At 63.0% G+C, this 57671-nt stretch carries 40 protein-coding genes and 1 tRNA gene (1 of these 41 running past the window's edge); 29 read left to right on the top strand and 12 right to left on the bottom strand.

Translation table 11 applies throughout. The features are described 5' to 3' along the window. Positions 1-455: 455 nt before the first annotated feature. From D2E22_RS10655 to D2E22_RS04205, 4 genes are all read left to right on the top strand, one after another. Positions 456-1796, top strand: coding sequence for an Ltp family lipoprotein (locus tag D2E22_RS10655; RefSeq protein ID WP_206431351.1), 1341 nt, complete (start codon positions 456-458; stop codon positions 1794-1796). A 500-nt stretch (positions 1797-2296) separates the two neighbouring features. Then, a complete protein-coding gene (locus D2E22_RS04195) occupies positions 2297-2743 on the top strand; it encodes a GNAT family N-acetyltransferase (RefSeq protein WP_164518411.1) in 447 nt (148 codons plus the stop codon). A gap of 48 nt (positions 2744-2791) precedes the next feature. Then, positions 2792-3544 (top strand): DNA alkylation repair protein, encoded by a 753-nt coding sequence (locus tag D2E22_RS04200; RefSeq protein WP_126031875.1) that lies wholly within the window; start codon positions 2792-2794, stop codon positions 3542-3544. 95 nt (positions 3545-3639) lie between these two features. Then, complete coding sequence (locus tag D2E22_RS04205) at positions 3640-4014, top strand: hypothetical protein (RefSeq protein WP_241218180.1); 375 nt, start codon at positions 3640-3642, stop codon at positions 4012-4014. A gap of 62 nt (positions 4015-4076) precedes the next feature. Here the strand turns inward: D2E22_RS04205 and D2E22_RS04210 are convergent, their stop codons facing one another. The 3 genes from D2E22_RS04210 to D2E22_RS04220 form a co-directional block, all read right to left on the bottom strand. Next, the gene (locus D2E22_RS04210) at positions 4077-6770 is read right to left on the bottom strand and encodes an MSCRAMM family protein (protein ID WP_126031876.1); all 2694 of its coding nucleotides are present in this window, start codon (positions 6768-6770) and stop codon (positions 4077-4079) included. A 196-nt stretch (positions 6771-6966) separates the two neighbouring features. Continuing rightward, positions 6967-8343: an ATP-binding protein gene (locus tag D2E22_RS04215; RefSeq protein ID WP_164518412.1), complete on the bottom strand. Its 1377-nt coding sequence runs from the start codon at positions 8341-8343 to the stop codon at positions 6967-6969. 196 nt (positions 8344-8539) lie between these two features. Further along, positions 8540-9250, bottom strand: coding sequence for a LytR/AlgR family response regulator transcription factor (locus D2E22_RS04220; RefSeq protein WP_164518413.1), 711 nt, complete (start codon positions 9248-9250; stop codon positions 8540-8542). A 432-nt stretch (positions 9251-9682) separates the two neighbouring features. On the opposite strand from D2E22_RS04220, the gene D2E22_RS04225 reads away from it, so the two are divergent. The 8 genes from D2E22_RS04225 (at position 9683) to D2E22_RS04260 (ending at position 25004) form a co-directional block, all read left to right on the top strand. Further along, entirely contained in the window at positions 9683-11452 is a 1770-nt protein-coding gene (locus D2E22_RS04225) for an isopeptide-forming domain-containing fimbrial protein (RefSeq protein WP_126031879.1), read from the top strand. Between the two features lie 170 nt (positions 11453-11622). Next, on the top strand, positions 11623-12669 hold the full coding sequence (locus D2E22_RS04230) for a class C sortase (protein ID WP_126031880.1): 1047 nt from the start codon (positions 11623-11625) through the stop codon (positions 12667-12669). A 141-nt stretch (positions 12670-12810) separates the two neighbouring features. After that, on the top strand, positions 12811-15093 hold the full coding sequence (locus tag D2E22_RS04235) for a sialidase family protein (protein WP_126031881.1): 2283 nt from the start codon (positions 12811-12813) through the stop codon (positions 15091-15093). Between the two features lie 108 nt (positions 15094-15201). Beyond that, positions 15202-18228, top strand: a complete 3027-nt coding sequence (locus D2E22_RS04240) for a right-handed parallel beta-helix repeat-containing protein (RefSeq protein ID WP_164518414.1) — start codon at positions 15202-15204, stop codon at positions 18226-18228. A gap of 287 nt (positions 18229-18515) precedes the next feature. Next, a complete protein-coding gene (locus D2E22_RS04245) occupies positions 18516-18752 on the top strand; it encodes a hypothetical protein (protein ID WP_126031883.1) in 237 nt (78 codons plus the stop codon). A 110-nt stretch (positions 18753-18862) separates the two neighbouring features. Beyond that, positions 18863-22246 carry a family 20 glycosylhydrolase gene (locus D2E22_RS04250; RefSeq protein ID WP_126031884.1) on the top strand — a complete coding sequence of 1128 codons (3384 nt, stop codon included), beginning with the start codon at positions 18863-18865 and terminating at the stop codon, positions 22244-22246. 594 nt (positions 22247-22840) lie between these two features. Further along, the gene (locus tag D2E22_RS04255) at positions 22841-23278 is read left to right on the top strand and encodes a (deoxy)nucleoside triphosphate pyrophosphohydrolase (RefSeq protein WP_126031885.1); all 438 of its coding nucleotides are present in this window, start codon (positions 22841-22843) and stop codon (positions 23276-23278) included. A 520-nt stretch (positions 23279-23798) separates the two neighbouring features. Continuing rightward, positions 23799-25004, top strand: a complete 1206-nt coding sequence (locus D2E22_RS04260) for an MvaI/BcnI family restriction endonuclease (RefSeq protein WP_126031886.1) — start codon at positions 23799-23801, stop codon at positions 25002-25004. On the opposite strand, the gene D2E22_RS04265 is transcribed toward D2E22_RS04260, so the two are convergent. Next, entirely contained in the window at positions 24994-26538 is a 1545-nt protein-coding gene (locus tag D2E22_RS04265; protein WP_126031887.1) for a DNA cytosine methyltransferase, read from the bottom strand. The two genes, D2E22_RS04260 and D2E22_RS04265, sit on opposite strands and share 11 nt — an antisense overlap. A gap of 144 nt (positions 26539-26682) precedes the next feature. Between D2E22_RS04265 and D2E22_RS04270 the strand changes: the two genes are divergently transcribed. From D2E22_RS04270 to D2E22_RS04280, 4 genes are all read left to right on the top strand, one after another. Beyond that, positions 26683-27711, top strand: coding sequence for a hypothetical protein (locus D2E22_RS04270; protein WP_126031888.1), 1029 nt, complete (start codon positions 26683-26685; stop codon positions 27709-27711). A 726-nt stretch (positions 27712-28437) separates the two neighbouring features. Further along, positions 28438-28605 carry a hypothetical protein gene (locus tag D2E22_RS10485; protein ID WP_164518415.1) on the top strand — a complete coding sequence of 56 codons (168 nt, stop codon included), beginning with the start codon at positions 28438-28440 and terminating at the stop codon, positions 28603-28605. A 56-nt stretch (positions 28606-28661) separates the two neighbouring features. Beyond that, positions 28662-29174, top strand: a complete 513-nt coding sequence (locus D2E22_RS04275; RefSeq protein ID WP_126031889.1) for a type II toxin-antitoxin system antitoxin SocA domain-containing protein — start codon at positions 28662-28664, stop codon at positions 29172-29174. Positions 29175-29191: 17 nt separating this feature from the next. Further along, positions 29192-29683, top strand: a complete 492-nt coding sequence (locus D2E22_RS04280) for a Fic family protein (RefSeq protein ID WP_241218181.1) — start codon at positions 29192-29194, stop codon at positions 29681-29683. Positions 29684-29711: 28 nt separating this feature from the next. Here D2E22_RS04280 and D2E22_RS04285 read toward each other — a convergent pair whose 3' ends face one another. The 5 genes from D2E22_RS04285 to D2E22_RS04305 all read right to left on the bottom strand — a co-directional run bounded on the left by D2E22_RS04285 (position 29712) and on the right by D2E22_RS04305 (position 35803). Next, entirely contained in the window at positions 29712-30230 is a 519-nt protein-coding gene (locus tag D2E22_RS04285) for a GNAT family N-acetyltransferase (protein ID WP_126031891.1), read from the bottom strand. 231 nt (positions 30231-30461) lie between these two features. Next, positions 30462-31268, bottom strand: coding sequence for a hypothetical protein (locus D2E22_RS04290; RefSeq protein WP_126031892.1), 807 nt, complete (start codon positions 31266-31268; stop codon positions 30462-30464). Positions 31269-31669: 401 nt separating this feature from the next. After that, positions 31670-32683, bottom strand: coding sequence for a hypothetical protein (locus D2E22_RS10660; RefSeq protein WP_206431353.1), 1014 nt, complete (start codon positions 32681-32683; stop codon positions 31670-31672). Positions 32684-33631: 948 nt separating this feature from the next. Next, positions 33632-34411 (bottom strand): HipA domain-containing protein, encoded by a 780-nt coding sequence (locus tag D2E22_RS04300; protein WP_126031893.1) that lies wholly within the window; start codon positions 34409-34411, stop codon positions 33632-33634. Positions 34412-34714: 303 nt separating this feature from the next. Further along, positions 34715-35803 (bottom strand): iron-containing alcohol dehydrogenase family protein, encoded by a 1089-nt coding sequence (locus tag D2E22_RS04305; RefSeq protein WP_126031894.1) that lies wholly within the window; start codon positions 35801-35803, stop codon positions 34715-34717. A gap of 654 nt (positions 35804-36457) precedes the next feature. Here D2E22_RS04305 and D2E22_RS04310 point away from each other — a divergent pair. The 7 genes from D2E22_RS04310 to D2E22_RS04340 all read left to right on the top strand — a co-directional run bounded on the left by D2E22_RS04310 (position 36458) and on the right by D2E22_RS04340 (position 44299). Then, positions 36458-36952: an S-ribosylhomocysteine lyase gene (locus tag D2E22_RS04310; protein ID WP_126031895.1), complete on the top strand. Its 495-nt coding sequence runs from the start codon at positions 36458-36460 to the stop codon at positions 36950-36952. Between the two features lie 124 nt (positions 36953-37076). Further along, positions 37077-37601, top strand: a complete 525-nt coding sequence (locus D2E22_RS04315; protein WP_126032102.1) for a GNAT family N-acetyltransferase — start codon at positions 37077-37079, stop codon at positions 37599-37601. 91 nt (positions 37602-37692) lie between these two features. Next, complete coding sequence (gene alr, locus D2E22_RS04320; protein ID WP_126031896.1) at positions 37693-39060, top strand: alanine racemase; 1368 nt, start codon at positions 37693-37695, stop codon at positions 39058-39060. A 38-nt stretch (positions 39061-39098) separates the two neighbouring features. Continuing rightward, entirely contained in the window at positions 39099-40385 is a 1287-nt protein-coding gene (locus D2E22_RS04325) for a deoxyguanosinetriphosphate triphosphohydrolase (RefSeq protein WP_126031897.1), read from the top strand. Between the two features lie 88 nt (positions 40386-40473). Then, positions 40474-42540 (top strand): DNA primase, encoded by a 2067-nt coding sequence (gene dnaG, locus D2E22_RS04330; RefSeq protein ID WP_126031898.1) that lies wholly within the window; start codon positions 40474-40476, stop codon positions 42538-42540. 315 nt (positions 42541-42855) lie between these two features. Next, positions 42856-44049, top strand: a complete 1194-nt coding sequence (locus tag D2E22_RS04335; RefSeq protein WP_126031899.1) for an SLC13 family permease — start codon at positions 42856-42858, stop codon at positions 44047-44049. A gap of 176 nt (positions 44050-44225) precedes the next feature. Continuing rightward, positions 44226-44299, top strand: a tRNA-Arg gene (locus D2E22_RS04340). A gap of 368 nt (positions 44300-44667) precedes the next feature. Here D2E22_RS04340 and D2E22_RS04345 read toward each other — a convergent pair. After that, positions 44668-45666 carry a zinc-binding dehydrogenase gene (locus tag D2E22_RS04345; RefSeq protein ID WP_126031900.1) on the bottom strand — a complete coding sequence of 333 codons (999 nt, stop codon included), beginning with the start codon at positions 45664-45666 and terminating at the stop codon, positions 44668-44670. 155 nt (positions 45667-45821) lie between these two features. Between D2E22_RS04345 and D2E22_RS04350 the strand changes: the two genes are divergently transcribed. The 4 genes from D2E22_RS04350 to D2E22_RS04365 all read left to right on the top strand — a co-directional run bounded on the left by D2E22_RS04350 (position 45822) and on the right by D2E22_RS04365 (position 50054). After that, the gene (locus D2E22_RS04350) at positions 45822-47675 is read left to right on the top strand and encodes a 1-deoxy-D-xylulose-5-phosphate synthase (protein ID WP_126031901.1); all 1854 of its coding nucleotides are present in this window, start codon (positions 45822-45824) and stop codon (positions 47673-47675) included. 138 nt (positions 47676-47813) lie between these two features. After that, positions 47814-48311 carry a 5-(carboxyamino)imidazole ribonucleotide mutase gene (purE, locus tag D2E22_RS04355; protein WP_126031902.1) on the top strand — a complete coding sequence of 166 codons (498 nt, stop codon included), beginning with the start codon at positions 47814-47816 and terminating at the stop codon, positions 48309-48311. After that, positions 48295-49464 (top strand): 5-(carboxyamino)imidazole ribonucleotide synthase, encoded by a 1170-nt coding sequence (gene purK / locus D2E22_RS04360; RefSeq protein WP_126031903.1) that lies wholly within the window; start codon positions 48295-48297, stop codon positions 49462-49464. Before purE ends, purK begins: the two co-directional genes overlap by 17 nt. Positions 49465-49625: 161 nt before the next feature. Next, positions 49626-50054 (top strand): Fur family transcriptional regulator, encoded by a 429-nt coding sequence (locus tag D2E22_RS04365; RefSeq protein ID WP_126031904.1) that lies wholly within the window; start codon positions 49626-49628, stop codon positions 50052-50054. A gap of 78 nt (positions 50055-50132) precedes the next feature. On the opposite strand, the gene D2E22_RS04370 is transcribed toward D2E22_RS04365, so the two are convergent. Both D2E22_RS04370 and D2E22_RS04375 read right to left on the bottom strand, forming a co-directional pair. Then, a complete protein-coding gene (locus tag D2E22_RS04370; protein WP_126031905.1) occupies positions 50133-52811 on the bottom strand; it encodes a bifunctional lysylphosphatidylglycerol flippase/synthetase MprF in 2679 nt (892 codons plus the stop codon). After that, complete coding sequence (locus D2E22_RS04375; protein ID WP_126031906.1) at positions 52808-54235, bottom strand: alpha/beta hydrolase; 1428 nt, start codon at positions 54233-54235, stop codon at positions 52808-52810. The genes D2E22_RS04370 and D2E22_RS04375 overlap by 4 nt, the downstream gene beginning before the upstream one ends. A 262-nt stretch (positions 54236-54497) precedes the next feature. Between D2E22_RS04375 and D2E22_RS04380 the strand changes: the two genes are divergently transcribed. Continuing rightward, on the top strand, positions 54498-56594 hold the full coding sequence (locus D2E22_RS04380) for an LTA synthase family protein (protein WP_241218182.1): 2097 nt from the start codon (positions 54498-54500) through the stop codon (positions 56592-56594). 213 nt (positions 56595-56807) lie between these two features. Next, positions 56808-57671: the 5' portion of a uridine-preferring nucleoside hydrolase UriH gene (gene uriH, locus D2E22_RS04385; RefSeq protein WP_126031908.1), read on the top strand. Its footprint extends 78 nt past the window's final position; the window shows 864 of its 942 coding nt (coding positions 1-864); the start codon lies at positions 56808-56810; its stop codon lies off the right edge, out of view.

Raw genomic sequence — 57671 nt, forward strand, 5'->3', positions numbered from 1 at the left:
TCCAGCCCCAACAGGCGCTGACCATCGAACACGCTAAAATCAGGGACAGGCCGTGCCCCATTCTTTTTATCATTCACACAACAAATGATGGAGCACGGCCCTTACACACTAAAAAGGGAAGAGCCGCTTATATGCTCCTTTGTCGTTGGGAATCCATCTCGTCCGTATGGGGGGCGGAGGGGGTGGGGCGGGTTCTGGTTATCGTTGGGTGCTCGGATGGATGCATTAATGAGTGCGGAGCTTTTGGTTAGTTGATATAGATTATATATTATTGATGATAATGTATTATTGATGTGAGATGCTGTTGCGCCGTTGTATGCGGGTAAAGTATATCTTACTGTTGAATAACATGCAAATGAGATGGGTCTTCAAATTCATGCTATGCTTGTTGTTGATGCGAAGGAAGGTTTCGATGTAGAAATCATATCCTTTCATTTTTAGAAGAGGAGGATATCATGGGTTTTGGTGAATCGGTTCAAGAGCGCTACTATAATGTGCCGCCAAAGGATCTATATGACGCGATGGAGCGGTATCTGCGCGATGAAGGGCCGCGCGACGGTTTCAAATTGAAGTCCTGCGATCCTCTTTCGCTGGGGTGCACGTTCGGCTCGGGGGTCAGCATGACTACATGGGGTGAGACTCTCACTGCTTCCGTGTTGCCGCAAGGTGAAGGAAGCATCGTCAGGTTGGGTATCGCATCGCGGCTCGGTACGACGGCGTTCGCCTTCCAGGGTATGCATAACGTCAAAGTGGCGACTAAATTCTTCGATGGCGTTTCGGCGCAGGCTGCGGCGGCTCGGGATACCGCGCACTTTCTTGAGCATGTCACGCCCATTCGGGTCAATGAGGGCGGTATGCGGCAAAGGCCGGTTGTTGTCTCGGAATCCCCTGCCGTGGTCGCCGCGAGGGCGCGTGCGCTCGAGTCGGCGAGGGAGCGGGACCGGGAGCCGGAAAGGTGTGATGCGAAGGCGGCGGTGGCCGATCCGGATGAGCTGAGGTTCAAACTCGGACCGCGTGGGTTCTCCGTGAAGAAGAACACTCTTGTCGCCGGTGTCGTGATTGTTGCCATCGTCCTGTTCTTCGTCATAATCGTCAACGCCGGTGGAGGTGGGTCGGTGAAGACGTCTGCCGCTTCGGCGACTGATTCAGGTTCGTCGCAGGTCATGGAGAGGGTCCCTGACGCTGGTTCTGGCGGGTCGGGTGCTAATGCTGTCGAGGCTGTCGAGGAGCCGGAGCCGGAGCCGGAGCCGGTTACGTTGAAGAGCATAGAAGTCAGTTATACGGGATCGGTGGATGCTGATACGGAAATTCGTGCGGATGCGTCCGGCATGCGGGTCGCCGGCTCCTATTCTGACGGAACGACGTCCGATGCCCTTACTGGGTGCAAAGTGGAAAATCCGGCGAAACTTGAGGCGGGTAAGAAGTCCACTTTCGTTGTCGACTGTGATGGGGTCAAGGGCAGTGTGGATGTCACGGGGGTGGCGGTGGTACCGCTTGAGTACAGGAATGCTCTCCGTTCCGCCGAGAGCTATGTCAGTATGATGCCTTTCTCCAAGGAAGGGCTGTATAGGCAGTTGAATTCAGAATATGGAGAAAAATACTCAGCTGAGGCAGCTCGATATGCGGTAGATAATGTCAAAACTGACTGGAAAGAGAACGCTCTTAAGTCCGGTCGTAATTATCTTGATATTATGGGATTCAGTCCTGATGGATTATATGATCAGCTTGTTTCTGAATATGGTGAGCAATATACACCTGAAGAAGCTCAGTATGCGATAGATGAGTTGTTTAAATAACTATATTTTCTGAATAAATCGTAGTGTCATGTGAACTGCAGTAGCGCCGCTGACGCTAGGGTTTCGTCGTGGTACAAGGTCGTATGGAAGTTCGGGATCGTCCTGATTCATACGACCTTTGCCGTTTGAGATCCGCGCTTCGGCTCCTGCATGGTTGCTTTGCGTCTCTTTGTGACTATGGCTCGGTGTCCTGAGCCTGCTTTGGTCGACGGAATCCGGAGGGGCGGAGCATGAATGACGACGCGGTGATGTGCGCGCTTATGGAAGGCGGAATCTACTTGTAGGAATAAGAGCGCGACGAGGTTCTTGCTTATCGCACATGAACGATATCTGCCGTGGGTGTTCTGCGCGTAACTGCCGCCTCGCCGTTCGTGATCCGCCCGTATGCCGCGCATCCGTCCGTGCATCGCGCTTGATTCCGTTATCCTGAGATTCGAGGCAAAACACCCGAGCTGATGGTATGGGGCGCATATCCGCGCCCCGTCGACGAACGGAGCGAAATGCGACTGACGATCCAGCAAGACACGTTGACCCCCGAACTGTTCCTGACGCTGTACCGGTCCGTCGGCTGGGACGCGCCGGGCATCGACCAGATGCGCGTCGCGCTCGCCAACTCGACCGCCACCTTCACCGCCTACGCCGAGACCGGCACTGACGCCGACGCCAGACTCGAACCGGTTGGCATGGTCCGGCTGATCGGCGACGGCGGCATGTCCTTCTACATCAAGGATTTCGCCGTCATCCCGTCCATGCGGTCCCAAGGCGTCGGCGCCGCGCTGATCGGCGCGCTCGAGCGCCACGTGCGCGACCTGATCGAACCCGGCTGGGCGGTGAGCCTCGAACTCATCTCCTCGCAGGGCGCCGTCGAGTTCTACGAGCGCCACGGCTTCGAGCGGCGTCCCAACGACTGGGACGGCCCCGGCATGTTCAAGATGATCCGCGCATAGCCGCACGCTTCCGCGAACCGCCCACCCGTTCCCGATAAGGAGCCATCGATGTCCCCGACGATTCCTCAGGTGTTTCCTGACGGCGCGGCATCCATCCGCGCATGTCTGGAATCCCTCGCCGACCCCGACTACAAGACCTTCAACGCGAAGCTCGTCCCGACCGTCGATCCCGCCACGATGATCGGCATCCGCGTGCCGCGGCTGCGCGCGTTCGCGAAACGGCTGCGCCGCGGAGACGCGCATGTCCTCGAGGGGTTTCTCGCCGACCTTCCGCATCGCTATTTCGAGGAGAACATGCTGCATGCGATCCTGATCGGCGACATGTACCCGTCGATCGGGCAGACGATCGCCGCGCTGTCGCGGTTCCTGCCGTACGCCGACAATTGGGCCGTCACCGACACGATCCGCGTGCCGCGCCTCTCCGACGCCGACGCGCGGACATGGCTCAATCAGCTCGCGCGATGGATGCGCGACGACCATGCCTACGCGGTCCGTTACGCCGTCGTGGCGCTGATGACCGATTTCCTCGACGACCGTTTCGACGCGGAACAGCTGCAGCTCGTCGAGGTCATTCGTTCCGACGACTACTACGTGAACATGGCGCGCGCATGGTACTTCGCGACCGCGCTCGCCAAGCAGTGGGGGAGTGCGGTCCCGTTGCTCGAACAGCGGCGTCTGGATCCGTGGACCCACAACAAGACGGTCCGGAAGGCCTGCGAATCCTACCGCGTATCCGCCGAGCACAAGATGCTGTTGCGTTCGATGCGCGTTCCGCCGATTGGTTTCCGAGAACCAAGATGAGCGCGTCGCCGCCACGGCATCCGCTGCTACGGTGTGGAGGACGGAACCGTTGCCGTTCCGCCGACCGATGCCGACCGATATGACGAGGAGCGACGATGACCCAGCACACCTCTGATGCCGATATGACGATGCCGACCGTAAGCGACGTCGCGTGTGACGATGCCGCACACGACGACCGAATCTGCGACTGCGGACGCCGTGCCGACGCCGGCCGCGCCTGCCCGGTCAAGCCGTGGATTCAGAGCCACCGCACCATGCTGCTCGTGTGCCTCGGCGTGTTCGGTCTGGTGCTGCTGCTTATGCTCGGCAACCGCAAGACCGTGATGAACGTGGCGAACCAGCCGTCGCAGGCCGGCGGCAACAACGCGAAGGTGATCATGATCGACAACCACGGCTTTTCGATGTTCCAGTGGATCTTCGTCGGCAACGGCTCGGGCAACTGCGGCAACTCGGACTGCGGTCGCGCCTGAACAAAAACGGGTTGCCCTAGGGCAAGAAACCCGTGGGCAACCCGTTTGAGGCACGTGGCGAATCACTCCGCTCGTCGGCGGATGAGCAGCGCGAGGCCGACGGCGGAGAGCGCGAAGACGAGGAAGACCCCGACGAGGATCCACGCGACCAGACCGGAGCTCAGGCCGGTGAGCGGGAGCGAGGCGAGCTGCTGCTTGTTGTACACCTCGATGATGGAGCCCTCGGTGATGGGGGTGCCGTCATCAGTGACGATCTGCGCGATGTCCGAGGCGTTCGAGGTCTGGGGTCCATCGTAGCCGCCGGTTGCGTCGATGTGCATGACGGGCGGCTGCCCGTTGCCCTGATCGGCCATCGTGAGCTGGATCGGCGCACTCAGTTGCGTGTATCCGTCCGGAGCCTGCGATTCGATCAGATAGTATTCGCCGGCGGCGACGTCGGTGAACTGCGCATTGCCTTGGGCCGCCGTTGTTTCCGTAACCATCGTGCCATGCACCCCGTTGGTCCCCGGAATCGTGTCGGTCGCATCAGTTGCGGTGCGCCACAATTGGAATCGTGCGCCATCGATGGCGCGGGTATGATCGGCGGCATCGCGTTTGTGCAATGTGAACGAACCGGACTGCGGCTGCGGGCTTCCCTCATCGGTGACGACATAGCCGTTGTTGTGCGCGGCGACGCCGTCGACCGTCTGTTCAAGCGTTGTTTTGCCGGTGTTCGTCACGCTGAACGTGAAGTCCTCGACCTTCTGGTATCCGTTCGGTGCGGTCTCCTCCCGGAAGCGGTAGGTGCCTGCAGGCAGGTAGATGCTCTTCGTGGTGCCGTCCGAGTCCCATGCGGCGACCTCATTGCCGTCGACGTCCTTGACGGGGTTGCCCTGGGCGTCGGTGACGGACAGGTGCGCACCGGCGAGATCTTTCCCGTTGACGTCGACCTTCCTGAACTGCACCGGCAGCAGGTAGGTGAGTATGTTCTGCACCTTGCTGTTATCGTTGGTCTTGTCGTCATTGTCTTCGGCCGCGTACATCGTGACCCGGACCTGGTCATCGCCCGGTGCCTGATCCGGCGAAGTGACGTTCTGTGCCGTGGCGAGCAGCTGACGGGCGTAGGGCAGCACCGGGGCGTTCAATTCCGAGTTCCAGCCGGTGGCGATGTCGTCGCCCCCCGGCATGTTGCCGTCGGTGATCAGATGGATCGCAAGTCCGACGGTGCGGCGGAGTAGGGCGTCGTCAAGCTGGTTCTGCGATTGGAAGTCAGTGCCGTATGCGGTGTGGATGATGGTTTTCATCCACGCATGCATGAGAGCGCCCTTTGCCTCGTTCGTCGGCGCGGCCTCGACGCGCTCCTTGTATGGGGAGGCGAGCCATTCGGGGTGGGCCACGAGGTCGTAGAAAGGCGCCTCGCCGCTGGTCTTCGTGAATTTGAACTGGGCCTTTGACGCCGTGTAGTCGCCGAGCTGATAAACCGGGGTGGAATAGCTCGCGTTGTAGCAGAAGCCCGGCAGATACTGCGTCGGGTCGGTGGCGATGTCGTCGGTGATCTCGCGGTCGGCCAGGCCGAGCGTGATGTCGTAGCGCGAGGGGCCGTATGCGAATCCGTAGTAGACTTTTCCGGTGGAAGAATCTCCTCCGGTGGGCGGCTTCGTCGTGTCGTCCTTCGTGCCGTGCTCGATCGCCATGTAGATGCCGGGTTGTTCGACGCCGGTGACCTTGTAGGACAGCAGATCGCCGTTGGCGTTGAGCTGTATGTCCACATTCGCGGCGGGGACCTTCTTGGCCGTCGTTCCGTCCTGCGCGATGCGCGCGAGGAGCACATCGTCGTCGTCGGTGTTCCAATACCATCGCTGTTTGTTCTGTGCGCTCGTCGCGGACAGGCTGACGATCTCCCATGCCGAGGTGGTCTTGGTGGCTTGGCGTGCGATCGGATTGCCTGAATAGTCGACGCTGAAGCTGCCGTCCTTGAAGGTCGCATCCGGCGCGGCCGTGATTGGCTGCTTTGTGTCGGGGTCGACGAAGCGTACACGCGTCGCGCGGTATTGCAGCGTCTGCTGATTGTAGGCTTTGGCCCGTGCGGTCAGCGTCTGATCGAGGCTGCTGAGCGCACTCTCCTGAAATTCAAGGCCGTCCGCGCCGACGGTGCCGGGATCGTCCGGGCGGGATTCGTCGGGCTGGCCGGTTTCGACGATCAGGTAGACGCCGGGCCAGGTCATGTCGGGATCCTGGGCCGAGGCAAGCGCGTCGTCATCGGCGGTCGTCGTTCCGTCGGTGATCTGCGTGGCATGGATCGACAATGCGTTCGTATCAGGCAGATTCCAGTTCGTCGCATTGCCGATGCGGTTGCGGATCTGCGTGTCGGACAGCGTGTTCCAGACCCAACCGGCGGCGTTCTCCGGACCGTTGACCTTGATCAGATGCCACTGCGATGTGCCGGTGACGGCCAATGAAGTCAATGCGGGCGTCGGTTTGAACAGGAATTGCCCCTGATACTGGTTCGTCGCACTGTAGGGGTAGTTTGCGCCGCTATCCTGCACGAACTGCGCGCGCACGGCGATGACCCGTGTCACGGATGCGCCGTCGAGGACCTTTTGCGACAGTTGTGCGGCGATCGTATCATGCTGCGCCGTGGTGAACTCGCCGTTGATGGCGCCATCCGCGTCGGTGAACAAGGACAGCTGCACGTTGCGCTCGTCGAGTGCGACGGTGGCGGCCTGCGCCTGCCTGAGGTTGACCGGCAGCAGCATCAGCGCAAGGGTGGCGCACACTACGGTAAAAGCCGCCAGCGGTCTCATCCATGCGGGTGGCCTCCGCGACGATCCGCGTGAACGTAGAATCGCATCTGATATGACGTGTTTCATTGAAGCCTCTTTGTTTTCCTGTAAAAGCGTTCCTGAGAGTCTCAACACAATTTAAGAGGCAGAGCGCACGCTGATGGAAGACAGTCACATGAACTGTTGATACTCACGCCTGTTCCGCTCTGGCGTGCGATATGGACAGGGGTTTTGCGGAGGCGTGATGCCAGTGGCGCGCCTCCGTCTGCGCCGGGGATGTCGCCGATGCGGACGAGGCCACGGCGTTCGCCGGGAACATGATGTCGAGGCTGAAGATCTGCCTGTGTTCATCGGTGGAGCTGGTGACGACGCCTTGGTATTTCCTCGCCACATGCCGGATCGAACGGATGCCTTGACCATGGGGGCGTCCATCGCGCATCTTCGTCGTCAGGAGGTTGCCTTTGCCGTCCTTGCGTAGGCGGCCTGTCATGCAGGTGTTGTCCCCATGGATGAGCACGAAGGATTTGCGACGGGTGACGCTGAAATGGATCGTGCGCGCATGCTCGTCCTCGAGTTTCATCGTCGCCTCGATGGCGTTGTCGAGCAGGTTGCCGATCAGGGACGTCAGATCGAGCGGCTGGATGCCGGCGAGCAGCGTGCCGTCGGCCATCGCGGTGAAGCGGATCGAGTGGCGTGCGCATATCATGTTCTTCTCGAAGAGGATCGCGTTGAGCACGACGTTTCCGCAATTCTGGATCGACGATGAATCGTCGATCGATCTGTGCAACTGTTCGAACAGGGCAGAGCGCTGCGCATCGCTGACGATGGGCGGCTGTGCGCGGTCGGAGTCGCCGGCGGGGCCGCCGACCGTCCCGGTTCCCGTCCCGTCCGGATCGAAGAGGATCAGCCAATGCTTGAGATCATGGGTCAGACGGTGTATCTCGTCGAGATTCTGCTGTGAGCGGGTGTATTGCGCTTGCTGGTCTCGCACCGTCGACAGCAGATTCATGTTCTCGCGTCGCAGGAGCCGTCGTGCGTATTGCACATGCGCCATGTAAATCAGCGAATCGGCGAATAGCAACGTCAGCACGCGCTGGTAGAGCGCGCCGCGCAGATCTCCGAGTCCTTCGGAATCGTAGGCGGCGACGGCGAAGAACTTGTCGAGCGCATTCGTCAGCGTGTAGGTCACGATGCAGGTGCTGATCGCCAGGATCGCGAACGCGATGAGCGGGATCCACCATGAGGCGTTCCGCAGCATCGTGTCGGTGAAGGTATGTCGTTCGAAGCTCCATATCAGGATACTGCATATGAAGCCGATTGCGAGCATGATGAAAGGGCGTGAAGGGGACTCCTTGACGTCGCGCATCACAGTGGACAGGATGATCACGTAGTCGAAGGAGACGAGCGTCTGCGTGTGCATGTAGGCATGCGTGGTGAGGTGCAGCGTGCCTTTGAATCCGCGGCCCATGCCGGCGAGCAGGAACAGAAACTCGATCGCAAAGAGGGTCATGGCGCCAAGGCTCAGTCTGCTCGTGTAGGGCAGCATGTCCATCAATGCTTCCTGCATGAGGAAGGCGGGCAATGACAAGGACCAGGCGACCATTGCGCGTATGGACCCCTCGGGATGGCGCATACAGCGGAAATAGACGGCAAGTGCCATCCACTCGAGGAGTGGGACGGTCATGAAGTCAAGCCAATCAAGGAGCATATGTCGTTTTTCGGTCAGTCGCTGTCGTGGATCGTCGGGGTCGGGCGAAGGGGCGTCACTGGACGGCCCCGTCTTTGGAGAGGTATTGCGTCAGCGCCTCGATGAAGCCTTTCTTCCGGGCGCGGCTGATGCGAAGCTCCCTGGAGTCGTCGAGTGTGCAGGTGTGCCCCTCAATCGATTCGACATGGGCCATGTTGACCAGATAATACGAGTTGATGCGGTAGAATCCGAAAGGCGCGAGGCGTTCCCCAAGCGAGGAGAGCGTGTACGGCACGATGATGTCGCGCTTGATGGTATGCACCGAGATCTTGTGCCGCTTCGACTCGATGTAGGTGATTTCACGGTGGGGCACCTGCAGATACTTGGCGCCGGACTGCAGCATGATCGTCGGTCGGTCCTCGGCGAGCACCTGATCGACGGCGCGTGCGAACTCGGATTTGAACACCGACCAGGACAAAGGTTTCAGGATATACGACAAAGCGCCGATCGAGTAACCTCGGATCGCGTATTGGGGTGCCGATGTGACCAGGAGGATGACGAGTTTCGGATTGAAACGGCGGATCTCCTGCGCGACGGTCAGCCCATCATATAGTGGCATCAAGATATCGAGCAGCAGGATGTCGAAGTTGGCGCTCGCCCCCTTAAGGAAGGTCACCGGTGAATTGAAGGCGGTCACGGTGAGGTCGCGATGGGTCTGTTCTCCGAACCGCTCGACAAAAAGGGCTTCCTGCCGCAGGAACAGGGGGTCGTCTTCGATGATTGCCACACGGATGCGCATAGGTCGCCCTCCAACTACGTCGTTGTTGATTCCATTTATGATTATGGGGTGCTGGGCGCGGCGATCTGCGGCGCTAAGCTCGAGACGTAACCCGGTCGACGCGAGCCGTGGTGCCTCGGGCGATGGCCTATATGATTCGCCGTGCGACGTAATATCTAGCACATTCGCCGCCATGGATGCAAATACCCCGTCAAGATGCTCGTAACATGCATAAAAAACAACCGGACATGTTGTTGCAATGATTCGGGAAGAATCATGTGATACATTTCTGGGTTTTTGCCTGTGCCTGCCCGACGTTGGGGGAGGTCCCCGCTGCTTGTGCTGCGGAACGTGTGCCGTCAGAGGCGGAACGTGCGTCTGAAATATTTTTTCCGCGAGAAGGGCCCTAACGTCAAATATTGACAGTTTTCGCCAAGAGATTTGGAAGGAACGATGAAAAAGAAAGAAATTATCGCAGCGCTGGGAGCTTTGGCGGCCATCGCTGGCATGGGGTTCGGGGCGAGCGCCAATGCGGCAGAAATCACAGTCCCGGACAACGGAAAGATCACGATTGCGGGCGCCACGAGCGTTCAGCACAACCTTGTGGGCTACAGGCTCGCCTCATATGCGAGCGCCGATGTGGACGGCACCACACTCAATTCGTTCACGGTGACGACGGATGCAGCCAATAAGGACAAGGTCGTTGCGGCGCTGACCGCCGACCAGAACACGGCCCTGCAGGCAAGCGTCTATAAGGACAATCCGATGGCCTGGGTCGTGGAGAACATGAGCGCGGCACAGCTTCGCCAGTTCGCCATGAACCTGCAGCAGAACGCTGGTCTGACGGGCGGCGTGAGTTTCAAGATCGGTGAGAACGCGGTGCCCACCGGCTATTATCTGGTCACAGACCAGACCGAGGCCGCCGCTCTGGACGGCAAGCCGGAGACGGTCTCTAATCCGATGCTGCTGTCGACGACGGTCGGTGACGCGACGGTCGACGCCGCGGGCAACACGCTCGGTTCGGTCAATCTGAAGAATTCATCGACTGAGATCCACAAGCAGGTCGTCAAGGCGGGTGCTGCCGGCTATGTCTCTAACGAGCAGCCGGATTACGCGGTCGGTGACGAAGTGACCTACGAGCTGACCTCGAAGACGCCGAATTTCGACGGTTACAACATCGATCCGACGCTTCAGGACGCCAAGAAGACCCGTGTCTTCAAGATCGTCGACACGATGAGCAAGGGGTTGACCTATAACTCGATCGAGTCGGTCAAGGTCAACGGCATCACCCTGAAGGACACTGACTACACCGTGGTCTCCGCTGCGGCGGCCGATAAGGACGGAGCCTATCAAGGCGGCACCGTGGTTTCGATCGATCTGGCAAAGTACGTCAACAAGGCGCCGGGCTCGACCGGAGAGAAGCTCGCGGAGATCCCGGCGGGCATGCCGGTCAGCGTCATCGTCAAGGCCACGCTGAACAAGGACGCGCTCATCTCCACGCCTGATGCCATTCAGGCCAATCCGAACAAGGTCGATCTGGAGTTCTCCCACAACCCGTCCGACACGAGCCAGAAGACGACGACGCCCGGCGGTGAAGTCAACGTGTACACCTTCAAGCTGCAGATGCTGAAGACCGACAAGTCCGGCCAGACGCCGCTCAAGGGCGCCGAGTTCACGATCAAGACGACCGCGGCGGACAATAACCAGAACGTCAACAAGTATCTGGCCGCGAAGGACAAGGACGGCAAGTGGACCTACACCGACAGCGAGGACAACGCCCTGCGTTTCACCTCGGATGACAAGGGTGTGATCGCGGGTATCGACGGCATCGACGCCGGCACCTATGAGATTCACGAGACCAAGGCACCGGAGGGCTTCCTGCGCGCTGACCTGCAGGCCATCAAGTTCACGGTGACGGTCGCGCCGACCTATAAGGCCGACGAGTCCACGAAGCCCGCCGCGTCGACGACCTGGGGCGATCAGACGGCCACCACGGAGGTCGTCGAGGAAGGCACCGGCGATACCGGCAACATGGTCGCCAAGGACGGTAAGATCCTCTACCAGTTCGACGTCGCCAACGCCAAGAACCTCACCCAGCTGCCGCTTACCGGCGCCACCGGTATGCGTGCGCTGACGATCGTCGCCATCGTTGCGATCGGTGTCGGTCTGCTGCTGATGGTGCGTGCGCGCCGCCTGCATGCGGTTCAGTGATTCTTACCATGAGTAAGCCGCGGTTCGTCTCGTCGTTGTCCCAGCCATGAAGCTGGTTTCCTTTCCCTCCGCGACGAGACGTATTCGCGGAACCGGTGAGGGCCCATCCTCGAGGGCCCTCACTTTGTTTTTGCGCATTCCGACACCCTCGACAAGATATGGAGTGACTGATGAGGCGATCCAGAGGCGGCAACGGCGCGCTAGGGGGCGCCGTATCGGAGACGGACGATTGGCTTTGGGTCCTCGGCCGTGACGAAGCGACCGTCGAGCATCAGGCATACCGGCGCAAGGCGCTGCGACAGTCGCGCATCATCATGTGCTGCGCGCTCATGTTCTTCATCCTCGCCGCTCTGGCGATCGGCGTGCCATGGTATATGCAATGGAGGTCCGATCTTGCGGCGGCCGCGCAGATCGAGGCCGCTGAGCGCGATGTGGCCGAATGGCCGTATCCGCAGGCAGAACTTGCGCTGAAGGCCGCTGAACAGTACAACGCAGTACTGGCGAAATCCGGACAGCCGACGCTCGGCGAGACCTATGACCCCTTCTCCGGGGCTGCGGACGGCCAAACGGTGCGTTCCGATGATGACGCCGAATACACCAGCCTGCTGAACGCAGGCGACTCGGTGATCGGATCCGTCATCATTCCGAAGATATCGGTGAATCTGCCGATCCGGCACGGGACATCGAAACTGACGCTCGACCGGGGCGTGGGGCACCTGTATGGGACCTCGCTGCCGACAGGGGCGGAAGGCGCCGCCGGCGGTTCCGCGCATACGGTCCTGACGGGCCATCGCGGTCTCGTGGAGGCGCTGATGTTCACGCGTCTCGATGAGATGAAGGTAGGCGATTTCATGTACGAGAAGGTCTTCGGACGCACGCTTGCCTATCGTGTCGACCGCATCAGCGTCATCGACCCGTCCGATACGTCGCAGTTGCGCATCCGGTCGGGGGAGGACCGGCTCACGTTGATGACATGCACGCCGTTCGGTGTCAACACGCAACGGCTGCTCGTATCGGGTACGCGTGTATCAATCCCCGAACCCGCTCCCGAGCCGCAGAACTCCGCGAAGGACATGACGCGCGCGCTGCAATGGGCGGTCGTGCTCGCGGCGGCCCTCGCATTGGCTGCGTCGGCGGCGCATGCGTGCATCCCCTCGGTGCGTCGTACGCGCGAAAGGCGACGTTGCCGTCCGAGGCATGCCGGCCAATGGGATTGAGGGCATTCGGGTGAATGTCGCGATCTTTGCGAAACGGGCGGACATTTGTGTTGAACGTGCATGCCGTTTAGGTCGTACGAACCGTTTTCATATTAAATCGATATGACACTGTAGTCAGATTGCGTATCGAATTGAGGTTATATGACTGAGCTGAGAAAGCGGCGACTGCTGCGCTTCGGCACGAAGGGTCTGGGTTGTCTGGGGGCGTTTGCCCTGATCTGCGGCGGTGTGGCCGCTCCGGCGATGGCCGTCGACGTGCCGGGATCGTCGGACGCCACGATCGTGCTGTCCTTGGAGAACGCTCCCGCCGACGCGTCCGGTTGGTCGCTTGGCGAGCAGATGCACTATGTGGTCCGTCTGACCAACACGGGCGACCGCACGTACGGCTTCGCGCCGACCGCATCAAACCTGAGCGGATATGAGAACTGCAAATGGCGTCAGGCGCCGGCGAACCAGCTGTTCGAATGCCCGGGGCTGATCACGCACACGGTGACGCAGGAGGACGTGGAGCGCGGCAGCTTCGAACCGTCGATCACCTATACGCGTTATTCACAGAACGATTACAAAGGAACGGCCACGGAATTGCCCGCGGCCACGATGACCGCCCAGAAGGTGCGCACGATCGCGTATCCGGCGGCGAAGGGCTTCAAGCCGTTCGACGCCGATCCGTCGCTCAAGGCGGATCTGGGCGACCTGTCGAAGATCGCGCTGAGCGTGTCCAAGCAGTACAACATCCGTATCCCGGCCCTTGCGATCGCGTCCAACGGCGATCTGCTCGCCTCCTACGACAAGCGTCCGATCAACGGCGGCGCGAACGGCGGCGACGCGCCGAACGCCAATTCGATCATGCAGCGCCGTTCGACGGACGGCGGCAAGACATGGGGCGATGAGACCGTCATCGCGCAGGGCGCGACCTCGCCGCAGCGCAAGGGATACTCCGATCCGTCCTATGTGGTCGACCACAATACGGGTGCGATCTTCAACTTCCATGCGTACAGCCAGACCGCCGGCTTCGCGGTGAACGATCCCGCGTACACGTACACAGCCGATGGCGCGATCGACGAGGCGAACGAGCATACGATGAACGTCGCGGTGTCCACCTCGACCGACAACGGCCACACCTGGAAGAGCACGGTCATCACGGACCAGCTGCTGCGTGACGCGGCGAAGCGCTACGACCTGCGCGCCTGCTTCATGACCTCCGGCGCCGGTACGCAGAAGATGCAGGAGCCGAACAAGGGCCGTCTGCTCAACCAGATTACATGCGGCGTCAACGGCGACCTGACGAAGGTCATCGCCGGCTCCGTCTACTCCGACGACGACGGCGCCACCTGGCATCTCGGTGAGTTGACGACGACCACCACGGCCGACGGCGAATGGCGTTTCGATGAGAACAAGGTCGTTGAACTGTCCGACGGCCGTCTGCTGATGAACTCGCGCACATGGGAGAAGAGCGCCGGCGGCTACCGCATCCAGGCCATCTCCGAGGATGGCGGCGAGCATTGGTCCGATTACCGTTCGACAGCGCCGTACCTGCGCGACCCGGGCAACAACGCCCAGATCATCCGCGCCTATCCGAACGCGCGTCCCGGCACTCTGCGCTCAAAGGTCCTGCTCTTCTCGAACACGAACGATCAGGGCGACCGCATCCATGGCACAATCAGCATGTCCGTCGACGACGGCGCGACCTGGCCGTACAGCAAGGAGTTCCGCGCCGAAGGCACCGGCTACACGACGATGGCCGTGCAGCCCGACGGTCGCATCGGCCTGCTCATGGAGCCCGATGGCGGCGGATGGATGAACATCGGCTACACCTCGTTCACGATGCGCTGGCTGCAGGACGACCTCGTCACCGAGCTGAAGATGGCGCCGCAGAAGCGCGCCGAGGCCACCGTCGGCGAACGTGTCAGCATCCCGCTCGGCATCGAGCATGACGATCCGGCGCTTGCCGACACCGCGAAGTTCGAAGGGCTGCCGGCCGGCCTGAGCTATGACGAGGACACGCAATCGATCGTCGGCGTTCCGACCGGCGACATCGACGCCGAAACCGAGCACAACGTCACTGTGACGATCACCGAGGCCGATGACGGCACCGGGATGCCACGTGAGGCGACGGCGTCCTTCGTGCTGACGCTCAAGCCGGCGCCGAAGCAGCCGGGACAGCCGTCGCAACCCGCTGAGGACGACAAATCCGGTGCGACCAAGCCCGGCGATGCCGGCAGTGCGGCCTCCGGCAAGCCCGTCGCCAGTGCGAAGGACTCGACCCAGAGCTCCGCGCGCACGCCGAAGGGCGGCTACACGGGTCTTGCCTCCACCGGCGCCGCATCGGCGTGGATGACGATTGCCTCGCTGATGCTCGCCATGTCGGGTGCCGCCGCGCTCGCCTTCATCGGCGACGCCTCACGACGCCGTGCGCAGCGGTGATGCACATCGCGCCTGATTTGGTGGGTGCCTGCCATGACGCGGGCACCCACCAGCCGCTCAATATTCATTGGAAGAACCACCATCAGGTCATATATAAAGAGGAGACTCATGAAATGCAGTAAATGGCTCAGCGCTGTGGCGGGCGTCGCGGTGACTCTCACCATGCTGCCGATCTGGACGTCGACGGCCGTGGCCGACGACATTTCCGACGCAAGCGCGCAGCTGCTGCGTCAGTCCGCGCTCGACGCACGCCTCGGCGATGACGGCAAGACGCCGATCGCCGTCGCCGACGGCGATCAGGTCTACGGCGCGCGTGCCTCGCAGGTCCCGTATTCAGCCGATCTCCAGCAGATCGCCGGCAAGTCGTACTTCGTGGACTGCTCGGCGGCCGCGAACGGCGACGGCAGCCAGAAGTCGCCGTTCAACTCGCTTGACGCGGCGAACGCCGTCAAGCTCAACGCCGGCGACGCGATGCTGTTCAAGGGCGGCGCCGCATGCACCGGCACGTTCACGCCGCAGGGCTCGGGCACCGAGGCCGCCCCCATCACCATCGACGCCTATGACGCGACGGCGGACAAGCGTGCGCGCATCGACGCCGACGGCGCCGCCGACGCCGTGCATCTGTACAACGTGCAGCATTACGTCGTGCGCAACCTCGAACTGACGAACACCTCCGGCGACGCCAAGGACTATGCGTCGTTGCGCCATGGCCTGCGCATCGAGCTCGAGGACTACGGCGACGGCTCCGGCTACGAGGTCGCGAACCTCTACGTGCACGATGTGCTGGGCGACAACCAGAAGAGCTCGACCGGCATCCGCCTCGAAGTCAACGGAGATAAGACCCCGACGAAGTTCGACGGCGTCAACGTCCACGACAACATCGTCCGTCACGTCAACCGCACCGGTCTGGCGGTGACGACGAGCTGGTACCACCGTGAGGAGGAATCGTCGTGGCCGGGTGGATTCTACCCGATGGGCAGCGTATGGGTGCATGACAACTTCCTGACCGACATCGGCGGCGACGGCATCGTCGTGTGGAATTCCCCGGACGCGGTCATCGAATACAACACGCTTGAGAACGCGGCCAACGAGCACGGCGGCAAGACGGACAACTCGCACAACGCCGGCATCTGGTCCTGGGTCTCCGACCGTACCGTGTTCCGCAACAACCACGTCTTCGCGATGCACCGTTCGTCGCACAACAACGACGGCGCCGCCTTCGACGCCGACTCGGGCGGTTCGGGGCTGATCTTCGAGCACAACCTCTCCCATGACAACATGGGTGGATTCTTCATGTACTGCGGATGCTGGGGACTGAGCACGCGTACGCTCGTGCGCTACAACATCTCCCTCAACGACGGCCGCTACGTGGACATGGAGCCGAAGTGCGAGGCCTCCGGCGAGACCGCGCGCACGATCTTCACGGCCGGCACGACCGACTCCCACTTCTACAACAACACGATCCTGCTGCCGCCCACCGAGATCGACGTGGCCGGCTTCGGGCACTACATGGCGAACAACTCGGTGATGGCGAACAACCTGTACATCGCGCAGCAGGGCACCGTCGTCACCGATACGACGACGAACGAGCAAAAAGGCTCGTGGGCGAACACGCTCAACTGGCGCAACAACGTCTTCGCGGGTCCCGCCGCAGGCGCATGGCCGAGCGGCGCGCATACGGCCGACAACCAGGTCGTTCCCGGCCTGACGCTCGCGGCGGGCGAGGGCCTTGCGAGGCTGCACATCCAGCATGATGCGCTGACGGCTGCGGGATATCCGATCGCGGACGCGAACGGCGAGCAGGGCGTCACCGACTTCCTCGGCAAGCCGACCCCGACCGTGACGAACCCGGATATCGGCGCCTTCCAGTATTCGGCGTTCCCGGCGCAGACCACCGTCGCCGACGGAGGCTTCGAGGCGGCGGATGCGACGGCATGGAAGCTCGACCATGCGCAGATCAACGCCGAGGGCCGTCGTTCCGGCGCCTCGGGCCTGTACCTCGACAAGGGCGGCAGCGCGACGCAGACGGTGAAGGCGGCGATCGACCGCACCTATCGTCTGACCGCCGCCGTGCATGCCGACGGGAACGGCGAACTGCCGAGCATCAGCGTCACGCTGCCGTCGAAGGCGGTGGCCCATGCCGAGCCGATGACGGACAAGGACGGCAAGCCGATCGTCTCCGCCGACGGATGGACGCCGGTGAGCGTCGTCTTCCGCACCTCATACGACGCGTCGACCTTCGACCTCGCCGTCGATGCGAAGGACGGCGGCTGGGCCGACGACATCGTCGCCGAAGGCGTCTACGACCACATCATCGACGGTTCCTTCGAGGCGCCCGCGAACACCGTCTGGCAGCCGCCGGTCGACATCATCGGCACGCCGGGCAACGCGGGCGAGAGCGGCCCGCTCGAGCGTTCGACCGACGCCGTGACCGGTGCGCTGGCGACGCCGGTGCCGGTCACAGGCAAGCGTCAGACGGCCACCGGCACCGAGACCTTCACCGCCGATGCGTTCAACCGCTTCGTCTACGTCACCCCTGGCCAGAACTACGAGCTCGGTGTCTGGGCGAAGGCCGACGCGGGCAAGGAGGTCACGCTCGCATGGCGTCTGTACCCCGGATTCTCTCAGGGATACCCTCTCACCAACATCACGCCGCTCGGCGCGGCATCGACGAAGTCCACCGAGTATACACGCGTGACGGTGCCCGTCAACTCGACGCAGAACCAGATCGAGGTCCGGTGCAGCGGCAACGGTCTGTGCGACGACATGACGCTTGTCTCGGCCTGGAACGGCACGGCGCCCGCAATCGGCGACGCCTCGCCGAACCAGCCGTCCAAGCCGAAGCCGACCGAGCCGAAGCCGACCGCTCCGACCGCTCCGACGGAACCAGCCGGCAAGGACGATGGTGCGAATCCCGTCGTGAAGCCGACGACCGGTGACGGGTCCGCCGCGAAGGACGAGCGCGACGGCGCTGCGGCCCAGGCGGACAAGGAGGAGCAGTCGGCGATCGATCTTGCGCATACCGGCGCGACGATCTTCGGCGTATGCCTGCTCGCCGGCGCGCTCATGCTCATCGGCGTCGTGGTTGCCTCCTATGCGCACCGCAGGAAGGCGGAACCGAAGCACAACCACTGACATGCCGCCAAGGAGGCGTGGACAACCAACCCAATGCAGGCCGTCCGCACAGGTCATGCGTCTACGACGCGGACTTGCGGACGGCCTGCATCGGCTTGTACGGGGGATACCGATCAAGGGCGTGAATCCTCCGAACTTGCATAGTCTCGACCGCAGGCGTCGCTCATCTCCTTAAATGAGAAAGGGTCGCGTCCTTGCAGCGCATCCGGATCATGAAATGGGTGCCATCATCTCCGAACCGGATGCGTGGACGTGATCCTCGCGACCGTGGAGAGGAGATCAGGATCGTGCGTATGAAATCTCGGCGCTATATGTCGCATACGACAGGTGCGAGGCTGCTCAAGGACGTCGACGACGTCGCCGTCCGCATGATTCAGGACGGCGAGCGTCTGCACGCGGCCGTATCCGCGGTCTGCGCCGCGGCGACTGATGCGCCGAAACACAGAAGGTCGCGGCTTCTCTTCGATATGCAGTACATCGGACGTAAACCGATTGTCGATCCTTTTGCACGCAACGAAGCGTGAACGGAAGCCAAGACGCACGCATTGACGAGAAGCGACCAACCAACTTATTCATACTGCCCGCCATGCTCCGCCCATGACGGTTCACGACGGGCGACAGACGAAAGGCTGTAATGAAACAACTTCGATTCAAGGCGCGAGGATTGTGTGCGCTGATAGCCGCCGCCACGATGGCCTTCGCCGGCCTTGCGACCGCCCCGGCGATGGCCGAGGACGGCGCCGCCGGCTGGAACGCAGCCGCATCAACCGTCGAACGTCCCCAGACGGTGCCGAGCCTCGATGGCTGGACACAGGGCGACGGCACCTGGACGCTCGGCGAAGGCGCGCATGTCGTCGCCGCGGACGCGCTCGCCCACCGTGCGCAGGCGCTTGCCCAGGAACTGTCCGCCTTCACCGATGTCGACGTCGCCGCGGCCGGCGGCGCCGCGACCGACAAGGACATCGAACTCGTCGCCGACGCCGCGCAGCAGTCGAAGCTCGGCGCCGAAGGCTTCACGCTGCGCATCGGCAAGGACGGCTTCAAAGTCATCGGCGCAAGCGATATCGGCGTGTTCTACGGCACGCGTGCCGTCTCGCAGATGCTGCGGCAAGGTGTGCTGACGATCCCGGCCGGTGAGGTCACATCAAAGCCGAAGTACGCGGAACGCGGCGCGACGCTGTGCGCCTGCCAGATCAACATGTCGACCGACTGGATCAACCGTTTCCTCGAGGACATGGCCGACCTGCGCCTCAACACGGTGCTCATGGAGATGAAACTCAAACCCGAGGAGGCGAACACAAGCAAGGCAGCGACATGGTCATACTACACGCGCGACGACGTCAAGGCCTTCGTGCAGAAGGCGCGTTCCTACGGCATCGACGTCATCCCGGAGATCAATTCCCCGGGGCATATGAACATCTGGCTTGAGAACTATCCGGAGTACCAGCTCGCCGACCGCAACGGCAACAAGAGCGCCGACCGTCTCGACATCACGAATCCGGACGCAGTGCGTTTCTATGAGACGCTCATCGACGAATACGACGGCGTCTTCGACACGGACTACTGGCACATGGGCGCCGACGAGTACATGATCGCGTCGAGCTACGCGAACTACCCGAAGCTGCAGCAGTACGCGGTTGACACCTACGGGGCGGGCGCGACGCCGAACGACGCGTTCACCGGTTTCATCAACCACATCAACGACTATGTGAAGGCGAAGGGCAAGCATCTGCGCATCTGGAACGATGGCATCGTCACGACGAAGAACGTCACGCTCGACAAGGACATCATCGTCGAATACTGGTATTCGGCGGCCGGCGCACGCAGCCCCCAGGACCTGCTCGACAGCGGCAGCGACGTCGTCAACGCGAGCCAGCGGTTGTATTGGTCGCGCTCGGCGACCGGCTACTCGGTGAATTCGGCGGCGCTGTACAACGACGCGAACTGGAACGTCGGCAGTTTCGACGGCGGTCGTCAGGTCGACCCGAACAATCCGCATCTGCTTGGCGCGAAGGTCTCAATCTGGCCGGATACCTCGGATTGGATGACCGAGAACGAGGTCGAGCAGCAGATCTCGGACAGCCTGCGCTTCATCGCGCAGATGACATGGTCGGCGTCGCGCCCCTGGGCGGACTGGAACGGCATGAAGTCGACGATCGACGCGATCGGCAAGCCGCTTGCCAACCGTCAGTACGTGTACCAGCCGCTGCGCGCAGGCACCTACGACATCCCGAAGCTCTCATCGGTCGCGGCGGGCCCGTGGACGTTGACGGCTACCTCCGACGGTTACTACCAGATGCGCGACGATGCGAGCGGCCAATGCCTCGTCATGGACTCCGGCATCGGCGACGGCCTTATCCAAAAGCACCTCAACGTCGTCACGCAAGTCGGCGCGCGACCCGGACTCGCCGCGTGCCAGGACATGGGCGTCAGCTGGGCCTCCGAGCGTAACGCCCGTCACGGCACGCGCAACGTGCAGAAATGGCAGATCCGCGCCGATGGCAAGGGTCGCTTCTCCCTCGCGCCGGCGCTGACGCAGCAGCGTCTCGCCGTCGCCACCGGCAAGGAATCGCACATCGATCTCGACCAGATGCGTGCGCTCGGCGGCGACGTCGCCCCGAAGGCGGGCGTCGTCGCGCAGTTCCCGGCCGATCTGGTCTCCGACAACGCGCTCTTCGACATCGTCGGCCGCTTCGACGTGCAGGCGACGGCCTCGTCGCGCGAAGTGCGTCCGTCCGCGCCGGTCGATGTGACCGTCGAGGTCACGGCCGCCGGCGACGCCGCCTCCGGCGACGTGACGGTGACGCCGGAACTGCCCGAAGGCTGGAAGGTGATGCCCGACCATGTCGACCTCAAGTCGATTCCCGCCGGCAAGACCGCGCGCGCCATCTTCCGCGTTGCCAACACGAAGGACGGCATCGCCGAGCTCTCGTTCACCGCGAAGTCGAAGACCGGCGCGACCGGCGTCGCGAAGGTGACGCTCGACGGCTCGACGGCGCAGCCGCTGCCGGCGCCCGTCGACGCCTCCGAATACGCGGCGGATTCGGTGCAGGACGATGCCGCCGAGCATGCGCCGATCGGCAACGCCTTCGACGGGGATCTCGCGACGTTCTGGCATACGAAGTGGAATCCGGCCAACGATCCGGTTCCACATTGGATCGCCTTCAAGACCGGTGAGGACGGCAGGCGCATCGCATCGATTGACATGACGGCGCGGCAGGACAAGATGCAGGGCATCGCGAAGGACTACGAGATCTACGTCGTATCGGCCGATACCGCGGTCAGCGTGGGCGCGATGACGGACGCCCAGTGGGGCGCGCCGGTCGCGAAGGGCGCCTTCGAACGCAGCGAGAGCCGTCAGACCGTCGCTTTGCCCGATTCGATTCCCGAAGGCAAGGTCTACGTCAAGCTCAAGGTGCTCAGCAACTATCCGGATTCGCTGGGCCTCGACGCGTACACGTCGATCGCCGAGCTGCATGCGAACGTGACTGAAGCGGCGCAGGATCTGACCGCACCGGACCAGCCGACCGACAACCCGGTCGAGCAGGTTACGCCACAGCCGGGCACCGTGGACAAGGACGCGTTGCGCGCCGAGGTCGACAGTGCCGGCGGCCTCGAGGCGGTCGGGTACACGGCGAAGACCTGGACCCCGTTCGCCGCCGCGCTGTCCGATGCACGCGGCGTATTGGATGACGCCAAGGCCGACCAGAAGACCGTCGACGCGGTCCTCGCGAAGCTTGTCGCCGCCCGTCAGGCCCTTGTCGAGGTCGAAGCCGCCAAACCGACGACCGACGACAAGAGCGGCAAGGATGACGCCGCCGCCGCGGCGCAGCCTGCGCCGGGCGACGCCGGTGACAAGCCTGCTGAAACGCGGTCCTCCGACACGCCGGATCAGTCCGCCGTCGTGGGCAACACCGGCTCGTCGGTGTCCGTGATCGGCCTCGTCGCTGTGATCTGCGCGATTCTCGCGACGGTCATCGTTCTGGTGGTGCGCCACATCCGCGACATGGACGAGTGAGCCACGCCGGACAAGTGATGACCAGTGGGCGGAACGTCAAAAGCGTTCCGCCCACTGTTTTGCTTGGTGGGGGCTGCGCCGGCGTATGCATGCGCCGCGATCGCCGTTCATATGATGCCGTGACGGCGTCGGCATCCGGGTGCATGCGGCGCCGCACCGGTGTGCATTTGTTTGGCGGCGCATCGTGTTCTGCCGCGCGCATGTTGCGCCCCGGCTCCATCTGATCGGCGTATGTATGTATCTCCGGCGCGCGGATGCGTCTCGGAATTGTACACACATCTCAGTGCGCGCATAAATCGTTTCTTCGTCCGAACTCTTGATTTATGCGCCGACGCCTGCCGCATATGGCTGTCGACATCGGCGAGACCGTGCGATTGTGTTCAGCGACGTGCATTCATGTGCGTATGCGTGGATTGATTGTGCCATATTATTCGATTCCGTCCGATGTGTGCGGGGAGCGCCGACTCACTCGGATGCACAGCTTGATTGTTCATTCAAAAAAACCGAGCTGTGCGACGACGGACTCCTCATGGCCGCGGTGTTGCCGCTTCGCGTTGTATCCTGGATCCGACCATTGCTCATGAAAGGGGATATATGACGGCTGACGAACCGAATGAGCCGAGACTGATCCGCGTGGTCGGCGCGGCGATCGTCAAGGACGGCAAGGTGCTGTGCGCGCAAAGGGGTGCAGGGAAGTCGCTCGCCGGATACTGGGAGTTTCCCGGCGGCAAGATCGAAGCGGGGGAGACGCCGCGCCAGGCGCTCCGACGTGAGATCGAGGAGGAGCTGCTGTGCGAGATCGACGTCGACAAGGAGATCTGCACAAGCGACCACCTCTACGATTTCGGCAGGGTGGAGCTGACGACCTTCCTGTGCCATCTGATCGAAGGCGTGCCGGTGCTGACCGAGCATGAACGCATCGAATGGATGAATCCGGCCGATATGCCGCAGCTCAACTGGGCGCCGGTCGATTACGATGCGGTGGAACTGATTTCAATGAGACTTGAAAGGGTTAATAAGAATTATATATAATGATATAACTTCTGCTTTATAACTCTAGGGTGTCTTCTTTTGTCAATTCTTGAGATATATGTGAACTTTGTTGAAGATCGGAATGATTCTGTGGTCTCGTCTTTGGTGAATGCTACTAAAGATTTGTTTTCGTAGTAATGAATTAATAAATCTACTGCTCTACTTCACGTCCTCTGTCTTTGGTTTGATTCTCTAACTTCGAAAAGATCAATAAATAAAGCATACTTAGATAAAGGTTTTGTGTAGAGCTCTAGGGATAAAGTGCTGCTGGAGATAATGCTCTGGCTACTTCGCGATTGTTTTCGTAAACCCTATAGATCTTCGTCGTCGTCATCTGTGAATAAGAGAGGGTTGTTTCACCATCTTTGATTAAAGCCATCAATCTCGTCGAATGGGGGAGAGGTGGTTGGTCGAGTGATTCAACTGAATCATATTTAATGCCATGTCAGGATACTGTCATCTAATTTGACTAGGTGGTGACGTCTCTTGCTATCATACCTTTCTATGAAGGGAGGCTATTGTGCTAAGTGCCGCTGATGTGCCGCTGGAGCCGTTTCTGGCTCAGTTTGCGCAGTTGAACATTCCTGTTGCGTTCCTAGTGCCTACGCAGACGGGTTACACGAAGTCAATTATGGATGCGACGGCTCCGGTCCGCGAGCTTCTTGAGGATGCGAGGGTGCATGTCTACGAGGAGCAACTGCAGGGACCGGACAACAAAAAGAAAGTCGAGTCCTGCTTCGTATATCCCGACCATCTGGAGAAGACTGAGGCGTCACTGTACAGACCTAAGACGAAGCATGGCGATCCGCGCATATGGTTCTCGGGGCTCAAGCAATACTGCGACCCGTATAACCTTCTCGCACTTGTTGTGATCGATGGTGTCATCTATGTAATCGATTTGTCGAATCCGGACATCGCCCAGTCTTTGATCGATGGCGGGTATGTGCATAGCTTGCTGACCGCCGATGATACCGAGGGAAGTATCATCGAGCGAGAACTGCTCAGGAAGATTCAGGCGATTCACGATGAAGGATTCCTCCCATCGGTCACCGAAGGAGATCCCGGCGTTGGCGATACACTTGAGCATGCGCTCGGCATCAACCGGAACAATGATAAGAACCCGGACTACAAGGGCATTGAGCTCAAGACGCTACGAGCCAAGCGCAACGGCAAGACCAAGAGGGAGACGAGAAGTACTCTGTTTTCACAGGTGCCCGATGGCGGGTTGAAGTACCGCGAAATACTTGACACATACGGCAAAATGCAGATTCCTCGGAACAAGGACAAGCCGCGATTCCAGCTTTATGAGACGTTCCGAGTGGCGCATGTCAATGGATATGGGTTGCTGCTCGATGTGGATGAGGCGAGCGATCGACTGTATATCCTGCATCAGGATCCCGAGACTGGAAAGCAGATGCGGGTAAGCTGGTGGGATATGTCGGAGCTGCGTAAACGATTGCTGCAAAAGCATCCGCGCACGTTCTGGGTCACCGCTGAATCGGAGACGATCAGTGGTGTAGAGCATTTCCTGTATACGAAAATCCTCTACACCAAGAATCCGAATACGGCGCTGCTGACCCCGTTGCTGGCCTCCGGCGTGATTACCGTCGATCTCGCTGCTCACATCACGGAGGCCGGAAAATATAGGGATCATGGAGCGCTCTTCAAGATAGAGAAGAAGAATCTGCCTCTATTGTTCGCTACTCCTGAGGAGTTCATCCTTTGATTTCGTCAAGAATGCTATTGACCACCTCTCCCAGAGCTTTACCGAGGAGAGGTGGGACGGCGTTCCCGATTTGCGTGTACTGCGGCACCTGATAGCGTCGCCGCAGGCCGCCGGTCGTGGTGATGCCGCGGAATTCGAATGCATCGGGGAACGACTGGATTCGTGCCATCTCTCGAACCGACAGCGTGCGCGCTTCGGTGTAGTGGCACACGTCGTCGGGAATGGACAAGGCGGCGGGCGCCGGAACGCCGCGGCGCAGCGCTCGCTGGGAGAATTTCTTCGTCTTCAGGCCCGCGAGATATTCAACGAGCCTTTTCTTCGATTTCGGTACGGGCTTGTCGTACTTGAGCAGATGTCCTTCCTTCAGTGCGTTGACGGCTTCGGCGGATAGTTCGTCTGAAGTGCCGCGCATGACATTTTTGATTTCGTCCGCAATCGGTTTCGTGGTGTTTGCCATGATCTGGTAGATGCGGAACCGCGCTCGCACGCGTGGCGTGCTGTTGGGGTGCTGCCGATTGAGCATCGGATGCTCGGGATTGGCGAGATGCGTGCCGAGTTCAGAGTTCAGATCGATAACATACTGACTTTGCGGAGCTGAATTCTCATCCTGCAGATCTCCGATAGCGTCTTCGATGGTGTGCTGCGTTGCGTCGTCATGGAATGCGACGAGCGGTGCGAAGACGGAACTCTCGGCGGCCTTCTGCCATTCCGGCGTGGTGAGGTCGCGATAGGACCAATGATCCTTATCATAATCGGCATCGTTGTTCTTGACGGCTTCGATCAGCTGCTCGCCCTGCTTGAACCATTCCGAAGTTTCTTCGGACAGCTGGTCCACGAGATCCTCGCGAATTGCAAGCATGATGAAACGCGGACGATTCTGTGCCACGCCCGCATAACGTGCGTTGATCAGGAGCGGACGGGTGACGTAACCGATGGAGGCGAACGCCTTGCAGACTTCGAACCATGCGTAGTAGGTCTTCGATTCCTCTTTGAATGGTCGGAGGATGCCTTCCACGTTTTCCAGCAACACCATACGCGGGCGTTGGAAATTGACGAACTTCGCGAACTCCCACGGTAGCTGATTGCGCTGGTTGCCGAGTTCGCGACGTCCGGCAAGCGAAAAGCTCTGGCAAGGTGGTCCGCCGGAGACGAGGTCAACTTCCCCGTGAATGAGCGGACTATGCCGGTCTTCGATGAACTGGTTCAGTCGACGGATGTCCCCGACGATAAGACGACCAGTGAGGTCATCCGCGTTCCCGACTTCGCTCATGTCGGTTTGCGGTCGTTCGAATGGATTGTCTGATAGACGTTCAATGACGTCGTCGGTGTCCGAATCGAGCCAGAGAACGGGACGGTCGGATGGTTTGGTCTGGGCAAACTCCGGAGATCGCATGTCGACGCCCATGAGATTGAGGGCAAACGTCTCGGCCGGCATGGGGGAGAGCTCATTGGCGAGCAACTCCCCGAAACCGGCGGAATGGAGGCCAAGACTAAGGCCTCCGCATCCCGCGAAAAGTTCGATGAAGGTGTGCATGACAGTTCAGTATAGGAAAGAAACTGAGAAAAGTCCAGGTGGACGTTGGTCTGGTATCTTATAACATTGATGAGGGAGCATATGTGTTGCTGTCCGTTCGGATGAAGCATGAGCTAAAAAAACAGGCCAGATGGAGACTTGAGAATGCAGAGAATAGGTAAATATTCTATTATAACTACAGGTGAATTTGATTCGTCTGAGGCAGATGTTATCATTTTAGATTCTAATATATTAATTGATATAGACAAATTTTATTATAAAGGATTATCTAAGCAATCTTGCGATAATCTTTGTACTCTTTTACATAAGTTCGAAAGAGTTGATGAAGTCGATTATCGCTATGCGCTTATGGAGACTTGCTTTAGAAGAACGAAGCATGATGCCGCTCATGCGGGAAGGATGATGGATGCAATTTATGCGATGTGGAATAGTGATTTGGGGAAAATAGATGAGATGCTTTCTCGTGGATCTACGATGGTTGGTAGGGAAACTGGAGGAAGATTCGCGCAGCTTACGGAAGATGAAATTAAGGCGTCCATAGATTTTCCAAGTGTATTATATATAATGTATGGAACAAATCTTCATACGATAATGACATATGAAAAAAATGGAAAGAATAGAGGGGATGCTTATTCTGCTCATTGTCGCTGGGTGAGGGATGAGTTGGGTTGCGTCTCGGCTTATCCGAGGATGGTTGCTCGCTCTTTATTCCTTGGGCAGGCTGACGAGCATAACAGTGCGCGCTCATTGTTGAAGATGGACAAGCGCGATATGGCTATTGCGGATAAGGCATGGAATTCTGCATGGGATTGTTTTTTCATGTTTGTTCTTGATGGTTATAGAATGGGAAAAGAGGGAGTTGTGGATGAAAGATGGCGAAATCGACCTGCACGCGCTGTGCTTGTCACGGCGCGAGACCAAGTATGGATTGATTCCATGTCGAGTTTTCTTGGATATATGCAAAGTGAAGGGAAGAGTTTTCCGTTCTTAGCTCATACGCTGCGAATAAAAAAAGAATTTTTGGGAATTGCTCGTATGGAAGCGAATCTAGATCGAGAGCATCATCAGGCAATGCTGGATAACAACACTGAAGAAAATAGATTTATTGAAACAATTATTAAACTGGAAAATAATATAGGTGTTCAACCTCGCACATTATTTGACGTCAAATAGATTATTATCTAGTGAAAGATTAAGAATTCAAAATTTATTGGTATTTCGTCCGTGTTAAGTTGTGTGTGAATCTACCTGAGATGATGTTGGAATTGTTTGGCTCATGGAGATGGGTTCGCGGCTCGTGAAACTATTGAGCGTGGAGTTGTGCCGGCGTCACCCCACTCAAAGCGATATGTGGAACGCGGTGGTGAAACGCTATAGGTGGAGTGAGATAAGCAAACTGGCGTCGCGCACGAACGTTATGAATGAGGCGAAAGCACCGTCCATCGCGTGCTTTGAGCCCGCGGAGTATCTATGTGAAGCATGATTGGCATTGTTGAAATGGGGGCGCTTGTGATTCCGCCTACTGTATCGACCAGAATGGCGATGATTTCAATGCGCCACTCGCCACGTTTCTGACTGCATGTTCGAGCGGATTCAAGCGTCGTTGACGTTCGGTTGAGGGTATATCGGTCATATGATATTCGCAGAATAATGTAATGTTGCATGGCTGTATATAGCAGAAATAGGGATTTGCGGACTGTATGCTCACAAGTGACCGCTTCGGATCATTCGTTGCGATGGATTTGGCGATGCGCGACTGTCACGTTGGCTATCTCAACCTGTGCGATGCCAAATGATGCGATGTACAATTCGTCGATTGTGTGATTGACGAATTCGAAATCGTAGGTGTGTAATTGGCTCGTGTAGCGTTTCGAAGCGCGCATATCGATTCGATTAATTGTGGTACGCTCAATTGCAGTACACCGCAGTTGGTATGCCGATCTGCGCGGTGCGCATTTGCGCCGCATTGAGTATGCGGAATCTCTGCATGGGATTACGATGACGCTCGACCAGATTGCCGATTTCGCGCTTGCGTTCACCGCAAGCTTCGGTATTCGTATCGTGTAGGTCGTGATGTATACGGCGGTACGGTGGAGCAAGCGGAACAACTGATTGGTGAAACAATGTCATCATTGCAGGTCGCACGGCGGATCGTCGCGGCATACGGGAGCGAACGGTTCCTGACGAATCTCAAACTCAATCTGCTCACTTACTGGTGTCAGATCGAGACGTTGCGTGAAACCGGCGAGCCGCTGTTCGCGGACGCAATCGCCGTCGGGGAGTGCGGACCCATCGAGACGGACGTGTGGGATGAATACGCGCCGTTCGGCTCGCGGATGATACGGCAGCGCGACGAATGGCAGGAGTCGGCGCTCGACGAATCGGCGGAGCGGATCATCGCGCATGTCGTCGATACGCTCGGCGCGCTGACCGCGATCGATCTGCTGGAGATGTCGTGCGCCGACGACGGCGCATGGCGGTGCGCGAAGGACAGGGGATCGGCGACGGTCGACGTCGACGACATCCTCGTGTCGGCGGACATGCGGCGCACGGTGCCGTCGCGCACGCTCGCCGGCTGCGTCGACAAGGTGACGCGGGAATACCCGAACGCGCTGCGGCTGTTGGAGAACTCGTGATGAACGGAGAGCGGAACATGCGTGATGCGGAAAGCGACGTCGCGCCGATCGAACTCGACGGCGACGTGATGGAGATGGACGCGATCGCCGAATCGATCTTCGAAGTGTATCTGGACACGATTCGCGGCACCGGACTCGACATCACGCGGACCGCGCCCGCATCGGTGGACGAGAGGATCCTCGGACGCGTGCAGTCGGTGCTCGGCGCGACCTTCCTGAGCTTCTTCGGCGTCACGCCGCGGCAGCGTTACACGGACGTGTTCGCGCAGATCGCCGACTTCGCGACGCGCTTCGCGAAAGACCACATCTTCCCCGACGGCAACAAGCGCACGGCCGTGAAGATGGCGCTCGCGATCCTCGCGATGCGCGGCTGGGACGTACGGGCGACGGATGCCGGGGACGCCGAAGGCAACGAGCTGTATCAGTGGGTGCAGGACATCGTCACCGGTCATGGCGGTGCGGACGAACTCGCCGGCTTCCTGCGCGGGCACGCGGTGCGAGTGGGGTAGGGGATCGCATAGTGAACGAATTATATCCCTACAGGATCTGCTCCATGCCGTACTTGTAGACGCGCATGCCGAGCGACTCGTAGAACTTGACGGCAGAGGGATTCGCGGCCCAGGCGTTGAGCGTCACGTTGTGGTAGCCGTGCGTGCGGGCGTAGTCGAGGACGTGACGGTACAGCGCGGTGCCCACGTGTTTGCCGCGGGCTGCCTCGTCGACGCAGATGTCGTCGATGTACAGCGTGGCGATCGGCTGCAGGTTGTTGCTGCCCGCATGGTCCTCGCGCACGCAGAAGGCGTAGCCGAGCACGGCGCCGTCCTCGTCGGCGGCGACGAAGATCGGACGGTCGTCGTCGCCGATGATCCGCGCGAGCTCGTCGGTCGTGTACTTGGTGCGGCCCTCGACGAACAGGTCGGGGCGGCCGTGGGCGTGCACATCGTTGACCTGACGCAATAGGTCCATGATGGCGGCGGAATCGGAAAGCCTGGCGCGGCGGATGGGGGAAATGGCCGGCGTGATCGGCGCGTTCGAAGTGTGCGCAGTGGTGGTCATGGGTTCATCGTATGGTCCGGGGGCGGACGAGGTGGCGTGTACGTTCTCGGGCGGTTGGGGCATCTGAGGGGTGCATCCGGACGGTTTTTGGATGCGTCTCGGATGTATCTCGGCTGAAAAGGAGCATTTTCCGCGAGGAGCCCGGATACAACCTTCGAGAGAACGCCATTCCGAAGCCTCATACTTGGGATGTGCAAAGAAAATGCTCCTTTTCAGCCGAGATACGCCGGATCACGGGTCGTAGGCGGTGGGTGGGGGCGCCGGTCGGCGCGGCCGCCATGCCTTGCGCCGCTTATCCGGGACGAGATCAAGGGCGAGCGGGGTGTCCCGTAGGTAGTCTTCGCCGGTGCGCTCGCGGATGTGCCTCGCGACGAGCTCCGCAACGCGCCTTTTGTCCGAATCCGTGATGAATCCGATGCCTATGACCTGCACATAAACCCAGCCGGCTTCCTCGATCCTGAACCGCCGCAGTGAATCTAACTCCCATTGCTCCCGGTGGTGCTCGCCGTCGTATTCGACGGCCACCTTCGCATCGGGAAACGCGAGATCCAGATAGATAAGTCGGCCATCGTGGAGCCGTACCGGAAGGTTGACCGCCGGACGCGGGAGTCCATGGCGTTCGAGTGTGAGCCGAAGAACGCTTTCCATGACGGAATCGGTACGCTCCTCCATCAGATCCAAGGCCTTGCGGCATTGGGCGATGCCTTTGGGCGGCCGCAACCCGGCTCTGTGCGCATGATGCTCGATGCGGGCGATGCACTCGGTGAAATCGTTCAACGTCAGCGGCTCGTGGAGCGTCTTCCGGCGCATCATCGCATCGCCTAGGATCACGAGATCCTCGAGTTCGAGGAACCGTGAGAACAGAAACCAGGTGAATGCGGGTGTCGTGCAGGTGATGCCTTCGGCGATCTCCGTCGTCTCTATCGACACGCCGCTGACGAAGACGGCGGTGGGGCTGAGTCGTGTGACGCCCGGGCGGATCTGGGCTGCGCGGTCACGGCCCTTGTTGTTGCGATGGTTCACGACGATCTGCAACATGTTGGCGTGAAGTCTGGGTCTGGACGCGATGGCGGCGGTTGGATCCCAGTCCACGCCGAGTAGCCGGAGCGCCGTCGTCAATGTGAAGATGCATGCCGTGGCGCGTCTGCAATGCCGCTCGGACTGCATGCATGTCTTCAGCTGGTTGATCTGCCGTTCCTGTGGAGTCTCGAAATGCGAGGTCATCGTCCTCCGTCCCGTCGTCGAACCGAATGTGGTGCCGACTCTAGCGGGTTCGTGCCGGCACGTCAGTCGCGTCGACGAAACATGTGGAAACGGTGGATAACGGAACGGAGGATGCCCTCGGATGTGGAGGAAACGGTGGAAAACGGAAGCGGCGCCATGCATCATACAGGATGCTGGCGCCGCTTCGCGGATGGTCGTTGTCTGATTGCCTACCATCACTGGTCGATCTTGGCGACGGCCACAAGCGGCACCGAGATCGTGTTGCCGAGCACGGCTTTGTAGCTGTACTCGCCGAGCGATGTGCCGGAGATCGTGATCGTGTCGTCCTCGAGGATGCGCGATTTCGTCAGATCGTTCGAGAAGGTGCCGTACAAGATCGTGTCGTAGTTGCCGTCAACGGCCAGTCGGATGTCGGTGGTCTCGTCGCCGCGTACGACCTGCACGACACGACCTGTGAACTTGACTTTCTTGCCGAGGAAGTCATCAGGTGTGCGGGCGAGCTGATCGTAGGTGATGCCGGTGTCGTACCCCCTGGCCTCCTCCTCACGCTTCCTCTGTTCCTCCTCCTGCTTCTTCTTCTCCTCCTCGGCTTTCGCCTCGTCGATTTTCTGCTGGGCTTTCTTCTTGAGCTGTTGTCCCTCCTGATCCTTTGCGTCGCCGTTGTACTTCTCGTGCAGCTGATTGGCGGCCTCGATCGTGCCGTTCCAGTCCTCGGCATCGTAGGCGTTCTTGACGTCGATGAGCATCCGGCTGCTGCCGTTCTCCATCTCGTCCTTGAGCGCAAGATAGTCGGAATTCAGCGTCTCATAGCGCTCGGCGAGTTCATTGTTCCTTTTCTTCCAATCCGCTTGCTCGGTCTGTGCCTGCGCCTGCTCCTCTGCGAGTTGCGTGCGCAGATTGCCGCCAGCTACAAGCGAGTAGACGAGCAGGGCGGCGAGGATGAGGATGGCGCTGATGTATGCTGCATGGACCCATTTCGTCAACCCTGACTTATGGACGGCGGCTGTACCGTTTGGTGTGGGGGCGAACTGATTCGGTGGAGAGGTGGAAACGTCGGGAACGGCCTGCTGGTATGGGGCAGTGTTCATGTATTGCCGGAAATCGGGGTGGGCACTGGGTTGTTCGGCGTTGTATGCCTGCGTCGCGGGCGCAACTGATTCGCTGATGGAGGAATCGTAGGGCGGTTCGTTGATGGGATTGGTGCCTGGTGTGGTGGTATTGTCGTCCATGGTCGTTCAGGTCCCTTCTGCTGTACTGGTTGTTTGGTATGTGTAGTGATGTGCGGTGGGGTGCATTGGATGGTTCCGGTTGTGCGATACGCGTTGCCCTCCTCGCCACAGTGTGGTTGTGTTGCGTCATCGTCGATGCAATATGACACATAGTAATAAGAAATGACTATTTTGCAAAATGGGTGTGTGGCATTGTGTGGCGTGCCGGACGGCGGGAGGGGAAGCGGTTGCGTGGCTTGGTGCAATGAGGGGAGGGGATCGAGGACGGGACGACGAAGGCTGTGGAAGCGAACGGATTGGCGCGATCTTTGGTTTCTGCAGACGCATGCTTGGCGGTCTTGTGACGCGGAGCCGTTCGGGAAAGAGGCTCTCAGGTGGCGCACAGACGTAGCCTTGAATCAAAAGGCATGTGGATCGGGGATTATGCGCCGGCAGGGGTGAGCGGAAGGACGGTATCAAGGATGCCCGAGGGGCGTCATCCAAGGCTCGGATGTATCTCGGCTGAAAAGGAGCATTTTCCGCGAGGAGCCCAGATACGGTCCCCGAGAGAATGCTATTCCGAAGCCTCATACTTGGGGCATGCAAAGAAAAAGCTCCTTTTCAGCCAAGATGCGCTGGATCATGGGTCTGGGCATCGTCGCCGGTCGGCGCGGCCGCCATGCCTTGCCCCGCATGTTTGTGGGAGGCGTCTAAGGGAAGGATGGCGAAACGGATGAGATAATGGGAAGTTCAGGGAAGAAATGCCGAGGGGACGGTGGGGGTGCATCGGCCGAATCGGCGTGCGTTATCGGTCGCGTGCCTGCTTCGCCTGCTGGACGCGTTCCTGCAGCGCCTGTCGGATCAGGCGGATCCGGGCTTCCGACATGAGGCCATACTGGCCCAAGTGGCGGGCAACGTCCTCGGGCCAGTCGTCCAGTGCATCCAGGTCATAGCGGTCCCAATGGCGTATCAGATGCAGCTGCCGGCGCGCCGTGGGGGATGTGGTTGTGACGAAGAACGGTCTGGTCTTGTAGTCCGCATTGCTGATGCGCAGTTCGCCGGCCCACAGCGAGTCTCCGTATCGAACAGGGGAGCGGGACGCACGTGAAGGGTCTCCACATCGCGGATCAACGCGAAATTGTTGTAATGGCGGTCGATGTTGCGCATGAGCCAGTCGATGAGCAGCCAGTCTTCCGTGGCGTCGGACGTATCCTGCGCATCGGCGCCCAATGCGGATGCGGCGGCAGGCCATTGGTCGCGGGCGGACAGGCGGTTGTCCCGTTTTACGGTGCCCAACGCCTGCCATGCGCTGATCAGCTCCTCGGTGTCCGAGAGCATCTCCGCGCAGATTGAGACGGGACGGTTGTCGTATTCGCCGAGCGTATACCGTACGGCGGGAATATGCAGACGGCCCGCGAGGCGGGAAGCGATCAGCTCGTTGATCGGTTCCTGACCGGTACGGCCGGCCTTGATGAGCAGTCGTGTCCCGTCCGCTCCTACCGTCCATCGTTTCGGCAAGTCGCCGCCGGTGGATGCGTCGGGTGCGTCGAAACTGAACCGATGCGACGACGAGCGTTCGGACAGCAACGCGTATCCAAGCTGTTCGGGGAAGGTGTTGTTGAAGAAGTTGATGTCCTCCCAGCACACGTCCTCGTCCGCATCCCGTACCCAGTATTGGTCGGACAGGCTCAGGCCGCGGGTGCGGTCGAGCAGTTCGACGGTATTGGAAAGACGCAGGTCAGTGAGCACGCGGGTAATGCCGTCGCGCGTGGAGGGAATCGCCCTTCCTCGCCACCAGGAATCCACGCGATGCGCGTAGACGGCGCGCTTGCCATGCGTGGTGAATTCCGGCGGTATGCGTCGTTCATCGATTACCGCGGCGGTGCCCCGCGGGATGCCCGGTGCGCTCGTCGAAATCGAACGCCAAGGTCTCGTGGGTGCGGTTCATGATGATTCTGCGCCGCATGACCGTTCACCTCCCGTCGGATCCTCGTCCGCATACCCGAGCATAGCAGCAGAAGAGCGCCTCTCGGAGGTCGCCCGGACGGAGGATCACGGCTGTGCGAAGCCCTCGACGACCTGCATCGCTTCGATGATCCGCTCGGTGGTCACGTCCGGCACGGCCGCGTGGAACGGCGAGCCTTCGGCGGCGGCGAAGTCGGCCACGGTCTGGAGGTTCTCGTCGGTGAACGGCAGGTTCATCTGCCGGAACGAATGCGGCAGCCCGATGCGGTCGTAGAACGGCAGCAACGCCCGCGCCTCGTCCTCCTTGCCTTCGGTCACGAGCTGGACCATGACGCCGTACGCCACCTTCTCGCCGTGCATCGTCTCGGCCGACCCGGGAATGCGCGTCAGTCCGTCGTGCACCGTGTGCGCGCCGGATTCGCGGGCGCGCACACCGCCGAAGCCGGCCACGGTGCCGGCCAGGCCGATGATCGTGTCGACGAGCGTGCGCACATGCCCGTCGTCGTAGTCGCCGGCGCGCAGCGCCTCGAGCGCCGGTTCGCTCTCCTCGAGCAGCGTGTCGCGCACGAGACGCGCGCTGTGCCGGGACAGCCTGTCGAAGACGGTCAGATCGTCCGCCTGCGCGAAGACCGGGTCGGACTCGTAGAACTTCGCGAGCGTGTCGCCGATGCCGCCGACGAACTTCTCGGACGGCGCCTGCGCGATCATCGCCGCGTCGACGAGCAGCGCCGTGCTGTTCTTCGGATGCACCGGCACGCCGAGGAAACGGTGCTCGTCGTCGTAGTCCACCGAATACGGCGAGTAGGCGGCGCACGCGCAGGCGAGCGTCGGCACGATGACGAGGTCCACGTCGAGGATCTCGGCGACGTTCTTCGCCGTGTCCGACAGTTTGCCGGCGCCGATCGCCACGATCGCATCCGCGTCGAGCGCCTTCGCCTGCTCGGCGAGTTCGCGCGCGTTGCGTTCGCTCGATGTGCCGTCGTAGCGCAGCGCCGGCGCGAAGAACTCGTCCGCGCCGGTGTAGTCCAGGAACGCCTGCGCAGACTTCACGCCGGTGATGATGACCGGATGGTCGTAGTCCTCGAGGTATTTCGGGACGATCTTGGCGACTCCCGGATCGCTCACGTAGCGGTTCGGGCCGGGACGGACATCGGTGTCTTGGACGAAGGTGGCCATGGGAAGCTCTTCTTTCTTGTCTCTTGTGTTTCCTCCATGGGAAACGCTCGTTGGCCCGTCCGCGCGTCGCATGCGACGGACGGCGTTCAGTGGAGGGCTGCCTCCGTCTGCGGCGGAACGTTCTGATGGAACATGGCGCCGCATGCGGTCGGCTGCGGACCTGATGCATTGCTGGCGACGGCGAAGAGCTTGTGGCGTACCGACGCGTTGATGGCCATACTATGAATACCGACGACTGGTGTTCGCTTCGGGTGGAGAAAAGGGTGCCGGAGTGGTATCTGTCTAATTTCTTGCCGTTTCGGGGGCCCATGCGGGCGACGCCGAAGCGTGCGCCGGGCCGGAGACGAGGGTGCGCGCCGTGCGCGCGCCGTCGCGGCGTCCTGGCCGCCGGCCGCGCGTAGTGGAAGGACGATGCGCGGCGTCCCGCCATGCGTCCGGTGCGTCCGCGCGCTGATACACTCGCGGCGATACACTGTGGGTTGGCATGCGCCCGGACGGCGCCGGCATGACGTCCGCCCGACGTCCGGACGTCATCACAAGGCGGCGGTACCATCCGCGCGGCGTCCCGCATCGCGCCATCCGGGCGGCATGGGTCCGCCGGGACGCGACCGTCAAACGGCGTGACGAACAACGACGAAACGAAAAGAGGAGACCATGGCACAGGAGCAGCAGGACAAGCCGGTCGTCGAAAGCTTCCAGCTCGACCACACGAAGGTCAAGGCGCCATATGTGCGCTACATCGACACGCAGACCGGTCCGAACGGCGATGTCATCTCCAACTACGACCTGCGTCTCGTCCAGCCGAACGAGAACGCGATCCCGACCGGCGGCCTGCACACGATCGAGCACACAATCGCCGTGCTGCTGCGCGAGCGCATCCCCGGCTACATCGACTGCTCGCCGTTCGGCTGCCGCACCGGCTTCCACCTGCTCACCTGGGGCGAGCACTCGACCGAGGACGTCGCGAAGGCGCTCAAGGAGTCGCTCGAGTTCATCGCGAACGAGGCGACGTGGGACGATGTGCCGGCCACGACGGTCGAGAGCTGCGGCAACTACCGCGATCACAGCCTGTTCACGGCGAAGGAGTGGGCGAGGGACATCCTCGCGCAAGGCATCAGCTCCGACCCCTTCGAACGCAGGATCGTCTGAGACGGCCGCCCGAACCGCCGCGCGGACGCCCGTCATGGTCGGGCGCCCCACACGGTGCGGCGAATCCGCCGAACATGGCATGGACGGCAATGGCATGGACGACAAGGGAGAGGCACAAGAGGCAATGGCCAGCGCATCGATACGACGGTTCCGCCACGCGACGATGAAGGACTATCCGCAGATCGAACGCAACTACGCCCGCGCGCGCGAACTGATGGCGCGCAACGGCAACCCGACGCAGTGGGGCAGCACGTTCCCCAGACCCGAAGTGGTCAAGGACGACATCGCCAACCACCGCACGATGCTGCTCGTGGACACGGTGGGCGGCCATGAGCGCGTCCTCGCGCAGTTCGCCGTGTGCCCGGGCATCGACCCGACCTACGTGAAAATCAACGGCGCGTGGCTTGACAACGCCTCCTACGTCACGATCCACCGGATCGCGTCGAGCGGTCTCGTGCGGCACGCGGCGCGCGACTGCGTCGAATGGTGCCTCAAGCATTACGGCAACGTGCGCGTCGACACGCATCCGAACAACAAGGCGATGCAGCATGTGCTCGAAAGCTGCGGCTTCGCGCGCTGCGGCCTGATCCAGCTGCTCGACCGCGACGAGGACACGACGCGCATCGCCTACCAGCGGCACGAGTGGTGATCGGCCGCTGCGCCTAGGGCGGCTGCGTCGCCTCGCATGCCGTGAACCGCCGCCGGCGCCGACGTCACAGCGGTGCGCGACAATACCGGATATGACCGCACAAGCACTTGCCGAACCGCATTTCTCCTCGCCTCAGGGCGAAGCCAACTACCGGGCCGCGCTCCGGCGGTATCCGGCGCAGGCGATCGTGGACCTGGCCGCCATCCGCGACAACATGCGCCATCTCGTCGACGTCGTGAACCGCGAGGGGGAAGAGACTGCAGTGATGGGCGTCGTCAAGGCTGACGCCTACGGCCACGGCCTGATCCCGGCCGCGCTCGCCGCGCTCGCCGGCGGCGCCACCTGGCTCGGCACCGCGCAGGCGCGCGAGGCGCTGCTGCTGCGCCGCGCCGGCATCGGCCCCGATCGCGCGCACATCCTCACCTGGGTCAACAACCCGCTCGAGGCGCCGTACCGCGAACTCATCGAGGAGGACATCGACCTGTCGGTGGCCACGACGGCGGCGCTCGAGCGCATCGCCGCCTCCGCGCGCGAGGCGGGACGCCCCGCCCGCGTGCACATCAAGGTCGACACAGGATTCGGACGCAACGGCTTCACGTTCGAAAACCTGCCCGAGGCGATCGGCGCGCTCGTCGCGCTGCGTGACGAAGGCCTCCTCGACATCGTCGGCCAGTGGAGCCACCTCGCCGTCGCCGATGCCCCGGGCAACGCCGACTTCGTCGAGCAGACCGAGGCACAGATCACGCGCTTCGAGGAGTTCACGGCGCGGCTCGCCGGCGCCGGCATCGAACCGCGGATCAGGCATCTGGCGAACACGGCGGCCACATTGAGCCGTCCGTCGATCCACTACGACCTCGTGCGCCCCGGTGTCGGCCTGTACGGCTACGAGGCCGATCCGGCCATGGGCAGCCCTGAACGCTACGGGCTCAAGCCGGCGATGACGCTGCAGGCGCAGCTGAGCTCGGTCAAGGACGTCGACGCGCACAGCGGCCTGTCCTACGGGCGCATCTACCTGACCGAGGGCCGCACGAGCGTCGCGATCGTGCCGGTCGGCTACGCCGACGGCATCCACCGTTCCGCATCCGGCGCCGACGCGATCGGCGCGCTCGGCGAGCGCGGCCGCACGATGCCCGGCGGTCCGGTGCGCGTCATGACGAAGGACGGCCCCAGGCTCATGCGCGTCAGCGGCCGCGTGTGCATGGACCAGTTCATCATCGACCTGCACGGCATGGCCGACGACCTCGGCGTAGCGATCGGCGACACCGTGGAGCTTTTCGGGCCGGGCCGCGGCGAGCAGTACGGCGAACCGACCGCCGATGACTGGGCGCGCGCCGCCGACACGATCAGCTACGAGATCTTCACATGCCTGCGCAACCGCATCCCGCGGCTGTACGAGCACGCGGCCGAGGTGCTCGGCCCCGACGACCTCGCGAAACTCGACCCGGCGAGCATCCTGTAACGAAGTCGCACGGCGCGCTCAATGGGAGAGGGGAGCCTATGGACGGGCAGACGACGGCCGGCGGCCCGGCGCCGGACGGCTACACGGCGCACGACGTCGAACGATGGGTCGCCGAGCCGCCCAAATCGCGCCGCCGCACGCCCTTCGAACGCGATCGCGCACGCCTCATCCACTCGTCGGCGCTGCGCAGGCTCGGCGCGAAAAGCCAGATCCTCGTCGCGGGCACCGACGATTTCGCGCGCACACGCCTCACGCACACGCTCGAAGTCGCGCAGATAGGCCGCCAGATCGCGCGGATGCTCGGCTGCGACCCCGACGTCGTCGACTGCGCATGCCTCGCGCACGACCTTGGCCACCCGCCCTTCGGACACAACGGCGAACGCGCGCTCGCCGCGCTCGCGAGGGACATCGGCGGATTCGAGGGCAACGCGCAGACCTTCCGTCTGCTCACCCGTCTTGAGCCGAAGATCTTCCGTGCCTCGGGGCGTCCGGCCGGCGTCAACCTCACGCGCGCATGCCTCGACGCGTCCGTCAAATACCCGTGGGGCTACGCGCGCGCCGACGCGCATCCGAAAGGCGAGCGCGGCCGCAAGTTCGGCGTCTACCCGGACGACGCGGACGTCTTCCGATGGCTCAAGGAGGGTGCGCCGGCGGAGACGGTGCCGCTCGAAGGGCAGGTCATGGACCTCGCCGACGACATCGCGTACAGCGTGCACGACTTCGAGGACGCGGTCGCCACAGGCGCCGCCGATCTGGCCGAGCTGAACCGGGCGGGGACCATCGACGCCGTCGTGCGCGAGATCAACGCATGGTACGGGCCGCAGTGGGATCCCGGCGAGCTTGTGCGCGCCTTCGGCAGGCTGCGAGCGATCGGCGCGTTCCCCGAGGCCTTCGACGGCTCCCGCCGCGCGCTCGCACAGCTCAAGAACGTCACGAGCATGCTCATCGGCAGGTTCGCGCTGAGCGTCGAGGCGGCGATGCGCGCGATCCACGGCGCCGGCGCGCTGACGCGGTACATGGGCGCGCTCGCCGTGCCCGACGAGACGCGATACGAGATCCTCGTGCTCAAGGGCATCGCCGTGCACTATCTGATGGAGCCGCGCGACCATTCGCCGATGCAGCAGGACGAACAGCGGATCGTGACCGACCTCGTCGACGTGATCATGGACGACCCGTCGACGCCGCCCTTCGCGCTGGAACGCGTGTTCTGGGAGGACTGGATGGATGCGGGCGACGACGGCGCCCGGCTGCGCGTCGCGATCGACCAGGTCGCGAGCCTGACCGACGCGTCGGCGATGACGATGCACACGCTGCTGTGCTCGTGAACGTCGCCGTGCGCGTGGGCCGCCGTGTTCGTGAAGCATCGGTGCATGCCGGACCGGCGATGACGATCGGCTGATATGATGTTGGCTCATGGCGGGCTTGATCAGGCAAGAAGACATAGACAAGGTGAGGAACGCGGCCGATCTGTACGACATCGTGTCCGCGAGCGTGTCGCTCAAACCGGCGGGCGTAGGCTCGTTCTCCGGCCTGTGCCCGTTCCATGACGAGAAGACGGCGAGCTTCTACGTGCGCCCGTCGATGGGCCTGTGGCACTGCTTCGGATGCGGACGCTCCGGCGACGTCTTCGGCTATGTGCAGGAACGGGAGAACCTCGACTTCCCCGACGCCGTCGAACTGCTCGCCGACAAATACCACATCGACCTGCACCGCGAACAGGGGCGCGGCCCGGACAACGCGCGCAAAGGCTCGAAGCGCACGCGGCTGCTCGAGATGAACGAGGAGGCGCAGCGCTTCTTCGTCGAACAGCTCACGACGCAGGAGGCGCTGCCGGCGCGCCAGCTGCTCGGCGGACGCGATTTCAGCCGAGAGGACTGCGTGCGCTTCGGATGCGGCTACGCGCCGCAGGGCTGGGACAACCTCGTGCGCCATCTCGCCGGCAAGGGATACACGCAGCAGGAGATGCTCGACGCCGGCCTCGCACGTCAAGGCCAGCGCGGCGTCTACGACTACTTCCGCGGGCGCGCCACATGGCCGATCCGCGACTCGACCGGCCGCACGCTCGGCTTCGGCGCGCGCAAGCTGTACGACGACGACCAGATCGGCGCGAAGTACATCAACACGCCGGACACGCAGCTCTACCACAAGAACCAGGTGCTCTACGGCATCGACCTGGCCAAGGACGCGATCGTCAAGAAACGGCAGGTCGTCATCGTCGAAGGCTACACCGACGTCATGGCGATGCATCTGGCCGGCGTCGACACCGCCGTCGCCACATGCGGCACCGCGTTCGGCGAGGAGCATGCGAAGATCGTGCGCCGCCTCATCCACGACGACTCGCTCGGCGCCGTGCAGCTCGTCGGTCCGCTCAAGGTCGAGGGGCAGGCGCTCAGCTCGCGCATCGTCTTCACGTTCGACGGCGACGCGGCCGGGCAGAAGGCGGCGCTGCACGCGTTCGGCCTCGACACGGCGTTCCTGTCTCAGACCTTCGTCGCCGTCGCCGAGGACAACCTCGACCCTTGCGATCTGCGCATCCGGCACGGCGACGACGCACTGCGCGCGCTCGTCGAGAACGCGAAGCCGCTGTACGACTTCGTGCTCGGCGCCGCCGTCAACCGCTTCGACACCTCGTACACGACCGGGCGGATGGGCGCCGTCAAGGCGACGGCGCCGCTCATCGCGCAGATCCGCGACCGTTCGCTGTGGAATGAATACGCCAGCAAGGAGGCGCGCGCGATCGGCGTCGACCTCGACGTCATGCGGCGCGAGGTCATCGCGGCGCGCAAGGCGCTGCATGTGCGCGACGAGGACGCGTACGCGCCCAGACGCAGCCGCTACCCGCGCTCCGGCGAGGGCGAGCGCCAGAGCGCGCCGACCGCCGTGCAGGCGCGGCTCATCGAGCAGGCGAACGCCGAAAGGCAGACCTTCTACCGCGTGCCCGATCCGGTGTTCATCTGCGAGCAGCATTTCATGGCGACGCTCATCCAGATCCCGCGCGCCGTCAACGCCGAGCTGTTCCGCGGCCTCAGCGTGCACTGCTTCCAGACGCCGGTGTTCCAGACGCTGTATCAGGCGGTCGACGTGGCGGGCGGGCTGCCGCCGGATTCGGCGACGCAGCAGCAGTGGTTCGAGCATCTGCTCGAAGCGGGCGGCCCGATGCTCGGCCAGGTCATCAACGAACTCGCTGTCTTGCCACTGCCGTTACCCTTCGACGAGGGCGTAGTGCAGCGCGAGCAGGACACGCATGGGGGCGCCGGCGTCGTCACGCAGCCGCTGCGCGAGGCGACGCAGGCGGAACGGCAGTACGCGAACCAGCTGCTCGCGAGTCTGCTCGACGCCGGCTACATGCGCACGATCGCACAGACGAAGCGACGCATCGCGCATACGCAGGACTCGAAGCAGCAGATCGAGCTGCTCGGCGTGCTGCAGCATCTCGAGACGGCGCGCAAGGAGCTCAAGGCGAGCATCTTCGGCGGGTGACGGGTGAGTCGCGGCGGAAGGCCGCGGTTTGCGCGGGCATCGTCGCAACGGTCGTCGGGGGCATGCGCGGGCGTGCGATGCGGCGGCGCGGACGGCTGTGTGACCGACCGCTTTAGTCATTCCGGCGAACTAACGGGGCGCGGTCCATCCGACGACGCGGGCCCATGCGAAAACGTCGGCGCGCGAGCGCAATGATTGCAACAGCTTGCGGGCCCGCGCGCCGGAAACGGTCGGCGATACACCACGCCGAATCGTTGCAACGGCGCGATTTCGTGTAGGATGGGCTTGTTTTTGCAAGTGCGTTCTGGAGGATGAATGCGGCAACGGGTGCTCACGTTCATGCGCAGCGAGACCATATTGATCGTCGCGTCCATACTCGCATTAATATCATGCTTCATCGTGCCCCCGGACGGGGACTACGGCGGCTACGTGCACGTGAGCACGATCGCGCAGCTCATCTGCCTGATGCTCGTCGTGGCGGGATTCCAGCGCATCGGCGTCTTCAGGATCATCGGCGCGTCGCTGCTGCGCCGCGTGCACACGGCGCGCGGGCTCGTGCTCACGCTGCTGTCGCTGACCTTCGTCTCGTCGATGTTCATCACGAATGACGTCGCGCTGCTCACCTTCGTGCCCTTCGGACTGGCCGTGCTCACGATGGCGCACATGGAGGACAAGACGATCATAGTGTGCGCGCTGATGACGGTCGCCGCGAACACCGGCAGCATGCTCACGCCGATCGGCAACGCGCACAACCTGTACTTCAAGGCGCTCACCGGCATCAGCACCGGGCGTTTCCTCGAGATCATGGCGCCGTACTCGGCGCTCGCGGCCGTGCTGCTCGTCATCGTCACGGCGGTCGTGTTCCGCGGCCGCACGATCACCGAGTTCGAAGGCCTGGACGGCAAGGGCATCGAACGCGGCGTGCTTGCGCCGGACTCCTCGCGCGCGCAGCCGGATGAGATCAAGGTCACCGGCTACGGCGCCGGCTACGGCGGATGGCGTGCGATCGTGTACACCGGCGTGTTCCTCGTGTGCGTGCTCACGGTCAGCGACCTCATCCCGCTGTGGGTGATGTGCGTCGTGACCGTCGTCGCGATGCTCGTCTGCGACCGCAGATCCTTCCTGCACGCCGACTGGGGTCTGCCGCTCACGTTCGTCATGTTCTTCATCTTCATCGGCAACATGAAGCGCGTGCCGGAGTTCTGCGCGATCGCACAGGCCTTCGTCGGACAGCATCCGCTCGAGGTGTCGGTCATCTCCAGCCAGGTCATCAGCAACGTGCCGACCTCGCTGCTGCTGTCCGGGTTCTGCGACCAGTGGGTGCCGCTCATCATCGGCACGAACATCGGCGGCATGGGCACGCTCATCGCCTCGATGGCGTCGCTGATCACCTACAAGAACTACGCCCGCGCCTATCCTCGCAAGAAGAGCCGCTATCTGGCCACGTACACGGCCGTGAGCGTGTTGTTCCTGCTGCTGCTGTACATCCTCGCGCTGATCATCGAGTAGCGGGCGGTCGCGACGCAGCCGCATCCGCTTGTGCGGCTCGTTTCGTCGACGTGGTCTACGTTCCGGCCCGGAACGTCCCGTTTCGTCAATGGGTTCGACGGTTCGGGACGGAATGCGGGTGGTGACGGTCTGCGTTCGATGACGTACCATAATGTGCGCTATACTGATTCAGGTTTGGCCCCGTAGCTCAGCTGGATAGAGCATGTGACTTCTAATCTCAAGGTCGACGGTTCGAGCCCGTCCGGGGTCACGATCAGGGATGGCGTTCGCGCCATCCCTATTTGCATGCCTATGGGGGGAGCACACTTGGCGTCTCGGATTGCGTAAGGATACACTGCCCGAGACGCAGGGGGGGCATATGGGCGTCTCGGTCGGCGTATGCATGCGCAACACGGGATGAGGAGAGGAGTGGCGAAGTCCTAGATGGCGTATGTGTGCGCCACACGGGACGCTGCAAGGCTGGCCGACGTCCTGTGGCGCGTATATGTGCGCTCAGGGGGACGCTGGAGGGTGCGGTTGCGTCCTGCAGGGCGTATGCGTGCGCGGCGCGGGACATGATGGGACGTGTCGGAGTCCTTGGTTGCGTATGTGTGCGCTCAGGGGGACGCCGGCAGGCCGTCAGAACGTGAGCACGACCTTGCCGAAGAGGTCGGCGGACAGCACGCGGGCGAAGGCGTCCTTCGCGTATTCGACCGGATAGGTCGCGTCGATGATCGGATGCAGGTTCGCGTGTTCGACGAAACGCAGCATGCGCGCGAAATCGTCGCGCGAACCCATCGTGTTGCCTTGGATGCGGATGTCCTGGAAGAACACGCGCGTCAGCTCGGCGCCCGGCTGGTCGCCGCTCGTCGCGCCGCAGGTGACGATGACGCCGCCGGGGCGCACCGAGCGGATCGAATGGGCCCATGTGGCCGAACCGACCGAATCGAGCACGGCATCCACCTTGTGCGGCAGGCGTTCGCCGATATGCACGGCGGCGTCCGCGCCGATGCGCCGCGCCGCGTCGAGCTTCTCCTGGCTGCGCGACGTGACGAAGACCTCGAGACCGGCCGCATGCGCGAGCTGGATCGCCGCGCTCGCCACGCCGCCGCCCGCTCCCTGGATCAGCACGCTGTCGCCGGGTTGCACCTGCGCGCCGTGCTCGCGCGAGAACAGCATCGAATACGCGGTGAGCCAGCTGGTGCCGAGCGCCGCCGCCTCCTCGATCGTGCAGTTCGCCGGCTTTGCGAATAGATTCGCCGCCGGGACCTGCGTCTCGTCGGCCATCGTGCCCGGATACTTCTCCGACAGGATCGTGCGGCGCTCGCCGGCGGCCACGCCCGCGCCGTCCGCGCCGATGACCGTGTACGCGACGATCTCGTCGCCGGCCTTGAGCCCGGTGCGTCCTTCGGGCTCCTCCTCGAGCACGCCGCATACGTCGGTGCCGAGGATCATCGGCGTCATGTCCGCCGGCAGCCCGACGCCCTTGAGCGACCAGATGTCGTGATGGTTGACCGAGACGGCGCGCGTCCTGATGCGTGTCCATCCGTACGGCAGCCTCGGCGTCGGCAGTTCGCCCACCGCGAGCGCCTCCAGAGGCTGTTCGGGATTGATGTGCTGTGCGTATACGGCCCTCATCGCCGCTCCTTACGTCCGTTCGGGCGGTCCGTCGTCCACCCGCCAACGTCATTCTAACGCGTCGCGGACCGCCTCGAGGGCGGCGCACTATAATATGGTTCGCGGGGCGCGCACCCGCGTCCACCGAACGCAACCGTAAGGATCAGATCAGGCTCATGACCGGCGACATTCTGGCGAACATGCATGCACCCGAGGACGTCAAGGGGCTGGACGGGGACGAACTGGATGCCCTGTGCGCGCAGATCCGTGACACGCTCGTCGACTTCGGCAAACGCCATGGCGGCCATATCGGCTCGAACCTGGGCCTTGTGGAGGCAAGCGTCGCGCTGCACCGCGTCTTCGAATCGCCGTTCGACAAGATCGTCTTCGACGTCTCCCACCAAAGCTACGTGCACAAGATGCTGACGGGGCGCGCGCGGGCGTTTCGCGACGCGGCGCTGTTCGACTCGGTGACCGGTTTCACGAACCCCGACGAAAGCGAGCACGATCTGTTCGTGCTGGGGCACACCGGCACGTCGATCTCGCTCGCGTGCGGTCTGGCGAAGGAGCGGGACATGCGGCGCGCGGCCGGTCGCACGCCGCAGACGAACAACGTCGTCGCCGTCATCGGCGACGGCGCGCTGAGCTCCGGCATCGCCTTCGAGGGGCTCAACAACGCGGCCGAGCAGGGCGGCAACCTGATCATCGTGTTCAACGACAACGAGATGTCGATCGCCGGCAACCACGGCGGCATGTATGCGACGCTCGCCGAGATGCGCGCGTCGCGCGGCCGCTGCGGCGCGAACCTGTTCCGCGCCTTCGGCCTCGACTACCGCTACGTCGAGGACGGCAACGACGTGCATGCGCTCGTGCGCGCCTTCGAGGAAGTCAAGGACATCGACCACCCGATCGTGCTGCACATCCATACGACGAAAGGTCTGGGCCTGGATGCCGAGGACGCCGCGCACGGCATCCGGGAAGGTCGTTGTGAGGACAACCACTGGCAGTCGCCGATGGGCGAGTCCGACAAGCCGCTCGGCGCGCGCAAATACTACGGACGGTTGGCGATGGAGGCGCTCGAGCGGCGTTTCGACGCCGAACCGGGACTCGTCGTCGTCTCACCGGCGACCCCGGGGTCGAACGGCATCACGCAGAGGTTCCGCTCCCGCGCCGGCGCGCATTACGTGGACACCGGCATCACCGAGGAGCACGCGGTCGCGTTCGCGGCCGGCATCGCGAAGGCCGGCGGACGTCCGGTCGTCGCCACATCGGCGACGTTCTTCCAACGCGCCTTCGACCAGCTGCAGCAGGAGGTCGCGATCAACGGCGCCCCGGTGACGCTGCTGTCCTTCGGCGGCGGGATTTCCGACGCCGACAACACGCATTCGGGCGCCTTCGACGTCACGATGTTCGGCAACATCCCGGGACTGCGCTGTCTGGCGCCGACGTCGCGACGGATGTTCCTCGACATGCTCGCCTGGTCGACGTCGCCGGCGAACACGGCGCCGACATTGATCCGTGTGCCCGGCAGCGCGATCCTCGACGCCGAACGCGCGGGTCTTCTCGACTCCGAGGCGACGGCCATGCCGCAGCGCACCGACGCGGACGCACCGTGGAGCGGCTACCGCATCGCACGCGACGGGCGCGACGTGGCCGTGCTGGGGCTGGGCGACGCCTACCCGACGGCGCAGGCCGTCGTCGACGCGCTCGCCCACGGCGCCGGAAGCGTCGACGCTACGCTGATCGACCCGCTGCAGTTCTCGACGCTCGACGAACGCACGCTCACGGCGCTCGCATCGCGCCACCGCGTCGTCGTCACGCTCGAGGACGCGCAGCTCGAAGGCGGTTGGGGCGAGAAGGTCACCGCGTTCTATGCGAACATGCTTCCCGAAGCGGGCATGCGCGTGCTCAACTTCGGCGCCGACAAGGAGTTCACCGACCGTACGCCGCTCGCCGAACTCGACTCGCGCTACGGGATGACGGTCGAGGCGATCGTCGGCCGCATCCGCGAGCTGCCGCACACGGCCTGAGCCGGATCGGGGCGGGGCGATCGGGAAGCGCGCCGCGATGTGAGACGGCGACCGCGCGCCTCGGCGCCCTGCGCGCCGGGTCGGCGTACAGTGGAACACGCAGCAAACCACCCGTCCACATCATTGCGGAGGTAACAAATGACAGCCAGCAAGCCCGAAGTGGCCGTGATCATGGGATCGGCCAGCGATTGGGAGACGATGAAGCACGCCTGCGAGATGCTCGACCGTTTCGGCGTGCCCTATCTCAAGCAGGTCGTCTCCGCGCATCGCACGCCCGAGCTCATGGGTGAGTTCGCACACGCCGCGCGCGCCGACGGCATCAAGGTCATCATCGCCGGCGCGGGCGGCGCGGCGCATCTGCCGGGCATGGTCGCCGCGCAGACGACGCTGCCGGTCATCGGCGTGCCGGTGCGGTCGCGCGCGCTCTCCGGCCTGGATTCGCTGCTGTCGATCGTGCAGATGCCCGGCGGCATCCCGGTCGCCACGACGGCGATCGGCAACTCGGGCGCCACGAACGCCGGACTGCTCGCCGTGAGCATGCTGTCGATGAACGATGCGGCGCTCGCCAAGGCGCTCGACGACTACCGCGAGGAACTCAAGGAGAAGGTGGACGAATCCAATGCCAAGCTTGTCTGAGGAAACCGGGGGCCGCGTGCCCGCATTGGCTCCGGGCGCCACGATCGGCATCGTCGGCGGCGGCCAGCTCGGCCGCATGATGGCGTTGTCCGCGAAATACATGGGATTCCACGTCGGCACGCTCGATCCGACCGAGGATTGCCCGACCGCGCAGGTCGCCGACTTCCAGATCGTGGCCGACTACGACGACACCGCGGCGATCCGCGAGCTCGCCGAACGCAGCGATGTGCTCACCTATGAATTCGAGAACGTGGACGCCGACGCGCTCGACGCGGTGCGCGACCGCGTCGCGATCCCGCAGGGCACCGACCTGCTGCGCGTGACGCAGAACCGCGTCGCCGAGAAGACCTTCATCAACGACCACGGCATCTCGACCGCCCCGTGGGCGCCGGTGAACAGCCGCGCCGAACTGGACGCCGCACTCGGGCGGATCGGCTACCCGGCCGTGCTCAAAACGGCCGAAGGCGGCTACGACGGCCACGGCCAGATCGTGCTGCGCGACGCCTCCGACCTCGAGCAGGTCTGGCCGGACGAGGACTTCCCGCCGGCGATCCTCGAAGGCTTCGTCGACTTCGCCTACGAGGCCTCGATCCTCGTGAGCGGCAACGGCGAGGACCACGTGACCTTCCCGGTCGTGCGCAACATCCACTGCGACAACATCCTGCATAAGACGATCATGCCGGCGCCGATGGATGACGGCATGCAGGAACGCGCACGCGAACTGGCCGTCGCGCTCGCGAAGGGCTTCGCACTGGCCGGCACGCTCGCGATCGAGCTGTTCGTGTGCGCCGACGGCACGCTCATCGTCAACGAGCTCGCGCCGCGCCCGCACAACTCAGGCCACTACACGATCGAGGCGTGCGACTTCGACCAGTACGACCTGCATGTGCGCGGCATCTGCGGCTGGCCGCTCGCGCAGCCGCGGACGCTCACGCCGGCGGCCGTCATGGTCAACGTGCTCGGCCAGCACGTCGCCCCGACGCGCGAGGCGATCGCCGGGCATCCCGAGTGGCATGTGCACGATTACGGCAAGGCGGAGGCGAAGCGCGACCGCAAGATGGGGCACATCACCGTCCTGACCGACGACGCCGAACGCACCGTCGCCGAGCTCGACGCGACCGGCTGCTGGGCCGACATCACCGATCGCGGCTGAGACGGCGCACGACGGGCGCCGCACGCGTGCACGTTCCGTGCGCATCGCGTGTCCGCGGGAATCGGCGGTATGATCCGCCGGTAGAATCATAGGCGTCCGTGGACCGGACGGACATCGGCGCCGTCGTCCGGGCGCCGCCTGGGAAGGAGCACAGCGACCGCATGCGCAACACACGGCAGAAGGATGTGATCCGCGAATCGCTCAAGGGCGCAGACGGCTTCGTCTCCGCACGCCAGCTGCACGAAAGGCTCGAGGCGGTCGGCGAGCACATCGCCCTGGCCACCGTCTACCGTCAGCTCAACGCGATGGAGGAGCAGGGCCTCGTGGACACCGTGCGCATGAACGGGCAGCAGCTGTTCCGCCTGTGCGGCGACGACCGCCACCATCACCACCTCGTGTGCGTGTCGTGCGGCAGGACCGTCCAGATCGATCCGCCGAGCGAGCAGTGGCTGCGGAAGGTCGCCGACGCCTACGGTTTCACGATCGAGTCCCATACGCTCGAGGTCTTCGGCCTGTGCGCCGAATGCCGTGGACGCGGGGCCCGCACGGCGGACGCCGACCAGACAGGGCCGGCAGAAGGGCAGAGGTAGGGAACGGCAGGAGGGGCGGGGCCGCGCACGATGGGTCCATTCGTGCGCGACGCCGCCCCTCCTGCCGATTCGGATGCGCTAAGCCTGCCCGGACGCCGCCCCGTCATGGTCCGGCGAGCCCTCAGGCGCGCTCTTCGCGTCCGCTTCCGTCTTCGCGTCCGTGCGCTCCTTGCCCGCGGGCGTCTCCTTCTTCTTCGGCTTGAAGGTGGACAGCATGCCGAGGGCGCCGCGGAACGTGAGCGTAGGCAGATACGCGCGCACGATCGCGATGCCGAGGTTCGCGAGCAGCGCCGAATCCGGGTAGCAGATGTAGACCGGATGGTCGGAGGGCTGGAACTTCTTCTTGAAGTTGTACAGCGACTTGAAGCCGTAGGCGGGTTCGAGCAGGTCGGCGACGAGCGCGAGCGAATGCTGCAGCATGACGGTGCCGTCGATGTTCGTCTCGTCGTCCGGCTTCGCCTCGGACGCGTCGTGCAGTCCGGTCAGCGGCGCCGCCGACAGCGAGATGAAGTCGACCTTCTCGTCCGGATGCTCCTCGTCCCAGTCGTGCATGCGCTGCGCCATGCGCGCGATGAGGAACTCCATGATGCCGTTGTAGCTGCCGGGACGGTAGCGCATGAAATCGAGCGTCCAGCCGGCGACGTGCCCGTCGCGCCACGTCGGCAGCCAGCTCGTGACCGCCTGCACGACGCCGTCGGCGTCGATCGCATAGAGGATGCGCACGCGCGGATCCTTGAGCTCCTCGACGCCGCCGAGCGTGAACTTCATCTCCGGCAGCGCCTTGCCCTGGGACCATTGTTCGGAGATCTCCTGGATCTGCGTCTGCACATCGGCCGGCGCATCCTCGTAGGTGCCCATCTCATCGGTGATGCCTTCGCGCTTCGCCTTGTTGATCGCGGTGCGCACGTCCTGCCATTTCTTGCCGGTCGTCTTCCAGCTCTGCGGATCGATGACCATCTCGTCGCCGACCATGATCGAATGCCATCCCAGGCGCGCCAGATGGTCGCGCGCCGGCTGGTGGACGGCGTAGAACACCGGCGACCACGAATGGTCGCGGCAGAAGCGCGCGAACTCGTCGAGGTCGCTCATCCACTCCTCGGGGTCGCCGAAGGGGCCGGTCGTCGTCAACGCGATGTGGTTGAGCACGCGGTAGGCGACGGCTGAACGGCCGGTCGGCGAGATCCAGTACTCGTTGCCCTCCCACGTCGTCATGAAGCTCATCGATTCGCCGCCGCGCTCGACGAGCTCCTCGGCGCGCGCACGCGCCTTCCTGTCGTAGTCGATCGTCGCGTTGAGCCATGCGAAGGCGACGACGACGAAGACGATCCAGAACACGACGCCGACGCCCTGGTAGACGAGCGAGGCGATCGCCGTGTCCGGCACGAAGGCCAACCGCGTGTTCGTCAGGAAGCCGATCGGCAGGAACCGGCCGGGAAGCTCGGCGAGCAGCACGCGCAGGCCCGGACGCGGCGTGAAATCGCCGGGACGCGTCAGACCGAAGACCAGATAGACGGCCGCGCATGCCACGAAGGTCGCGCCGAGCACTATCAGGCTGACGTGCAGCGGACGCGCCTTCGTGCGGATCGAGAAGTCCGGCAGCTTCGCGATGATCGCGATGGCGTACAGCAGCGGCACGAGCGCGTTGACGAGGCACGTCTCGACCGCGCGGCCCGAGAACGCCGTGGCCGGGCCGCCGAGCGCGAAGGGCATGACGAGGTAATAGCTCACGGTGATCACGCTCGAGGCCAGATAGAAGACGATGCTGCAGATCGCCGCCGTGCGCCGACCCAGATAGACGCCCCAGGCGAGCGCGAGCATGACGAGCAGCGGAAGCACCGAGCGGATCAGGTCGCCGGTCATGCTCGCGCGCATCAGCTCGTACTGCTGGAAGCAGCCGCTCGTGACCTGCCCGTGCATGCAGCTCGCGAGCTTGCCGGTGTTGACCGAGCCGGGGCTGAGCACCCAGGCGAGTCCGGTGAGCGGACCCGCATGCGAGCGCGACGTGGCGGCGACGACCGGGCCGAGCGCGAGCACGGCGCCGATCGCGCCGAGGACGCGGCGCGTCTCGGACGAGCTGCTGTACTGCCAATGCCAGGCCTCGTCCTCGATCGGCGGTCCCGCCATCGCGCGGCCGATGAGCTGGCCGGCGATCGCGGCGACGAGCATGCAGTAGTCGCCGGGGTTGCCGCCGTAGAGCAGCACGACGAGGATCGCCGTGTAGCCGATCAGCCGGATGCGCCGGCGCCACAGCTGGTAGGCGAAGGCCGTGGACGCGAACAGCGCGCCGATGACGAGCACGAGCGGCGACAACGTGAACTGCACGTGGTAGATGATCGCGTTGTCCTGCAGCAGCGCATTGAAGCCGGCGCACAGCAGCAGGCCGAACGTGATGCCGATGGCGGCGCTCGCCAGGCTCGCGCCGATCGTGCGCCACACGCCCATCATCGGCTCGGCGATGCACAGCATGCACGCGATCAGCAGCGCCTCGACGATGAGCTGGAACACGCTGCGCGTGAGCACGAGCGACGGCATCAGCCGCGCGAGGTCGAAGGCGCCGAGCGTCGTGTGCATCGACGCGTACGGCAGCGTGCGGTGCTGCACCGCGTACCACAGCCACCAGCACAGGTTGACGACGATGAATCCGAAGGTCGTCCACAGCGCGAAACGCTGCTCGTGCGCCCATCGGCGCAGGTCGCGGCCGAGCTGGACGCCCACGCCGCCGTCATGCGGCCGTGCGGCCGCCGTCCGTGCGTTCATTGCTGCACCTCGATTCCCGGATGCTCTTCCATCCGTTTCTCCTCCCGTTGCCGTTCGTCGGCGCCCGATCCGTGCCGGGACGCCACGCCGACGTCCAATCCCATCCGGTCGCACAGCCACGGCAGCGCGATGGTGAGGGTCCTGTTGACCGCGCGCCAGTCGTGGCCGGCGTCCTTGACCTTGATCTGGACGACCGTCCATCCGGATTTTCTGGCCTCCTCATCAATCGTAGCGATGTTGGCTGTCGAGACCGTGTCATTTTCTCCGGCCGCCAGAATCATCACCTGCTTCGACGGCGCGTGGGCGCGCAGCGCGTTGACGGGCACCTGCCGCTCGTAGGCGGCGCGGTCGCCGCCGAAGTAGTTTTCGACCATCTGCTCGACGCTGCCGTCGGTCGGCGCGATCTCGCCGTCCACGGCGAGCACGTTGCCGTAGAGCTCCGGATGGTTCGGGCCGATCTGCGTCGAGCAGGTGCCGCCCTGCGAGAAGCCGCCGATCGTCCAATCCGCCGGATCGGTGCTCACCGGCAGGTTCCTGCGGATCCAGTCGGGCACGTCGCGCGTCAGGTAGGTCTCCGCCTTGCCCCATCGGGTCGTGTCCGCGCACAGCGAGTTGCGCGAGGCCGCCGTGTTCTGGTCGGGGGAGACGACGATCGGCGCCAGACCGTCATGCTCGTTCGCGTACCGCGTCAGGTCGGCGATCGTGTCGCTCGCCGTGAAGAAGCGCGTCGGGCTGCCGGGCTGCCCGGCGAGCATGACCATGACGGGCAGCCTCGGGGGCCGCTTCGCGAGGGCCGCCGGCGGCAGCCACACGAGTCCCTTGCGCGCGCGGAACCTCGAGGCGGGGTTCGGGATGTCCACGGACAGCAGCCTGCCTTCCTTCGCCGGCGTCTGCTCGCCGGCGTCGACCTGCCTGGCCCATGCGTCGACGCTGACCGTGTCGAGCGAGATGTGCAGTGTCGAGATGTGCGGATACGGCGAATAGTCGACGAGCGAACCGATCGTCTGGTATTCGCCGTAGATCGCGTTGACGCGCACGCCGGTGGCGATGAGCGTCAACGGGACCATGGCGATCGCAAGCGCGCGCCGCCAGCCGTGCGTGCCGACGGCGGCGGCGACGAAGAAGCCGAGCAGCAGGAATCCGACGGCGCAGGCGATGATGACGTCCCATCCCAGTTCGACGCCGAAGAGCACGATGCCGTTCGAGACGAACCAGACGGCGGCGCCACCGACGAGGCCGCAGGCGAGCGCGACGAGCCCTTGTCGGGCGACCGCGCGGCGCCGTCCCCGGCCCGATTGCGCGATGGATTGTGCGATGATGAGCGTGGCGAGTCCAAGCGCGACGAGCGCCCAGAACAGGATCGGGAACCATCCGCGCGTGATGCGGATCGCGTAGAACCCCTCCCATGCGGCGGCGGAAGCCATGATCGTCCTCCTCGGTGGCGGCTGCGATGTCCTTCGATGCCCGGCACGGGCGGTACACACTGTAACGGCGGCGCCGGGGAGTGCGCCAACGATTCGCCGCATCGCTGAACCGTCCGTCGCGCGGCTCATCGCACAGCGGATTGTCAGCTTGTCGGGGGACAATGGTCGCGCCCTTTCCCGTCGGGAAACCGTACCGCCGACGCATCGCGGACGGATCGGCACCCACGAACCCAAGAACATAAGACAGCTGGAGCGGCAGACAGTGGACAACGAACAACGGCGAGCAGACGCAAACATCGAGGAACTGACGATCCGGACGATCGATCCGGAACACGTCCGTGATGCGCATCCGCGTGGCGCGCACGGCTCACGCACCATCTGGGCGGTCGTCTACACCGTCCTCTTCCTGCTCGCCGACTACGCGGCGTTCGCGATCCTGCAGTGGGGCGTGGCGCTGACGTCGACGCGTGTGCAGCTGTCGAGCGCGAACGAGGGGATCGGGGCGATGTGGCACAAGATGTTCACGCAAGGCAACTGCGTGCTGCCGCTCAACCTGCTGCTCATCGGGCTCGTTTATCTGATATTGCTCATGGCGACGAACCGCTTCTGGGTGGCGACGCCGATCCTGCTGTCCGCCGCCGCCGTCATCGCGGCCGCCGAGAAGTTGAAGATCGCGGCGCGCTACGAGGCGATCCTGCCTTCCGATCTCAATTTCCTGGACGGCAACGCCGGCGATCTGATGAAGTTCCTGCCGTCCGGGGCATCGGGCGTCATCGTCGCGGCCGCCGCCGTCATCGTCGTCTCGGTCGTGCTCGCCGTCGTCTGCTGGCGTCTCGACCCGCGTCGCGGCGCGCTCGTCGCCGGCGGCAACAAGGCCGTCGGCGCCTGCACGCGCATCCTGCTCGTGCTGCTGCCCGCACTCGCCGTCGCCGGCTACGCGCAGTCCGTCGGCAGCGTCGGCTCGTGGGGATACCACGTCTCCCGCGGAATGGGCGACACGCCGTCGATGTGGGACTCCGTCTATGACGCGCAGCGCAACGGCGTCGTCGTCTCCTTCCTGCGGCAGGTCCATCCGAAGGTCATGGAGATGCCGTCCGACTACAGCAAGGAGACGATGGAGCAGATCGCGGCGCGCTACGCGAAGGAGGCGTCCGAGATCAACCGCACGAGGACGCATTCGCTCGACGACAGCACCGTCGTCTACGTCCTGTCCGAATCATTCTCCGATCCCACGCGCGTGCCCGGCGTCGAGCTCAACAAGGACCCGATGCCCGAAATCCGCAAGATCAAGGGGGAGACGACGAGCGGACTGATGCTCTCGTCCGGCTACGGCGGCGGCACCGCGAACCTCGAGTACATGGGCCTGACGGGCATGAGCATGGCCAACTTCGACGCGTCGCTGACGAGCCCCTACCAGCAGCTCGTGCCCAGCGCCTGCTGGACGCCGAGCGTCAACCAGCTGTGGGGGCCGCCGAGCAATTCGATTGGGCTGCACCCGTACGAGCCGAACATGTACTCGCGCGAGACGAACTACAAGAAGCTCGGGTTCTCGCATTTCTACGCGCTCAAGGGCGACGACATCATCTCGCACCAGGACAAGATCGACGATTCGCCGTACGTCTCCGACGAGGCGACCTACAAGAGCACCGTCGAGGAGATCAAGAAGACCGACGACAACCAGTTCCTGCAGGTCATCACGATGCAGAACCACATGCCGTACAACGACTGGTACAAGGACAACGAGTTCGAGGTCACCGACGCGGCCGGCTCGGACAAGCCGCTCACCGACAAGGAGAAGAAGTCGATCCGCACCTACGCGAAGGGCATGGAGCTGACCGACGCGGCCACGAAGGACTTCCTTGAGCAGCTTGATAAGATCGACAAGCCGATCACCGTCGTCTTCTACGGCGACCACCTGCCGGGCATCTACTCGACGGCCGGCGCGGACGCGAGCAACTCGATCGACCTGCACCTGACCGACTACTTCATCTGGTCGAACCAGGCGTCGTGGAGCCGCGACACGAAGATCGAGGACAGCGCGTACACGTCGCCGAACTTCTTCATCGCGCAGGCCGCCGAGCAGATGAACGCGAAGGTCTCGCCGTACATCGGCTTCCTGACGCGCATGCACGAGCATGTGGCCGCGATGGAGCCGCCGGTCGTCAACACGATCCAAGGCTGGGACCGCATCCCCGAAGGCCAGGCGATCTACCTCGACGAGGACGGCAAGCCGATGAGCGTCGCGGACATGGACGAGGCCACGAAGCAGCTGCTCGCCGACTACCGCCTCATCCAATACGACATCACGGCCGGCGCGAACTACCTCAAGGACACCGATTTCATGACGCTGCCGAAGTGACGCCCGCGCCCGTCCCCATGTGACGCGGCATCGCCGGCATGCGCCAGCCACGATCCCCTGACATTTTACCCAGAGTAAAACGTCAGGGGATTTTTGTCGCCAGCGTTTATCCTTGTAATGGTAAAACGTTTTACCGATGTGGCGACGATGTGGGACGGCCATGCGACGACCCACCCCACCACGGCACTGCGATTGGATTCAAAGGAGAATACCATGGGAAAGAAGATCATCCTCGACTGCGACCCCGGGCACGACGACGCCGTGGCCATCCTGCTCGCCCTCGGCAACCCAGCGATCGACCTGCTGGGCGTGACCACCGTCGGCGGCAACCAGAGCCTCGACAAGGTGACCTACAACGCCCGCGCCGTCCTGGAGAAGGCGCACGCCGCCGATGTGCCGGTGCACATGGGCTGCGGCCGCCCGCTCATCCGCGAGCCCGAAGCCGCCGCGACGATCCACGGGCAGAGCGGACTCGACGGCGTCGAACTTCCGGTGCCGAGCCGCCCCCTCGACGAAGGCCACGCCGTCAACTGGATCATCGACACGATCATGGCCAACCCGCCGCAGACGATCACGCTCGTGCCGACCGGCCCGTTGACGAACATCGCGCTGGCGGCGCGCCTCGAGCCGCGCATCGTCGAACGCGTCAAGGAGGTCGTCCTGATGGGAGGCGGCTACCATGTGGGCAACTGGAGCGCCGTCGCCGAATTCAACGTGAAGGTCGACCCCGAGGCCGCCCACATCGTGTTCAACGAATCCTGGCCCATCACGATGGTGGGCCTCGACCTGACGCATCAGGCGCTGTGCACGCCCGCTGTGCAGCGGCGCATGGAGGCGCTCGGCACCGACCTCGCCTCCTTCGTCAGTGGGCTCATGGACTTCTTCCGCGCCTCCTACCGCGAGAACCAGGACTTCGTCGACCCGCCCGTGCATGATCCGTGCACCGTCGCGTACCTCATCGACCCCACCGTCATCACGACGAGGCGTTGCCCGGTGGACGTGGAGATCCACGGCGACCTCACCCTCGGCATGACCGTGGCCGACTTCCGCGGGGCCGAACCCACCCCCGAGGAATGC

The organism is Bifidobacterium castoris, assembly GCF_003952025.1.
In the GTDB taxonomy this organism is placed as follows: domain Bacteria; phylum Actinomycetota; class Actinomycetes; order Actinomycetales; family Bifidobacteriaceae; genus Bifidobacterium; species Bifidobacterium castoris.

What these genes read in the sequence shown, in the direction of transcription:
- purE (WP_126031902.1), top strand. Translation starts at nt 47,814, where the DNA reads ATGACAGCCAGCAAGCCCGAAGTGGCCGTGATCATGGGATCGGCCAGC.
- D2E22_RS04290 (WP_126031892.1), bottom strand. Translation starts at nt 31,268, where the DNA reads ATGTTGCAGATCGTCGTGAACCATCGCAACAACAAGGGCCGTGACCGC.
- D2E22_RS04240 (WP_164518414.1), top strand. Translation starts at nt 15,202, where the DNA reads ATGAAATGCAGTAAATGGCTCAGCGCTGTGGCGGGCGTCGCGGTGACT.
- D2E22_RS04270 (WP_126031888.1), top strand. Translation starts at nt 26,683, where the DNA reads ATGCAGAGAATAGGTAAATATTCTATTATAACTACAGGTGAATTTGAT.
- D2E22_RS04345 (WP_126031900.1), bottom strand. Translation starts at nt 45,666, where the DNA reads ATGAGGGCCGTATACGCACAGCACATCAATCCCGAACAGCCTCTGGAG.
- D2E22_RS04365 (WP_126031904.1), top strand. Translation starts at nt 49,626, where the DNA reads ATGCGCAACACACGGCAGAAGGATGTGATCCGCGAATCGCTCAAGGGC.
- D2E22_RS04335 (WP_126031899.1), top strand. Translation starts at nt 42,856, where the DNA reads ATGCGGCAACGGGTGCTCACGTTCATGCGCAGCGAGACCATATTGATC.
- D2E22_RS04280 (WP_241218181.1), top strand. Translation starts at nt 29,192, where the DNA reads ATGCGTGATGCGGAAAGCGACGTCGCGCCGATCGAACTCGACGGCGAC.
- D2E22_RS04275 (WP_126031889.1), top strand. Translation starts at nt 28,662, where the DNA reads ATGTCATCATTGCAGGTCGCACGGCGGATCGTCGCGGCATACGGGAGC.
- D2E22_RS04195 (WP_164518411.1), top strand. Translation starts at nt 2,297, where the DNA reads ATGCGACTGACGATCCAGCAAGACACGTTGACCCCCGAACTGTTCCTG.
- D2E22_RS04325 (WP_126031897.1), top strand. Translation starts at nt 39,099, where the DNA reads ATGGACGGGCAGACGACGGCCGGCGGCCCGGCGCCGGACGGCTACACG.
- D2E22_RS04250 (WP_126031884.1), top strand. Translation starts at nt 18,863, where the DNA reads ATGAAACAACTTCGATTCAAGGCGCGAGGATTGTGTGCGCTGATAGCC.
- D2E22_RS04200 (WP_126031875.1), top strand. Translation starts at nt 2,792, where the DNA reads ATGTCCCCGACGATTCCTCAGGTGTTTCCTGACGGCGCGGCATCCATC.
- D2E22_RS04265 (WP_126031887.1), bottom strand. Translation starts at nt 26,538, where the DNA reads ATGCACACCTTCATCGAACTTTTCGCGGGATGCGGAGGCCTTAGTCTT.
- D2E22_RS04350 (WP_126031901.1), top strand. Translation starts at nt 45,822, where the DNA reads ATGACCGGCGACATTCTGGCGAACATGCATGCACCCGAGGACGTCAAG.
- D2E22_RS04375 (WP_126031906.1), bottom strand. Translation starts at nt 54,235, where the DNA reads ATGGCTTCCGCCGCCGCATGGGAGGGGTTCTACGCGATCCGCATCACG.
- D2E22_RS04285 (WP_126031891.1), bottom strand. Translation starts at nt 30,230, where the DNA reads ATGACCACCACTGCGCACACTTCGAACGCGCCGATCACGCCGGCCATT.
- D2E22_RS04215 (WP_164518412.1), bottom strand. Translation starts at nt 8,343, where the DNA reads ATGCAGGAAGCATTGATGGACATGCTGCCCTACACGAGCAGACTGAGC.
- D2E22_RS04370 (WP_126031905.1), bottom strand. Translation starts at nt 52,811, where the DNA reads ATGAACGCACGGACGGCGGCCGCACGGCCGCATGACGGCGGCGTGGGC.
- purK (WP_126031903.1), top strand. Translation starts at nt 48,295, where the DNA reads ATGCCAAGCTTGTCTGAGGAAACCGGGGGCCGCGTGCCCGCATTGGCT.
- D2E22_RS10655 (WP_206431351.1), top strand. Translation starts at nt 456, where the DNA reads ATGGGTTTTGGTGAATCGGTTCAAGAGCGCTACTATAATGTGCCGCCA.
- D2E22_RS04235 (WP_126031881.1), top strand. Translation starts at nt 12,811, where the DNA reads ATGACTGAGCTGAGAAAGCGGCGACTGCTGCGCTTCGGCACGAAGGGT.
- D2E22_RS04310 (WP_126031895.1), top strand. Translation starts at nt 36,458, where the DNA reads ATGGCACAGGAGCAGCAGGACAAGCCGGTCGTCGAAAGCTTCCAGCTC.
- D2E22_RS10660 (WP_206431353.1), bottom strand. Translation starts at nt 32,683, where the DNA reads ATGGACGACAATACCACCACACCAGGCACCAATCCCATCAACGAACCG.
- D2E22_RS04305 (WP_126031894.1), bottom strand. Translation starts at nt 35,803, where the DNA reads ATGGCCACCTTCGTCCAAGACACCGATGTCCGTCCCGGCCCGAACCGC.
- D2E22_RS04315 (WP_126032102.1), top strand. Translation starts at nt 37,077, where the DNA reads ATGGCCAGCGCATCGATACGACGGTTCCGCCACGCGACGATGAAGGAC.
- D2E22_RS04255 (WP_126031885.1), top strand. Translation starts at nt 22,841, where the DNA reads ATGACGGCTGACGAACCGAATGAGCCGAGACTGATCCGCGTGGTCGGC.
- D2E22_RS04205 (WP_241218180.1), top strand. Translation starts at nt 3,640, where the DNA reads ATGACCCAGCACACCTCTGATGCCGATATGACGATGCCGACCGTAAGC.
- dnaG (WP_126031898.1), top strand. Translation starts at nt 40,474, where the DNA reads ATGGCGGGCTTGATCAGGCAAGAAGACATAGACAAGGTGAGGAACGCG.
- D2E22_RS04230 (WP_126031880.1), top strand. Translation starts at nt 11,623, where the DNA reads ATGAGGCGATCCAGAGGCGGCAACGGCGCGCTAGGGGGCGCCGTATCG.
- alr (WP_126031896.1), top strand. Translation starts at nt 37,693, where the DNA reads ATGACCGCACAAGCACTTGCCGAACCGCATTTCTCCTCGCCTCAGGGC.